We start from the raw sequence: 56,650 nt of genomic DNA, 5'->3' as shown, positions 1-56,650 counted from the left end.
CGAGTCGCCGCCGATCAGCAGTGTCGCCAGGCGCGTGCCGCCGCTTTTATCGAAGGCCTCGCGCAATGCGGCGCCCTTGCCGTCGATTTCCTGCGGGCCGATTTCCGTCAGCAGCATGCCCGTGCCGATTGAGCCGGGATGGCCGGCGATCGGTTGCGGACTCAGCACGACATCGCACCACGCCGCCGGCAGCGGTGCCGGGTCGCCGCAGAAGACCAGTTTCGCCCCCGTCCGGCGGGCCAGGCTGACGGCGTAGAAAAAACCGCGACCGCCGCTGGTGACGATCACCTCCGCCGTGGGCGGAGGTGTGTCGGGTAGCCGGAAAGCCAGCCGCAGCATGCGATCCGGCAGACCGCGCCGGGCCAGTGCGCAGGCGGCCCGCAGCACGGGCCGGAAGATCCCGCGCAGACTCAGGCGCACTGCATAGACCGTCCATTCCGCACCACACTCCGCCGAGAGGGCACGCGCCAACCCGCGCGACTGCACGAGATGACCGGGGCTGCCCTCGTCGATGACGAGAATGCGGCGCACGGTGCCGCTCAAGCGCCCTGCTCCGCAGCCAGCGCTTCGGAACGCTCCCAGGCCTCGCGGATCCACGGCGTCGGGCGGATGAACTTGTAGGTCTTCTTCCAGACCTTGGCCGGCCAGCGCCCTTCGACCGCCTCGTGCGGGTTGGGCACGCCCGGGAAGGCGACGACGCGTGCTTCGGCGGGATGCGACGGCGTTTTCCAGAAACGTTGCGGCCAGGGCGGAACGCAGTGCGTCTTGAACAGCACGCACCAGGCATCGGGCCAGAACACCAGTTCGCGCACAGTGCGCGAAACGTAGGTCTGGGAATTGCGATAGGTCGCCAGGATTGCGTCCTGCTCGGCGATCAGGCGGCTCAGCAGGTACTCGTCGGCGCCGACGGTGAAGCGGTAGACCGAGGTATTGCCGATATTTCGGCCCGGCTGTGTCCAGTTGCGCATGACGATGAAGCTCTTCTCGGGCTGGTAGCTGAAGAAGTCATCCAGCGATCCCAGAACGACCACGTCGAGATCGAGGAACAACCATTGCCCGGACAGCCCGAACAACTGCTCGCTCGTCCCGTAGGTAGTCAGCTTGCGCCAGCCGCGCCGGTTGAACGGAGCCGGAATGGCGATCTCCGGGCAGTCGTGGCATTCGACCTCGGGGCGGATGCCGGTGCGGTCGTCGGTCAGGCAGACGAAGCGCAGCGGGCCGGTCGTGTGGGCGCGCGCCATCGCGTAAAGGCGATTGACGTATTCGGGGCCGTAGAGCTGCCCCCACTTCATGCAGATGACCTGTTTCACCTTTTTCGAGGCTCCATGATGTATTTTTTTGGTTGCCGGGTTGTTCAGTTCCAGTTGCGGGCGACGAAGGACGCGAATTTCCATAGGCCGTACGGCCGCTGCGCGACGTCCTCGGGATCGGGTTTGCCGTGGAAGACGACGATCGCCGCCGAAGCCGGCAGCGGCGTATCCAGGCACGCCGGCGCCCGCAGGCCGAGCCGCTCCCCACCCAGTTTTGCAAGCAGCGGATAAGCCCGCGAGTCGAGGCTTTTCTTGTACGAAACGATCTTTTCGGCGGGCCAGGTGGCCGCCTCGGGAACGCAATGGAAGATCCACTCCTGATCGCCGTTGCACCGCGCCATGACGCCTTCCGCATCGGCCTGGAAGCTCTCCCAGACACGGGCGTAGGCTCCGATCCGGAAACGCATCACCGAACTGTTCCACATCGGGTTGCGCGACCAGTTGCACAGAATCAGGAAATCACCCGGCGCGTCGTACAGGAAATCGATGTTGCCGACGATGACCAGATCCAGATCGAGGTAGAGAAGCTCACCCTGCAACCCGAAAAAGTCCGGCGTGAACAACGAAAGCTTGTACCACCAGCCGGACAGCCCCGGTGTGCAGGCCAGCGGCAGCGGCACGATGCCGGCGTCCAATCCGCTCGGGTCTTCGGTCAGGCAATGAAAGCGGAACGGCCGCTGCAGATGCCGGGCGACCATGCGGTAGAGCCGGTTAACGTACTCGGGACCGTACTTCGTCCCCCATTTCAGGCAGACGACGTTGAGCACGTCCGGCGATTCAGCGACTGAAGGCAAGCGCGCCGCCTTTCTCGGGAGACGCCACCAGCGACTGGTAGGTGTCCAGGGTGTCGTCCAGCATGTGTTTCAACTCCAGTTGTTCCGGCAGCGCCGCCGGCCGGGAGTGCGTGTCAAGGATGCGCAGGCAGGTGTTCACCAGCCCACGGCGATCGCCCGCGGCGACCTTCCCAGTCGGGAACATCGTCGAGAGCAGTTCGCCGACGCCGCCCTGCGCGTAGCCGGCCACCGGCACACCGAGCGCCAGTGCTTCGAGCACGGTGCGGCCGAAGGCCTCCGGCTGCGTCGATAGCGACAGCGCCAGTGTGCTGACGCTGAAAATTTCCCGCAGATCGCCGCGATGGCCGGTGAAGGTGAGATCATTCTCCAGCCCTTTTTCCTTCGCCGCGGCTTCCAGTTCCGCCAGATAGGGACGATGGCGGGCCTCCGCTTCGCCAACCACGACACCGTGGATATCCAGCACGCGCTCCTTCAGTTCAGCCAGCAGCGCGATGAAGTCGTGATGCCCTTTCAGCCGCGTGATCCGGCCTGGTAAAACGATCAACCGCTTGCCGGAAAATTGCGGCCAGGCGGCTTGCCAGTCGCGCAGCCACTCGGGCGACGGGCGGAAATCCGGACGATAGAGCGCCGGATCGATGCCGCGCGGGATCACGCGCAAGGTCGAGCGGTCCCACGAGGGGTAGTTCTCGCGCAGATAGTCGGCGATCGACGCCGAAACGGCGATCACCTTCTCGCCCCGGGTCATAACCGCGCTGTAGAAACCGACCGAGTAATAGCCGTGGACGGTGGTCACCAGCCGCGGCCGCCGCCCGGGCGCCATTCCCCGCCAGGCGAGATAGCAGATCCAGGCAGGCAGACGGGAACGCACATGCAGCACGTCCACCTGCTGTTCTTCGAGAAATTGCCGCAACGGGCCGATCAGACGCAGCGTGCGCAGCGACTTCTTGCCGATCGGCCAGGGGAAATGTTCGGAGCCTTCACGCTCGAGCTGCGCGGCCATGCGGCCGCCCGCCGACATGACCAGTGAGCGGTGCCCATGGCGTGACAGATGCGCTGCTACCTCCAGCGTGCCGCGCTCGACGCCGCCGCCCTCGAGCGCCGGGAGAACCTGCAATACGGTCAGACGTTGGGATACCAAAATTGCTTGATCCATTTCGCGCAGCGCGCGGCTTCGTTGATTTGTGCAGAGAGGCGTGGCAGCGTCTGCCCCGGTTGCCAGTGGCGGAAACGGGTCACCCAGCCGGACTGAACCAGGCGCTCCAGACCGCGGGCAACGCGACTGGACTGTCGCTGCGGCAGATCGAAGACGCCAACGCCCGAGCCGGAGGTCAGCGCTTCATAAACCATCGAGACGCTGTCCGGCGTCACCCACACCTGCCCGGCCCGGGCCATGACCGTATGCAGCCATCCCTGCGCCGTCTGCTGGAAAGGAATGACCTCGAGATTGGGATACGCCAGTGCCAGCAATTCGTCGAGCAGCGATGCCGGCGTGCGCGGCGAGGTCGTCAGTGTCCAGCGCACCTGCGGCGTGCCCTCGACCAGTTTCGCCACCCCCGCCAGAATCTCCCCGTCGTGCCACTCGTAGTGGCGCGAGATGCCGCCGAGCAGGATCAGGCCGACGTTCGGATCGGCGTCGGCCGAGCGCTGCATGGTGTTCAGGGCACCTTGTGTCAGCACCACCCGTTTCGACGGAGCCACACCGTCGTGCAACGGGATCAGACACAAGTCGAATAGCCAGCGCGGCAGGGTCGGCTTCATCAGCACCACCGTTTTCCCGCCACGCGCGCGGCGAGCGGCCAGGATGTTGAGGTGTGTCGCGTGGCCGGCACCGATGATCAGGTCAGGCGCAGGGCAATTGTCGCCCGGCGGATAGCTGCCGCTGACCAGATGCGCCAGCGCCTGAGCCGTGGGTACCGCCTTGAATTCGACTTCCTCGATCGGCAACTCCTCACGCAGCGCCTGGATCAGGCCTCTGATCTGCTGGCGATGGCCGGGCTTGCCGTCGGTGATGCTCCAGATTACGTAGGGGCGAGAATTTCCGCTCATGCCGATTACTCCAGAATGCGTCGATGCAATTGCACACTTGTGCATCTGGATTGTGCGAAGTTTTGGTGACGGAATGGTTACGGCGAAGTGAAGGTCCGGTTACTTCGACAGGGAATGGCGATGCCCCCGTTCGACGCCTGGAACGGGCTTCAGGCCGTTGCGAAAATCCGCGCCGGTCGATACTTGATGCGGAAGTTCGCGCTGATGCGCTGCCAGGCATCGGACTCATCGGAGAACGCGGCAGTGCTGAGCGGGTTGGTATCCAGCCAGGTATCGGGCAACTCGATCTCGTAGCCTGTGGCGGACTTCGTTCCGCTCGCTCTGACACGAATGTCCGGGAGCGGTCGGTCATCGCGAGAGCGGCGCAGCAGGACGGCGAGCCGCAGACAGAACACCAGGTCCCACAGCGCATCACCTTTCGGCAGCGTGTCGAGTTTTTCCAGCTTGCCGCGTTGTCCGAGCACGATCCGGGCAAGTTGCGCCTGGTCCTTGTGCGAAAAGCCGGGCATGTCGGCCGACTCGAGAATGTAGGCGCCATGCTTGTGATAGCCGCCGTGGGCAACCGACAGGCCGATCTCATGCAACGCCGCCGACCATTGCAGGAAACGGCGCGCGTTTTCGTGCTCCTGTTTTTCCTTTGCAGCGAACCGGTCGGACCCGCCGTGCAACTGCTCGAAGAACGCCATCGCCGTCTGTTCGACCCGCACCGCCTGACGCGGATCGACGTGGTAGCGGCGCTTGAAATGGCGCACCGTCGTATCGCGCATGTCGCGCTGATGGAAGCGCCCGAGAAGGTCGTAAAGCACGCCCAGACGCAGGGCACCACCGGCATATTGCATGTGTTCGATGCCCAGTTCGGCGAAGATCGCGCACATGATGGCGACGCCGCCCGGCAGGACCGGCAACCGCTCCAGCGGCAGGTTGCGGAGCGCCAGACGATCGACCGAGCCGGCCTGGATCATCGCGCTGCGCAGAGCCTCGAGACCGCGCCGGGTAATGCCGCCGATACCGCCGGGATTGAATCCGTTCGCTTCGAGCAACTCGGCGATGGCCCGCGCCGAACCGGACGAGCCGACGGCTTCGTTCCAGCCGACCTGAGCATACGCAGCGGCGAGACGCTCGATCTCCTGCCCGGCCGCCGTCTCCGCCTCGCGGAAGCGCTTCTTGTCCATCTTGCCGCCGGGGAAGAAGCGCATCGAATAACTGACGCAGCCCATGTACAGCGACTCCATCAGCAGTGGTTTCACTTGCCGGCCGATGATGAATTCCGTCGACCCGCCGCCGATGTCAACGACGAGGCGCTGTCCCTCGGAAGGCGGCAGCGCGTGCGCCACGCCGATGTAGATCAGCCGCGCCTCTTCGCGCCCGGCGATGATCTCGATCGGGAAGCCCAAGGCCTCCTCGGCCCGTGGCAGAAAGTCATGCGCGTTCCGCGCAACGCGCAGCGCATTGGTACCCACCACGCGTACCGCGCTGATATCGAACCCGCGCAGACGCTCGCCGAAGCGGCCCAAGGCGATCAATGCGCGCTGCTGCGCAGGCTCGTCGAGCTGCTTGTCCGGGGTTATTCCGGAGGCAAGCCGTACCGACTCCTTGATCGAGTCCATCGGATAGATCTGGTCATCGATGACGCGACCGATCTGCAGCCGGAAACTGTTCGAGCCGAGATCGACGGCGGCGAAATACTCGTACTCCCGGGAAGCTGCTGCCTCGGTGGAGTTGTCGACCACACGTAACATCGCTGCTCCCTTCGTTATTTTTTCCAGATTACGCGGACGACATATTTATCCGGCTTGCTCATCGGTCGCCATTATCGATCCGACATGTTACAGAGAGATGACAGCCCGCTTGCCGGCACGGGTTCTGTGACCTTTTCGAAGCCTGTTGTCATCGGACTGTAACCAAACTTTAACAATCCGGGCGTAGCATGGTTTTGATTCTTGTGTCCCGACGAGCCGTCGGGCGCCTGCCATTCAGCCTTTCTGCTTACTCAAAATCCGGGTTCAGTCATGAGCGACAAAGAAAACCAGAAAATCTCCGACGCGAAGCACCGCGAACGGATATACAAGGAACTTCTCGATTCATTCGATGAAGAACTGGAGATGGAATTCGACGATGAGCGTCTGAGCACGCTCATCTCCGAAATCGGCGAAGCGTCCGATTCACCACTGGACGAACGCAGCGAGCTCAAGCGCGGTGTTTACTTCAAGGAATTGTTTCGTCTCCAGGGCGAACTGGTGAAGCTGCAGGACTGGGTCGTGCACAAGAAGCTGAAGGTCGTCGTCCTTTTCGAGGGGCGTGACGCCGCCGGCAAGGGGGGCGTCATCAAGCGCATCACCCAGCGCCTCAACCCGCGGGTATGCAGCGTCGCCGCGCTGACCGCGCCGAGCGAGCGGGAAAGGACGCAATGGTATTTCCAGCGCTACGTCGCTCACCTGCCGGCCGCCGGCGAAATGGTCCTGTTCGATCGCAGCTGGTACAACCGCGCTGGCGTCGAAAAGGTCATGGGCTTCTGTACCGAGAACGAATACGAGGAGTTTTTCCGCTCGGTGCCGGAATTCGAGAAGATGCTGATCCGCTCCGGAATCATCCTCATCAAGTACTGGTTCTCGATTTCCGACAACGAGCAGCACTTCCGCTTCACCATGCGCATCCACGACCCGCTCAAGCAGTGGAAACTCAGCCCGATGGACATGGAGTCACGCCGGCGCTGGGAGCAGTACACCAAGGTCAAGGAAACAATGCTGGAGCGCACGCACATCCCCGAAGCGCCGTGGTGGATCGTCGAAGCCGACGACAAGAAGCGTGCTCGCCTGAACTGCATCTCTCACCTGCTCAGCCAGGTGCCTTATGACGAATACGAGCGCGAGCCGGTCACGCTGCCGGAGCGGGTGCATAACCCCGACTACCTTCGCCACCCCGTGCCGCCGGAGATGTACGTGCCGGCAGTCTACTGAGCCGGGGCCCGTTATCTACCGCCCTCCTCGGCTTTATCCGCTCTGGCAGCCTGGGGCGGAAGCAATAACAAATCTGCAACTTGCCGGTTTTAGACTGAACGTTTCATAACTTTCAGCATGCCTCAAACATGAACATTCGAGAGAGCGTCCGGTTAAAAATTCTCGCAGCCATTGTTCCTGCAACACTCGTCACCCTGGTGGCCATGGCCTTCGCGCTTTTCCAGCTTTATTCGGTCTCCAACGGCTTCATCCGATTCATCGATCAGGATGTCACGAAGCTGTATGAGTACGGCAACATGTACGAGGGCGCGATCAACGGCGGCCTGGCCATCCGCAATTTGATCCTCGATCCGAAAGACGGCGCGGCGAAAGACAACCTCGCGCAGGCCAATACGGCATTCAAAGGGGCCCTCGATCGGGTGGCCGCCATGGCCGAGAAGGACTCGGCAGATGCCGATGTTCTTGGCAAGATCGAAGGGCGGCGGGAAATGCTGCAGGACTTGCGCGAGATGTACGTGGAGATCGCGGGAACGCTGGCGGATACGGGGGAGCGTTTCGTTCGCGAGGAAGCCCCGTTGTGGCGCGACGTAAAAAGCGACCTGGGAAAGTTGCACGAAGCGGAGTATCAGCGCTTCTCCGACATAAAGAATGAAATGGTCGCGCGCGCCAACACGGCCTTGCGCATCAGCATCGGCCTGGCTGTTATCGCGTGCGTGCTCGGAGGAATACTGACGCTCTCCATCCTCAGCCGGATTCGCCAGTCGCTGGTCACCCTGCGTGATTCAATGCACTCCATTTCAGAGGGGCACGCCGATCTGACGGCGCGCATCGAGGTTGGCAGCGAAGACGAGATCGGCCAGACCTCGCGCGCATTCAACCGCTTCCTGGAAAAACTTCATGGTCTGGTTGGCGAGGCTCAAAGCGGCGTGGGCAAGGTAGCGTCGGAAATCAATCTTGTCAGCGCCCATATCCACGAGGTAACGCAGGCATCCAACACGCAGAGCAGTTCGGCGGGCCAGGCGTCGTCATCGATGCAGCAACTGAATGTGCATATCGCCTCGGTGGCGGAAACAGCGGCGGATGTCCGCAATCTGGCAAAGGAAAGCGTGGTGCGGACGCAGTTCAGCGACCAGCAGATGGTCGAGTTGACCGGCCAGATCGAGCAGGTCCAACTGGCCATCAATCACATCGAGGCAACGATCGGCACCTTCCTCAAGCACACGGCAGAAATTACCAGCATGACCGGCCAGGTGCGGGAAATCGCCGAACAGACCAACCTGCTGGCGCTGAATGCCGCCATCGAAGCGGCTCGAGCCGGGGATCAGGGGCGTGGCTTCGCGGTCGTTGCCGATGAAGTTCGCAAACTGGCAGAGAAATCGGGCGAGTCCGCAAACAGCATCAAGTCGATAACCAGAGTGCTGGAAGAACACTCCGGCAATGTTACCGTGGCCATCCAGAATGGAAACCAGGCGATCACCAGCAGTGCCGCCCGTCTGGCAGAAGCACGAAAGGCGCTGGAAGAGGCGAAGCAGTCGACCGAACGGTCCGGCAGCGGCGTCGACCGAATCGTCGATTACGTCAATGAACAACTGGGCTCGAGCCAGAGCGTCGCGCGCAACGTCGATGACATCGCACGCATGGTCGACAATACCCGGGATGCCGTGCAGCAGATCTTTGCCGCGATCAAATCGATCGATGGCATGGCGTCGCAACTGGATGGCTCGTTCGCACGCTTTCAGACCTGATCGGTCGAAACGAATCATGGAACTGATTGATTGCAGATTCGTCATTCCGCCGAATTCCGGAATCCAGAAACTTCAACGAACTGGTCCCCGGACTTTGCTGCGGTGACAGCTATTTCAGCGTTTCCTTAAACCGATTTCGAGTAGAGCTCTGCCGCGCCCGGATTCACTGCCGGTAGCGGCGCGAACGGGTACTTCGCCGGCAAATAAACTTCCGCGTTGTCGATGGCCTGCTCATCAGCGAGGGTGATCTCGCCCTGCGGGCCGTAGAACTTGAGGCCATTGCAGTCGGATGGGGCACTGCTCCCGGTTATCATGATGCAGGCGACGCCCTTGCTGCGGGCGTAACAGGCCAGTGCCGGCATCGGCAGCGGCCCGCAGAAATCCACCGCCATCCCGGCATGGCGGATCGCCGCTGCACAGGCCGACGCGATCGCCGGACTGCTCGGGCGCAGATCCATCCCCAGGGCGACCGACCTCGCCCCGTTCGGCACCACGACCCCCAGGAAAGCCGCCGCATAGGCAAAGCACAACTCCCAGGACATCTCGGACACTCGCCCGTGTACTCCGCCGGAGCCCAACCGTACCCCACTCTCGCCCACCAGTTCGCTGAGAGCTACGGGGAAATTTTCGACAGGCAACGCACTCATCTCGAACCCTCCTTGCAAATCAATCCGACCGTTTGATCCGGCAAGTAAACCATCCGAATACTTCAGTTGGATGAAGCGGAAATGAAGTTGGCGAGATCCATGAGGAGCCGCCCCGTGATGCGGGCTGCCCCTCGGTGCCTGTTGAGTTGGCGATCAACTCTGCGCGAGGCACCGCGTGCCAGATGCCGTGCCGGGAGGAGTCGCGAATCGCTAACCGCGAATACCGTTGCTTTCCGTCAGGACGCCCTTGCCCATGGTCTCGACAAAGGCTTTGTAGCCAAGAGAAAAGAGGATCCCCGCCCACTGCTCCGCTTCTTCAAGTGAGCGCAGCCAGGGGCCCTTTTCAAGGACTCGGCCCCCTTGATGATCCTTGATGTCTGTCACTACCCGATACACTTTCCGACTCTCTCGCTGCTCGATTCGGGACGGGATTCTACACGCGAGGCATCGCGCCAAATGCGGTGTCGACGCAATTCGTTCGAGACGGCAGACATGTTTCTGTAACATGGCCTGACTACAGTCCCAGCCTTGATTCTTTCCGGGTGACTACTGCGACCGATGCGGAACAAAACGGGACTGGTGCTGGCGACTGTTGTTCTTGCCTTGCTGCTCGGTGCGTGCACGCCACGCCAGATGATCGTCGGTGGCCTTGCCGATACCCTGGCGGCTCAGGGCGGCGGCAATGAGGACGATCTCGAACTGTTGCGCGACGCGGCGCCGTTTCATTTGAAACTCTCGGAATCGGTGCTGGCCGAGGACCCAGGCCACACCAGGCTGGCCGCGGCTGTCGCCGCGGGCTTTGCCCAGTATGCCTATGCCTTCGTCGCCTTCGAGGCGGATCAGGTCGAGGCACAGGATGCCAAGGCAGCGGAACGGCTGCGGCGGCGCGCGGCGCGCCTGTACCAGCGCGCCCAGCACCATGCACTGAGCGCGCTGGAGGCGGACCAACCCGGGTTCAAGAAACAACTGGCCGAGCCGGGCGCGGACGGTCCGCACCTGGCTGCCGACCATCTCGGCCTGGCCTACTGGTGCGCGGCGGCTTGGGGCGGATGGATTTCGCTGAGCAAGGATGATCCCGACGTGGTCGCCGATCTGCCGCTGGCGGTACGTCTGGCGCAACTCGCCTGGCAGACCGATCCCACCTGGGGCCAGGGCTCGCTGACCAGCCTGTTGGCTACCTTCGAGGCGGCTCGGCCGGGCGGCAGCCAGCAACAGGCGCTCGCCTGGTTCGATCTGGCCATCGAACAATCGGCCGGACGCAGCGCCGGCACCTATCTCGCCAAGGCCGAAGGGGTCACCCTGCCCGCGGGCGATCGCGCGCAGTTCGAGAGTCTGTTGCAGCAAGCGCTGGCGATTCATGACGCCGCCGACAGTCCGCTGCTGACGCAAAACAAGGTCATGCGCCGACGGGCGCGCTGGCTGCTGGAACGCGCCGCCGACCTGTTCTGAACAATCAAATAGAGTGAGGAGACCATGATCAAACTCGGCAAACTGGCCGCGGTGCTGCTCGGCAGCCTGCTGGCGATCAATGCACTGGCGGCCGACAAGCAGCTGAGGATTGGCACGCTGGCGACCAAGAATTCGCTGTATCACCGCCAGTTAATGGAGGTCGGCGAGGCCTGGCGCAAGGCCCAGGGGGCCGGGGCGAAGTATCTCGTCTATCCCGACGGCAGCCAGGGCGGCGAAGCCGACATGGTGCGCCGGATGCGCATCGGCCAGTTGCAAGGGGGTTTGCTGTCGGTGGCCGGCCTGCGCGAAATCGAGCCGAGCATCGCCGCCCTGCAGAACATGCCGCTGATGTTCCGCAGCTGGGAAGAAGTTGACTACGTTCGCGAGAAGATTCGCCCGGCGATGGAGAAGAAGTTCCTCGAAAAGGGCTTCGTCGTCCTCGCCTGGGGCGACGCCGGCTGGGTACGCTTCTTCTCGAAGGAGCCGGCCGTTGCGCCGAATGACTACAAGAAAATGAAGTTCTTCGCCTGGGGCAGCGAGGTCGAGCAGCAGGAAATCATGAAGAGCCTCGGCTACACTCCGGTGCCGCTGGAAACGGCCGACATCCTGCCGTCGATCCAGACCGGCATGATCGATGCTGTGCCATCGACCCCCTATTTCGCTCTGGCGACGCAGATCTACACCACTGCCGGCAACATGCTCGAACTCAACTGGGCACCCATCGTCGGCGCGCTGGTGATCAGTAAAAAGGCGTGGGACGACATGTCGCCGGAGGCGCAGGCGGCCCTGCGCGACTCTGGCCAAAAGGCGGGCCAGCAGATGCGCACCAAGGCCCGGCAGGAAGTCGACGAGGCGGTCGAGGCGATGAAAAAGCGCGGTCTCACCGTCAACCGCCCTACTCCCGAACAGATGAAGGAATGGAACGCGTTGGCTGATGGTCTGTATCCGCGCATTCGCGGCAAGCTGGTGCCGACCGAGACCTTCGACGAAGTGGTCGGGCATCTGAAGACCTTCCGCGCCAGCAAGGCGAACTGAGCGATGAGCGCGTGGCGGCGGCTGGTCGCGTTCGATGAACTGCTGGCCGGCACCGCGCTGGCCTTGATGCTGTTGCTGCCGCTGCTCGAAATGGCCTTGCGGCCCTTGTTCGGGCAGGGTATCCACAATGCGCCGGTGCTCGTCCAGCACCTCGGCCTGGTGCTGGCCATGTTCGGCGCGCTGGTCGCCGAGCGCGGCCAGCATTTGAGTTCGCTCGGCGCCGGCTTTGCCGCGGCCCACAATGCGCTGCTGCGAGCGACCGCCATAATTCTGGCGCGGGCCAGTGCGGCAATCCTCTGCGGCATGCTGACGCAAGCCAGCTGGACGTTCGTCACCAGCGAAATGGATGCGCCCCGGGCGATCGCCTACGGCATTTCCGGCTGGATGGTCGAACTGGCGATGCCGGCCGGTTTTGCCTTGCTGGGCGTCAAGCTGGGCTGGCGCTTCGGCGGACCGATGGCCTTGCGCCTGCTCCTGGCGGCCGCCCTGCCCCTGGCCGGATATGCCTTCGCCGGCCATTTCGACGGCAGCACCTTGCCGTTCTGGCCCTTCGCCATCTGGCTGCTGCTCGTACTGCTTTGCGGCGCCCCGATCTTTGCCGTGCTCGGCGGACTGGCGCTGGCGCTGTTCTGGAGCGAGGGCCAGCCGCTGGCCTCGGTGCCGCTCAGCCATTACCAGATTACGGTCAACCCCTCGCTGCCCGCCTTGCCGCTGTTTACACTGGCCGGCCTGCTGTTCGCCCGCACCGGCGCCGCCGCCCGGCTCGGCGCCCTGTTTTCCGCGCTGTTCGGCAACGGGGTGAATGGCACGGTGATTGCTGCGGCGATCCTGTGCTCCTGCTTTACGGCCTTCACCGGCGGCAGCGGCGTGACCATTCTCGCGCTCGGTGGCCTGCTGCTGCCCCTGCTCAAACGCGCCGGCTTTCCCGAATCGCGTGGCATCAGCCTGGTCACCAGCGCCAGCGCGCTGGGCGTTCTGCTGGCGCCCTCGGTGCCGCTGATCATGTACGCCATCATCGCCCGGGTGCCGATCAATACCATGTTCCTGGCTGGCATTCTGCCCGCCGTGGTGATGGTGGTTTTTCTGCTGCTGGTCGGCGGCTATCTGAAGCGTTCCGGAATCACAGCGGTTGATGAATCGCAAACACCCGCCGTCGCATCCATCGGCCCGACCCTGTGGGCGGCGAAGTGGGAACTGCTGGCACCGGTCGTCGCCATCGGTTCTCTGGTGAGCGGCATCGCCACGCCGACCGAGAGCGCGGCCTTGACCGCCGCCTACGCGCTCCTCACCCAGGCGCTGGCGCACCGCGAACTCGACTGGCCGGGGTTTCGCCGCGCGCTGGTCGAATGCGCCGTGGTCATCGGCGGCATCATAGTGATTCTCGGCATGGCACTTGGATTGACCAACTACCTGGTCGATGCCGGCATTCCGGATGCGGCCATCGACGGAGTGCAATCGGTGCTGCCGAACAAGCTGTCCTTCCTGATCGCGCTCAACCTGTTCCTGCTTCTCGCCGGGGCCTTGATGGAAATCTACGCGGCGATCATCGTGCTGGTGCCCCTGCTGCTGCCGGTGGCCATCAGCTACGGCATCGACCCGGTGCATTTCGGCATCATCTTCCTGGCCAACATCGAAATGGGCTTTCTCTGCCCGCCGGCAGGCTTGAACATCTATTTCGCGGCGGCAATGTTCGGCAAGTCGATTCGCGAGGTTGCGGTTTCAGTCCTGCCAGCGGTGCTGGCAATGCTGCTCGGCGCCCTGACCATCTCGGCTTTTCCGTTGCTGGCCAACGGCCTGCCGCGGCTCTTCGGCCATTCGGTCGGCGCTTAGCAAGCGGCTGAAGTCGTCATCCCGGCGGATCAATGATGGCGTTTCTGCCTTGCCGGTACGTGTATTGAGAGATCACGTCTCTGAGCATGGCAATGCAGGCTTGGGTGATCGCTTCACGTGAGAATTTTTCCTGGTAGGTACCGTAACCCTCTGCGATCAGGCGTTCTCCCAGCGCAGAGTCTTGTGCCAAAGATTGATTGCTTTGGCCAACGCGGCGCTGTCGTCGAGCGGTACCAGGAGTCCGTTGCGTTCGTGATCGATCAGCCAGCCAGGGCCGTCCAGGTAGTGCACGATATCCGGGGTGTTGCCGATCAGCAGGTCGCTCTTGCGGTAGCGATCCACACGGCAGTAGCCACCAAGGCGAGCGATCAGCGGGCAGTATCCGGCGGGAGCGCGCTTGATCGCGCGGCTCATCCAGGTCAGCATGGCATCCGGCCGCCAGCGGCGCATCAGCAGATGCAGCCGTAGCCTTCCCAGAGGCTCGCGCAGGCCGCGGAAACGCAACAACTTCACTTCGATATCGGGGTGTCCGGCGAACAGCGCCTCACGTCGTGGGTCCGGCTCGATCACCACGCACTGGGGGACGCCCGCATCGGCCAGGGCCAGTGTGAGCTTTTCGAAGAAGGTTTCGGCACCACCGTTCTGGCTGGACAACATCAGTTGCATCAACCTCGGCAGAGTCTTGTGCTCGGCGGTGAGCCGCGGTTCGGGATTCATCGCATTTTTGATGCTTATCTTCGAAGCCAAATGGCCAAGTCTATGAGGCCAATGTTACTGCGATGTTAAATTTGTGCTGTTGTCAGCCGGCGCCGGGCGGCGTTCTCCCTGTACTCCCTCGTCGATCCTGCGGACTTCCTCGTCCGGCAGAACCTCGAAAAGATTCACCACTTTACGCACTCCTACCGTGGTCCGTGCGATGTCGACAGCGACCCGGGCTTCACCTTCGCTGACCAGCCCCATCAGGAACAGCGTGCCGTTTTCAGTCAGCGGCTTGACGTGGTTGGCCGACAGCTGGTTCGAGTCGAGTACGCGGGCCTTGAATTTCGACGAAATGAGCGCGTCGTTGGCGCGAGAACTGAATGACGTCGGCGGCGCAATCAGCAGTTCGTTATGCACCCGGCGGATTCCCTCGATCTTCTCCGCCATGGCACCGATCGCCTGACGCGCAGCCTCGTCGGGAACCTCGCCAGTAATCAGCAGGCGGCGGTTGAACGCGGTGAAATTGACGTGCGACGTCTCGCGGTGCTTCGCCGGCAAGCGGTTGCCGCCCTTCCATTCCGATATCTCGTCGTCAGCCTGGATACCCGTCGAACGGCGATCGTGGGCGCTGATCAGGGTCGCGGCTGCGCCGCTCGCAACGATGGCCGGCACGCAGGCGGAGAGCATCGGCGCGAGACTGACGGCGAGCAGCAGTGCTCGGCGATGTTGATCGAAGCGCATGATCCGTATCCAAAAATTGACACGCAAGCAGCATCGGGCATTGTTGTGACACGCCGATTACGTGGCGATTACCTCGAGTACTGCCCGAGGCTTTTTCCGGACCTACTTCTTGCGCCAGGGCTTTTTCTGTGCGGTCACGCGGCCGAGTTCAGCGTCGAGTTCGGTAATCAACAATTGGCTGCGGCCGGCAATCCAGCCGTAGATGAGCGGATCCGGCGTGCTGTCCTTGTACGTCTGCCGCATCAGGCGCAGTGCTGTCGCCTGATCGTTGAGCACGCCGAGCAGATCCTGGATCGTCGTGAGCGAGCCCTGATAGGCGGCAAGGGATTTCTTCGGCAGGAGCGGCGCGAAGAACTCGATGGCATAACGCAGTTTCTTGAACGCGATGCGCAGCAGGTGGCGATGTTCGGCATCCATCTTTACGTCGACGTTCATCAATTTTTCTATCGTTGCCGCACGTTTTTGCAGGCTCGTTTGCACGAACTTGCGCAGCTTACGCTGCGATGCCTCGCCCTCGATGGTCGGTGGTTCGACCCGGAACAGCGCCGCGCCGAACGCCAGCAACAGCCGGCTGTACTCTTCCCGGGTCAACGCCGCGCGGGCCGCGGACTGCGCCCGGTCCCGGGCGGCCTCGCCGTAACAACGCAGCTGCGCCAGCCCGGCGTGCCCGTCGAAAACTTCTTCCAGCGGCGGCATCGTCTCGCTCAGGAAGACGTCCCAGTCTCGGGCGCCTCCCAGCGCCGTCGCCACTTCCCGCCAGCGCGGCGAATAGACGGCGATGAAATCCGCGCCGAGTACCGGGGCAAAGAGACGGAAGGCGGAACGCAGACGGCGGATCGCCACGCGGGCCTGGTGAACATACTCCGGATCGCTTCCATGCACGGCGCCCGCTTCGTTGCGCTGCAGTTGCCCGAGGCAGCACAGCGCAATCGCTCGGAACGCGTCGACGGGTGACATTTTTCCGGTGACGGGCGAAGAAAATCCCTTCACCGGCCGTACAAGAGATGTGTCGGACAGGTTGTACCCGCGCTCGGCCTTGCTGATGACCAGTGGATGCAGGTGCAGATCACACGCCAGTTCGATCGCCAGATCGAACAGCGCATCGGACGATCCGCCTTCCAGCAGTTCGAGCTCGACTTCGCAGATCGGCTCACTCGCGGCCGGGATGGTCTCGTCCGCACCGGGCGCGATGATCTTGCCGCGGTCGAGCGCCAGCTCGATGAGCGCGTCACCGCGGCGCAGTGTCCACGCGGTGCGCGTGAATTCGGTCGAAAACGCCGGGCGCAGGAAAGGAAGCTTGGCATTCAGGAAATCACGCAGCGCCTCATCCGTCACGACGCTGAAATCGAACACGCCCGGCTGCGTCGGCACTTCCCATTCCAGGCGCCGAGCGAGACCGCCGGCCCCGGCATCGTCGACCTTCACCGTCATCAGCCAGATCGCCCTCCCCTTGCGCCGGATCCGCAGGGCGATGCGCCGCTTGCGCAGGGCGAAGTCCGGAGTGTCGTAGTAGGTATTGAGGAGTCGGTATTTCTGCGGTTCGATAGCTGCCAGTGCCGGATGACCCGACAGGCGACGGGCCAGTGCCGGCGCTACACGTAACTTGAGTTCGACTTCGACGGCCACTGCTGTACTCCTCGCTGAGAGCGGGTTACCTGTTGGTTATGACCATGTAGCGCGGCGTGATGCGACGCTCCCGGACGACCTGAAACAATGGAAGCGACGTGGCCTGCTCCGATTCGGAGGCGCTGCGCAGGTAGCGATACATGAACTCTGCCGCCGCATGCTCGCTCGGGCAACCGTAGCCCTCGATCGTGAGGATCTCCGCCAGATCGGCGAGTTGCCCTGCAACCCGGCGCTGCCCGCCGGAAAGGGTCGTGTCACGCGCCCAACCGGCCGCTTCTTGTGCAACTTCAGTGTAATCAAGCATGAAAGCACCTCCGTAAACTGAGGGCGTTGACGCGAGGCGATCCGTTTGCACGGGCTTTTTGTTGGTCGAACGCGCCATGTTTTCCCCACCACATTCTAGTTGTCGGAGCCGAAGAATCAACTCAACACCTGATGCCGCAACGCCAGGCCGACGTTACGTAATCGCTGCGTAATATTTCTGTAATCGCGGGCATTTATCTTTTCCGCAAACATCTCCACCGGAAGGGGCTGACTCATGAACTACGAAACCCTGATCGTCATCACAGCTGCTTGGCTGGCCATCGGCCTTGTCGGCTTCCGCTGGGCTTCCGTCGTTGCCTCCAGAGAAAGCGCAAAACTGGACGAAGACAACGAGCGCCTGCTCGAAGAAAATTCGCTGCTGGAAGCCGCTCTGCGTCGTGAACTCGACTCAACCCATGCCGAACTGCGGTCATTGCGTAGCGAGTGTGCGGCCCTGAAGGGAAAACTTCGCGGTGTGATGCAGTAAGGCAAATCGCCTGCGCACCGTGACGATGCGCAGGCCGAGGACTATTTCACCGGCGGCAGCTTGGCCAGAACAGCCTTCAGCTTCGTCTGCGGAAGCGACAGCGCCAGAATCAGGCCTACGCGGATCAGGTCGCTTTTCTTGACATCGATGCCCTGCATCGCGAGTTGCTTTTTGAGTTCGACGAGGCGGTCATGCTCGGCCGTCGGGAAGGTGAAGCCGTCGCGTACTGTGGCTTTCGGGGCTTGGGAAAGTGTCGCCACGACCTCCTCGGACTTCTTCCGCAACACCTTGTCCAGCGGCCGATCGAATGCCTTGGCTAGCCTGCGGCGTCTCGGCTTTGCCTGCTCGACGGCAGCGGGTGGAACAATCGGTGAAACCGGTTTCGCTGGCGCCGGTGCCGCCGTCACGGGCGAGGCAGCTTCTGTAGCCTCCACCGCCTCGGCAGGCTTCGCGGCGGCCTGCTTGCTTGGCGCACGCGACCGGGTGGTTTTCGGGGCGAAAGGAACGGAGAGGTTAAACGGGGAATCGGTGGGTCGGGCGGGCGTTTTTCTAACTGCGGCCATGGCACTTCCTTCGATCGAAAGATGAAAGCGGAATGCTTGCGGGCCGATAGTATACCCCGGCGAGTGTCGCCCTCGCCGGCCGTGGCCGCCGGGGCGCTATCGTCCGCCACGAGATCCGGGGAATTCGTCGGTGCTATTCGCCACGTTCCGATAGCTTGCCGATGCCGTCGAGTTCCTGCTTGAGGGCGACGTTGTCGAGCTTTGTGATGGAAAGGCTAGCGAAGAGCGAAATCCGTCGGCTCAATAGCGTGAAGGCCTGGGACATGGCCTTGCGCTTGTCCTCGTCGGCCCCCTCAGCGGCAGCCGGATCGGGGATGCCCCAATGCGCAGTCATCGGCTGGCCCGGCCATACCGGGCAGGTTTCCCCGGCGGCGTTGTCGCAAACGGTGAAGACGAAATCGAGCTGTGGCGCGCCGGGCTGGGCGAACTCATCCCAGCTCTTGCTGCGCAGGTCATCTGTCGGAAAAGCGTTTTGCTTCAGGAACTCAAGAGCAAACGGATTCACCTTGCCGGAAGGATGGCTGCCAGCACTGTAGGCATGGAATCGCCCCTTGCCGACCAGAGGAGAATTGAGGATGGACTCCGCCAGAATGCTGCGGGCCGAATTGCCGGTACAGAGAAACAACACGTTGTAAATGCGCTCGGTCATTTTTGCCTTTCGTGGAGAAAGAGTGCGTTGCGGAGTTTTGCCGCGCCGCCTCTTGGACAAACCATTGCCTTCCGCGGTTACCATCGTTCCCGCAGGGACGAAAAATAAACGGTTTATATCGTTCTATTGTTACCGTTGAATGACACGGCGGTTGGCCCGAAAGGCGGGCAGAGGGCACGGTTCGGGGTCGGGAAATCGGCGTGGGGACCGAGAAACGAAAACGGGATAAAGCACGATGCTTTATCCCGTTTTGTGCTGGAGCGGCAGAAGAGTCTCGAACTCTCGACCTCAACCTTGGCAAGGTTGCGCTCTACCAACTGAGCTACTGCCGCAAAACTTCTGGAGGCGCGAGCCGGAGTCGAACCGACCTACACGGATTTGCAATCCGGTGCATAACCGCTTTGCTATCGCGCCATATCATCTTTCGATGACTTGCTACAAACAAAAAAAGCCAACAGGCTTTTCTTGAACAAAGTTGTCTACAGAAGAGTCTCGAACTCTCGACCTCAACCTTGGCAAGGTTGCGCTCTACCAACTGAGCTACTGCCGCAAAAGCGAGTGCGCATTATATAGTTTGCGCGCGGCGTGTCAACGTTTTGCTTCATTTTTATGGCTTGCAGCCGAGTCGACCGGCACTTTCCCATCCTGTGCCACGAGGTACGGCCACGCCATGCGCATGTAGAAAACCATCGACCAGAGTGTCAAGACAGCGGCAACGTAGATCAGCACGGTCCCGGCAAGGTGAACGTTGAACCCCATGATCGGCTCGTAGTACAACAGCAGCGGAATGGCGCTCATCTGGGCGGCCGTCTTGACCTTCCCGATCATCGAAACGGCCACGCTCTTGTGCGCGCCGATCTGTGCCATCCATTCGCGCAAAGCTGAAATCGTGATTTCCCGACCGATGATGACGACTGCGATCAGTGCGCCGACGCGGTCGAGATAGACGAGGATGATCAGCGCCGCCGCGACCATCAGCTTGTCCGCCACCGGATCGAGGAACGCACCGAAGGCCGACGTTTCCTTCCAGAGCCGGGCGAGATAGCCGTCGAGCCAGTCGGTCCACGCGGCGACTACGAAGACGACGGTAGCCACGAGGTCGCGGCCACCCGGGACGCTCCAGGTATCCGGCAGATAGTAAAGGCCGACGAGGGCCGGAATCAGGATGATTCGCAGCCAGGTTAACAGGATGGGAATGTTGATTGGCATCAGTGCAAAGCCGCGTAGATTTTCTCTGCCAGTTCCCGGCTGATGCCTGGAACGGCGCTTAACTGGTCGATTCCTGCACCGACAATCCCCTGTAATCCGCCGAACCGGGCAATGAGCGCCTTGCGCCGCTTCGGGCCGATGCCGTCGATGTCGTCGAGTCGCGAGGTTTTCCGGGTTTTTCCACGCTGCATCCGGTGCCCCGAGATGGCGAAACGATGGGCTTCGTCGCGGATTTCCTGGATCAAGTGCAATGCAGGATGTTCCGCCGGCAATTGTACCGGTTCGCGACCGTCCGGGAAGATCAAAGTTTCCAGTCCGGGCTTGCGTCCTTCGCCTTTGGCGACACCGAGCATCGGCAGGTGTGAGAGCCCCAGTTCCTCCAGCGCCGACGCGGCAGCGCCGACCTGCCCCTTGCCGCCGTCGATGAGGATCAGCGAGGGGGCCAGACTCTCGCCGCTGCTGACTTTCTCGTAGCGCCGTTGCACGGCCTGGCGCATCGCCGCGTAATCGTCGCCGGCCTGAACGTCGCGGATGTTGAAGCGGCGGTATTCGGACTTGCGCATCCCGTTGCCTTGATACACGACACACGAGGCCACGGTCGATTCGCCCTGCGTATGGCTGATGTCGAAACATTCGGCGCGAAACTCCTGTGCGTCGTCGCTTTCGAGCTGCAGCAGGGCCTGCAGGGCTTCGACACGGGTTTCCTGGCGGGCGATCTGGCTGCGCCGGGCAACGATGGCCAGTTTCCCGTTCTGCTCGGCCATGTCGACCCAGACCTTGTGCATCGTCAGACGGGGTTCGATCACCGGCACCGGCCGCCCGGCCAGTTCGGCCAGTGTTTCCGACACCTCGCCGTCCAGTCCGGCGAGATTGACGAACACTCGCGCCGGAATCGGGTGCGTCAGGTAATGCTGGCAGAGGAAGACCACCAGCACCTCGGCGGTGGTACTGTCGCCGGCGTTGCTCGGGAACTGCGGCTTGTCGCCGAGATGCCGGCCGCCGCGCACCATGGCCAGATTGACGCAGAGCATGCCGCCCTCTTCCACCGCCACGACCACGTCAACATCCTCGCCGCGCGTGCTTTCCACGTATTGCCGGTCCTGCACGCGCCGCAGTGACTGGATCTGGTCACGGTACATCGCCGCCTGTTCAAACGCCAGGCTCTGCGCCGCCTGATCCATTGCCTCGCTCAATTGATCGATGATTTCCTGCTGGCGCCCCTGCAGGAACATCGACGCCATCCGGATGTCGTGTGCGTAGTCCTCCGGTGCGATCAAATCGACGCAAGGGCCGGAGCAGCGCTTGATCTGATACAGCAGACACGGGCGCGAGCGATTGCTGAACACCGAGTTTTCGCAGGTGCGCAGGCGGAACATCCGCTGCAGCAGGTTGACGCTGTCGCGGACTGCCGTCGATGACGGATACGGCCCGAAATAATCGGCATTGCGGTCGGTTGCGCCGCGGTAAAACGCCAGTCGCGGGTAACGATCGTGGCTGAGGACGATGTACGGGTAGGATTTGTCGTCGCGGAAGAGAATGTTGTAGCGCGGCGACAGGCTCTTGATCAGGTTGTTTTCAAGCAGCAGCGCTTCCGCCTCGGAGCGCGTGACGGTCGTCTCAACCTTGGCGATCTGCGTCACCATCAGGGCGATGCGCGGACTCGGGTGATTGTCGCGAAAATAGGAGGAGACGCGCTTCTTGAGATTTTTCGCCTTGCCGACGTAGAGTACCTTGCCCTGCGCGTCGATCATCCGATACACCCCGGGCAGTTCTGTCAGCGTCGCGAGGAGTGCTTTGGAGTCGAAGGTTTCGTCCATGAACGGGAGGCGGTACGATGTGGCGCCAATGGTAACACGCGGTAACACGCCCCCCATGGACTCCAGCCCCCACCTTTCCTGCGACATCTTCTGCAACGTCATCGACAATTTCGGTGACATCGGCGTTTGCTGGCGCCTGGCAAGGCAACTCGCATCCGAGCATGGTTTCGCGGTTCGCCTGTGGGTGGATGATCTGGCATCTTTCCAGCCGCTGTGCCCGGAAATCAGTAGTGACGCTGCCGCGCAAACAGTGGCCGGTGTTGAGATCCGGCGGTGGGCCGGCGACTTTGCGGAAGTGGTTCCTCATGATCAGGTGATCGAGGCTTTCGCCTGCCGCCTTCCCGAGCGCTTCGAAGAAGCAATGGCCGCGCGTACGCCGAAACCGGCGTGGATCAATCTTGACTACCTCTCGGCCGAAGCCTGGGTCGAAGGCTGCCATGCCCTGCCGTCACCGCATCCGCGCCTGCCGCTGACCAAGTATTTCTTCTTCCCGGGATTTTCGGAAAAGACCGGCGGCTTATTGCGTGAAAGCGATCTTGAACAACGCCGCGTCGAATTCATCAACGATCCCGCAGCGAAAAGCCGTTTTCTTCAGGAAACACTGAAATACTCGTCACCCCGGCGAAGGCCGAGGTCCAGCGCGTTGAATTTTCTGGATTCCGGCCTTCGCCGGAATGACGAATCTTCAATGAATCAGACCCCTCCTAACGACGGGGTGCTCTACATTTCGCTGTTCAGCTACGAGAATCCGGCGCTGCTGCCGCTTCTGGAAGCCTGGGCAACGGGATCACGGCCAATCACCTGCCTCGCCTCGCCAACCCGGAACCACGGTGATCTTGAGCGTTTTTCCGGACGAAGCGTGAGTGTGGGCGACACCGTTTGCAAGGGGCATTTGACTCTGCACATCATCCCGTTCGTTCCGCAAACCGATTACGACCAATTGCTCTGGGCTTGCGACCTCAACTTCGTCCGCGGCGAGGACTCCTTCGTGCGCGCGCAATGGGCCGCCAAACCAATGATCTGGCACATCTACCCGCAGGACGAAGACACGCACCACGTCAAGCTCGATGCCTTTCTCGATCGTTACTGCGCCGGCCTGCCGGAAACCGCAACAATTCCTCTGCACCAGTTTTTCCAGGCCTGGAACGGGAGCGGAACGATGACCGCAGCCCTTTGGGAGACCTGCCTGGGTCACTTGGCCGAGTTGCAGCGGCACGCCCTGGAATGGCAAAAAGAACTGATAAAACAGCAGGATTTGTGTTCGAAACTAGTGCAATTTTTCCGATCCAGGCTATAATGCGCGGCTAAAATTTTTACCGCCACAACCGGAACCCCTCTCTCCTATGAAAACTGCTCAAGAACTCCGCGCCGGCAACGTATTCATGGTCGGCAACGATCCGATGGTTGTCCTCAAGGCTGAATTCAGCAAGTCCGGCCGCAACGCGTCGGTCGTCAAGATGAAGATGAAGAACCTGCTCACCGGCACCGGGACGGAAACCGTCTATCGCGCCGACGACAAGTTCGAAACCGTCCAGCTCGATCGCAAGGAAGTCACCTACTCGTACTTCGCCGATCCGATGTACGTCTTCATGGATACCGACTACAACCAGTACGAGATTGAAGCCGAGTACATGGAAGACGCCCTGAAGTACCTCCAGGACGCCATGCCCTGCGAAGTCGTGTTCTACGACGGCAAGGCAATCTCGGTCGAACTGCCGACCATGCTCGTTCGCGAAGTCGTTTACACCGAACCGGCCGTCAAGGGCGACACCTCCGGCAAGGTCATGAAGCCGGCGCGCATCACCACCGGCTTTGAACTGCCGGTTCCGGCCTTCGTTGAAATCGGCGACAAGATCGAAATTGATACCCGTACCGACGAATATCGCGCCCGCGTGAAATAAGTCTGACAGGGCGCAGCAGCACAAAGGAAAGGCAGCCTCGGCTGCCTTTCTGCTTTTCAGGGGTCAGGAACAGGCGGCGGAACAGTCGCCGTCGCACACCACGTCGAAACCGGCATCCTCGATCGCTGCCTTGAACTGCGTCGGCTTGGCGACCTCCGGATCGTAGGCGATCTCCGCCTTGGCATCCTCCAGCGACACTTTTACTTCGGACACGCCGGGCAGTGCCTGCAAGACGCTCGTCACGTTGTTTACACAGCCCTGGCAACTCATGCCGGCGACACCGACCACTAAACGCTTCATATTCCTTCTCCAAAGATCATTGAACGGTTGATTGCGCTTTCCAGCGCTTGAGCAGCAGCGAATTCGACACAACCGACACCGAACTCATCGCCATTGCCGCGCCGGCCACGACGGGGTTCAGCAGGCCGAACGCCGCCAGCGGGATGCCGAGCAGATTGTAGATGAATGCCCAGAACAGGTTCTGGCGGATTTTACCCAGCGTCGCCCGCGACAGGCGGATCGCGTCGGCCACGCCGTGCAGGTCGCCGCGCACCAGCGTGATGTCGGCCACCTCGATGGCGGCATCGGAGCCAGCGCCCATGGCGAAGCTGACGTCGGCAGCGGCCAGCGCCGGCGCATCGTTGATGCCGTCGCCGACCATCGCGACGACGGCGCTATCCGTCTTCAGCGCATTGACCGCGTCGGCCTTGCCGGCTGGCGAGATGCTGGCGCGGAAATCCGTGATGCCGGCGCGTCGGGCGATCGCCGCCGCCGTTACCGGATTGTCGCCGGTGAGCATGACGACCCTCACGCCAAGCGCCTGCAACCGGGCCACGGCATCCGGCGAGGTCTCGCGCAACGGATCGGCAATCGCCAGCAGCGCCAGTGGTATTGCGCCTTCGGCCAGCACGACGACGGTCTTGCCCTCGCCTTGCAAGGCCGCCAGTTGCGCCTGCGGCAACGGACTTTCCGGGAACCAGTCCGGTGCGCCGAGCCGCAGCGACCGACCCTCGACCATCGCCTCGACCCCGGCCCCCGGCGTCGCCTTGAAGCCACTGACGAGCGGCAAGCTAAGCCCTGCCAATTGCGCTCGCTTCAGAACGGCACGCGCCAGCGGGTGTTCCGACCCCTGCTCGAGCGCGGCGGCGAGCCTGAGGCCTTCCTCTTGCGTGGCCCCGAGCGGAACGATGTCGGTCACTTCGGGTTCGCCGCGTGTCAGCGTGCCGGTCTTGTCCACGGCCAGGATGCGCGTCTTCTCGGCACGTTCGAGCGCCTCGGCATTCTTCACCAGGATGCCGGCGCGTGCGCCCTGCCCTGTGCCGACCATGATCGCCGTGGGCGTCGCCAACCCGAGCGCACACGGGCAGGCAATCACCAGCACGGCCACGGCGTTGATCAGCGCCTCGTTGAACGCGCCGCCGTAAAGCCACCATCCGGCGAACGTGGCCAAGGCAATAACACACACGACCGGCACGAACACGGCCGAAATCCTGTCCGCCAGACGCTGTACCGGCGCCTTCGACCCCTGTGCCTCGGCAACCAGCCGGATGATCCCGGCAAGCAACGTATGCTCGCCGACGCCGGTGGCCTTGCAGCGCAGCATCCCTTCACTGTTGGCCGTCGCAGCAAAGACCTTGTCGCCCGGATGCTTGGCCACCGGCATGCTTTCGCCGGTCAGCATCGCCTCGTTGACGTTCGACGCACCATCGAGCACTTCGCCATCCACCGGCACGCTTTCGCCGGGGCGGACGATGAACACGTCGCCCGGCATCAGCAGCGCCGCGTCGATTTCCACCAGTTGGCCGTCGCGCTCGACCCGCGCGGTTTTCGGCTGCAGCCGCACCAGCGCCTCGATCGCCGCCGTGGTGCGTGCCTTGGCGCGGGCTTCGAGGAGCTTGCCGAGCAGCACCAGCGTGATTACCGCTGCCGAGGCCTCGAAATACACCGGCAGGTCGTGCAGTCCGCCGAGTGTCACCACCAGACTGAACAGATAGGCGGCACTGGTGCCGAGGGCGACCAGCACGTCCATGTTCGCGCCGCCGCCGCGCAGCGCCTTCCAGCCGCCGTCGTAAAAACGCCAGCCGATCCAGAACTGCACCGGGGTCGCCAGGATCAACTGCAGCCAGCGTGGCAGGAGGTCGTGGTGCTGTCCTGCCAGCGCCTCGGCGTTGAACATCGTGACCATTTGCGCGACGAGAGGCAGGGTCAGCGCGGCGGCAATCCAGAAGCGCTGCAATTCACTGCGGTAAGCCGCCAGCTTGCGTGTCTTTTCCTCCTCGCGCGAGTTGTCGTCGGAAAGACGACCTGAGAATCCGGCTTTGGCAATGGCTTCCAGCAGCTGTCCGGTCGTCACGACGCCGGGCTGAAAACGGACACGCGCCCGCTCGGAGGCGAGGTTGACTGCGGCTTCGACTCCGTCGATTCGGTTCAGCACTTTCTCAAGACGGGTGGCGCAAGCCGCGCAGGTCATGCCTTCGATGCCGAGTTCGAGCGATTGCTGCGGCACGCTGAAGCCTGCCTTCTCGATCGTGGCGACGACCTGCTGCGGCGTCGTCTCGGAAGACGCCAGATCGACGCTGGCGCGTTCGGAGGCCAGATTGACGCTGGCAGTGACGCCGGGGAGGCGGTTGAGCACTTTTTCGATGCGTGCGGCACATGCCGCGCAGGTCATGCCGCTGACAGGAAGATCAAGCCGAAGGGAAGAATCAGGGGTTTGCATGGAGAGGAGGATATCAATGAGGGAGAACAGTACGCACGACGCCGTAGATTCCCCAGAGACCGAAGGAGAGCACGACCAGACCAGCCACTGCACGTACGACAGGACGAGAGAGCACTTCGTTCAGCCGGGTCGCGAGCAATCCGGCGAGCAGCAAGGTGGGCAGCGTTCCGGCGCCAAAGGCCAGCATCAGCGCCGCGCCGCGCCAGGCCGAGCCGCTGGTCAGCGCCGTGACGAGCGCGCTATATACCAGACCGCACGGCAGCCAGCCCCAGAGCAGGCCAAGCGGAAAGGCTTGCAACATCGTTCGCGCCGGCAGGAAACGCCGGGTAAACGGCTGGATGCGCCGCCACAGCGGGTTCCCGAACCGCTCGGTGAAGGCCAGCGTCCGCGTCGCACCCATCAGATAGAAGCCGAGCGCGATCAACATGAGGTTGGCCAAGGCGAACAGCACGATGCGCAGGGGAAGCGATCCCGAGAGCGCGACACCGGCCTCGCCTATGGCGCCGGCGATGCCGCCTGCGCAGGCATAACTGAGGATTCGCCCGGCGTTGTACGCAAGATGCAACGCGGGACGGCGCCCGCTGCCCAGCGACAAGGCGCTGACGATGCCGCCGCACATGCCGATGCAATGCGTCCCGCCCAACAGGCCGACGAGGAACAGGGCGATAAACGAGTTCTCGGGCATTGCGTCACACACCGGATAAATCGCAGAGTTTACCCGACTGAAGCGCCATTGCTTCTCATTGCTGCGCCCAAACTAGCCGCCACTGTTTCCATAACGCATAATGGCCAACGAATTCATCCGGGATGACACCAATGAAAGCACTGATCGTCGAGCCCTCACGCATGATCCGGAACGTCTTCACATCGTTGTTTTCGAAGAACAACATCCACTCCGTTGGCGTGGAAACGGCGAAAGAAGCGCTGGCGCAACTTGAAATCGGTCCGGTCGATTTCCTGTGTTTTTCGATGCAGTTGAGCGACATGACCGGACTCGATTTCTACTCGCAGGCGAAAGCACGCGGTCTGATCGGGAGACATCCTTCGGTCATGCTGACCAGTTCTCAGGAAGCGATAAGCACGGCAGCGCTCAACCTCGGCATTACGGAGTGCTTCTCCAAGAACGAACCGGCCGTCTTCGAAGACTATGTCAACCGCTGGGCCAGCAAAACCACGGCAAAACTTGGGGGAACGGCTCTGCTGATCGAAGACAGCGTCTCCCAGGCGGCTCACCTTGAACGGCTATTGCAGGATCTGGGCTTGAGCATTTCCCGCTCGGCAAGCGGCGAAGACGCGCTTGCACAAGCGTCCCGGCGCAGTTTCGACATCGTGCTGGTCGACTACATGCTCGAAGGCACGATGACCGGCTTGAACGTCATCCGCCAGATCCGCGCCTTGCCCGGGCGCGCCGGAAAAGTGCCGATCCTGGCGATCTCCAGCTTTGACGATGCGGCCCGGCGTATCGAAATGCTCCGTTCAGGCGCCAACGATTTCGTGCCGAAACCGGTCGTCCCCGAGGAATTCCGCGTTCGCGTGGGCAACCTCGTGCAACTACGCCAGGCGCTCGATTATCTGGAAGAACAGCACAAGGCGCTCTACGAGATGGCCATGCGCGACCGCCTGACCTCGGTTTATAACCGTCATTTCATCACCGAGCGGGCGCAAACCCTTATCCACGAAGCAAAAGCATCGCGCCGGGCGTTGAGCCTGATCGTTCTCGACATCGACCATTTCAAGCGAATCAACGATACGCACGGACACGCCATCGGTGATTCCGTACTGGTAGCCGTCGCCACGGCACTTCTCGACAGCGTCGGCGAGCAAGGCGTCGTTGCCCGCATGGGCGGCGAGGAGTTCATGGTCGTGCTGCCGGACGCCGATGAATTCGCCGGCACGAGTCTGGCGGAGAAACTGCGCGCAAGCGTCGAAGATCTCGAGCCGTCCGGCTTGCACGTCACGGCCAGCTTCGGCGTCGCCCTGCTGCGGCCGGAAGACAGCTACGAAACGGCCTTCAGCCGCGCCGACATGGCGATGTACGAAGCCAAGCGGGCCGGGCGGAATTGCGTGGTCTCGGCGGAAGGCCGGTAGTTCAGATCACCTTCGAGTAGCGATTCTGTGTCCGGTTGGCGCGCAGACGCGCGTCGAAAACCATCGAAATGGCGCGCACCAGCATGCGCCCCGGCGGCAGCACGACAATGCGGCCCGGCTCGACACGCAGCAGGCCCGCCGCTTCCATCTCGGCCAGATCGGCCAGTTCCGCGGCGAAATACGTCGCAAACGCGTTGCCGCACGCCGCTTCGAATTTCTCGAACGGCAGTTCGAAGTGGCACATCATCGACTGGATGATCGCCCGTCGCAGTTCGTCGTCCGCTGTCAGCGTGATACCGCGAAACACCGGCAGGATCCCGTTGTCGAGTCGGTCGTAGTACTCGTCCAGCGTCTTCACGTTCTGGCTGTAGCTGGCGCCGACCTTGCCGATCGAGGTGATGCCGAACGACAGCATGTCGCAGTCCGAATGCGTCGAATAGCCCTGGAAATTCCGGTGTAGACGGCCAGCCCGCTGGGCAACCGCCAGTTCGTCGTCGGGCTTGGCGAAGTGGTCCATGCCGATGAACACGTAACCGGCGTCGGTCAGCTTGTCGATGGCCAGCGAGAGTATTTCCAGGCGCGCCTCCGGCGCGGGAAGGTCAGCATCGAGAATCCGCCGTTGCGGTTTGAACAGCGTCGGCAGGTGCGCATAGTTGTAGATCGACAGCCGGTCGGGACTCACGGACAGCACGCGGTCCAGCGTCCGGTCGAAACCCGCGACCGACTGCCTCGGCAGCCCGTAGATCAGGTCGATGCTGATCGACTTGAAGCCGTTGGCGCGCGCGGCGTCGATCACGGCGAAGGTTTCCTCCTCGCTCTGGATGCGGTTGACCGCCTGCTGCACGCGCTCGTCGAAGTCCTGCACGCCGAGGCTCATGCGGTTGAAACCGAGTTCGGCGAGCAGATCGACCGTGGCGCGATCCACTTTCCGGGGATCGACCTCGATCGAGTATTCGCCGCCGTCGAGCAGCCGGAAATGGCGCCGCGTCATCGCCATCAGCTGACGCATCTCGTCGTGCGAGAGAAAGGTCGGCGTCCCGCCGCCCCAGTGCAGCTGTTCGACGGCGTTGTCCTGCGGATCGAGGAAGGACGTCTGCAGCGCCAACTCCCGGCCGAGATACTTCAGGTACTTCGCCGAGCGCCCGTGGTCCTTGGTGATGATCTTGTTGCAGGCGCAGTAGTAGCAGATCGTGGTGCAGAACGGCAGGTGAAAGTACAGCGAAAACGGGCGACGACTCTCCGGATTTTCGCGCCGCTGCTCGAGTTGCCGGCGATAGGCCTCCGCCTCGAACTCGGGACCGAAGCGATCGGCCGTCGGATAGGAGGTATAGCGCGGTCCGTTGATGTCGAAGCGGCGGATCAGCGCTTCATCGAAAACAATCTGGTCGTAAAGGGTCGCCATGTGATGTGTGTGCCGTGATCGTGTCGCTTCGACCGGGACTCTTGGCGCAGGTTCGTTTGTTCGTTGCTCTGCGCCACTCAACCGGCGCGACACTGTAGCACAGCGCCGACGGGCGTTACGCAGCGAGCCAGGCCGCAGGATGCCGCGTGAGGGCCACCGACACAATGTACCCGTAGGCGCAAAGCGCCAGAACGAAGAAACACGCCAGCGTCCGCTTGTCGCGGCTGAAACGGAAGGCCGCCATGCCAAAGCCGATATAGGCCAGCAAGCCGGTCACCTTGGCGGTCAGCCACGGTTGCTCAAGCGGATATTGCTGACTGAGAATGGCCAGTGCGACGGCGCTCGACAACAGCACGGTGTCGATCGAGTGCGGCAGCACCTTCGCCCAGCGCCGCAGATACAGCGGCGAATCGGTCAGGCGCCAGACGCCACGCAGGAAGAAGCCGATTCCGCTCAACACGACGCAGGTGATGTGCAGGTCACGCAGCATCAGATACATCATGGCATCGCCCGTTTCATCTCGATCTTGCGGCTGTGCTCGCGGAACACCCGGACACCGGACCACAGATTGCGCAGCAACCAGGCCTGCGAGGCGACGACCGCCACACCTGCGGGCCGGCTCGCCCAGTCGGGCCAGAAGACCGCCAGAGTGAGCAGCCCCCCGGCGGCAATATGCGAGAGCATTTGACGCTGCATCGCCTGCTCGTTGATGATTTTCTTCATGTTCGGGGCCAGCAGCACGCCCTGCCCTCTGTTTTGCAGATGCAGCCAGGCCAGGAACGGCACGATCTTGTAGAGCATGCCGGTGATGACCGAGACAAACCCGCCGACCATCAGCAGAACGCCGCACAGGACCGGCCAGCCGGGCCATTCGGCGACGACGGGAAGCACGGTGGAAGCCACCCAGAGTGCAATCACGGCGAGGATGCTGGCCATCGCCACGCGCCAGCAATGCTGATTCGTGTCGAAACGGGCGCGCTTGCTGCGTTTCTGAAGCATCAGGGTCAGGCTGGCAAATGCGGCCGCGGCGACCGCCAGCGCCAGTCCGACAGCGAACGTGCTTGTTGCGAATTCGATGCTGCCGAGCACCGTCCATAGGCAGACCAGCGCGAGTGCGACAGGAACGAACTGCTTCGCGAACCCGCCAGGATAGGACGGCGTGATCTGGAACATCGGCACCACCACATACGCCACCGCCGCAAGCAATCCGAGACCCCACACAACAAATCCCCACACCAGATGGATGTCGGCCAGTTGCACCAGCGGCAGGCTGAACCAGCCGGCCAGCCCCAGTGACATGGCTGCGCCGATGGACACGGTTACCGCAAGCCCGGCGACGGCAATCTTCAGTCCGTTGATGGTCGGCCCCGTCGCGGGAATGCCGCGCATCGCCCACGCCGAGGCGCCGACGAACAGCACGCCGCCGCCGACGAAACACACGGTGGCGAAAATGAACATCCCGGGCTGGAACGACAGGAAGGCCAGCGGCAGCACGAGGCCGCCCAGCGTGATCGCGGCATGCACCAGCGATGCGACGAGCAGCGGGCGCGCCATGTTCGCTCCGGCGACGACCGGAAGCACCTGGATCAAGGCCCCCAGCATCACCTGGAGCATGAATCCGGCAGTGATCAGATGCGTCAGCGCCAGCGCCTCCGGCGTCCAGCGAGAGAGAAAGGCGTTCGGACCGCTCCAGATCAGCAGCAGGCCGGCCAGAACGCCGAAGACCGGCGCGGTGAGGAAGAAGCGGAACGGCGCCGCGATCGGCGGCGACTGGTCATAGGAAAGCAGCGCCTGCATCGGCGTGTCACTCCGAAGGATGCGAACAGTGCCGGATCAGGATTTCGACCGTGCCGTCATCATTGTGCGTGGTTTCCCAGGCATAGCCGTTGAGCTGCAATGCTCGGTAAAGCGGAAACGGTTCTCGCCCGAGCACAAGCATGACCGTCTGGCCCGGCGAGATCGCGTCCAGCGCCTCCATCGTCAGGATGAACGGCTCGGGCGGTTCGAGCTCGCGCCCGTCGACGATCCGGTCGGCCTTCGCTGCACTCATGTCGGTTAGCCCGAAATTCCGTCGCGCATCTGCCTGATGAGCGCTGACGCCTCGGAGGAAAGATGCTGGTCGCACATCGGATAGAGGACGTTCTCCTCCTTCATGTTGTGTTGCTGGGTCATGATGTGCATGGTCTCGGCGTAGCCGTCGTACTCCTCGGCATCGTGCGCCGCGATCGCTTCGGCGGCGGCGCTCATCAACTCGCGGATCTGCGCATGCTCGCTGCGCATGACGGCGGTCGGTCCCATGGTCATGCCCGTGCGCGCTTCAAACGCCGGAAAAAGGATCGTCTCTTCGACGTCGAAATGCTGCTGCATCGCCTTTTCGAACAGCGCGAAGCGCGCTGACGCGTTCGCCCAGTCACCGGCACTGATCGCTTGCTCGATGGCCGCAAAGGATTCATCGCACTCGCGATGATGATTGCCCAACAACTCACGGATGGTATCCATGGTCTGCTCCAGAAAAGTCACGTTGGCATTTTCCAGGCTTGATTACGCCGGCGCTTTGACGGACATCAAAAGACGGTTGCACGCCAGCTTTTTTTTCCGATTTCCGGCAACTATAGTGAAAGCGTAGTTATAACAACGAATAGGAGTCGTCATGTTCAAGCATATTCTCGTCCCCACCGATGGATCCGAATTCTCTCAGGACACGGTACGTCGGGCGGTTTCATTCGCCAAGGAAGCCGGCGCCCAAATCACGGCCTTCTACGCCAAGCCGGAGTTTCCGGTCACTTATTACGGCGAAGGCGTGTTGATCGACACCACCTCCCCGGAAAAATTCGCCGAGCTGGCCGAAAGCCAGGCGCAGGAAATCCTCGCTTTCGTGGAAGGACTGTGCAAGGAAGCGGGAGTGCCATGCAACAAGCTTTCGACGACCAGCGACATTCCTTACGAGGCGATCATCGCTGCCGCAACGCAAAGTGAATGCGACCTGATCTTCATGGCGTCGCACGGACGCCGTGGACTGGCCAGCCTGTTGCTGGGAAGCGAAACCCAGAAGGTACTGACACACTCGACGATTCCGGTACTCGTCTATCGCACGCCGGGCTAACGGAAGCGGAAGGAGCAAAAGGGGGAACGATTCACCGCCGGCGCGCCAGCCAGACGCACCGGTCAGGTAGTCGTTCGGTTACGCAATCAGAAAATCAAGGAGTCGCCATGTTCAAGAGCATTCTGCTTCCAACGGATGGATCACCGCTTTCCCAGGAAGCCTTGCGTAAGGCGGTAGAGTTTGCCAAGGAAGCCGGCGCGAAAATCACTGCCTTTTACGCCAAGCCCGAGGCGCCGATGCCGCAATACGTCGAAGGCATCCAGATCGACAAGGTGCTGCAGCAGCAGTACGAAAAAGCTGCGGAAGAGCAAGCGCAGAAGATCCTGGCCTTTGCCGAAGGGTTGTGCCGCGACGCGGGTGTTCCCTGCACGACCGCGAGCGCTTTGAGTGACAGCCCCTACCAGGCCATCATCGATGCGGCCAACGCACACGGTTGCGACCTGATCTTCATGGCCTCGCACGGCCGGCGCGGCATCGCTGGCCTATTGCTGGGGAGCGAGACTACCAAGGTACTGACGCACTCGAAGATTCCGGTACTCGTTTTTCGCTAGACCGAGGGCGTAATAGCGCGCCTCAGGCTGAAGAACCCCGCCTGAAAAAGCGGGGGTCTTCAAAGAGCGATCGTATCTCCACTGTGCTGATCTCAGGGGTATCGGGAACGAGATAGAGGATGGGGGTCATCAACTCCTCGAAGATGCCGCGCAGGCTGCGCGCTCCGGTTTTGTATTCGATGGCCAGTTCGGCGATCTGCTCGAAGACGCGGGGGGCGAGGGTCAGTTCGACGCCTTCCGCGCGAAAGACTTCCTGAAACTGCCTGACGATTGAATTCTTGGGTTCGCTCATGATGCGCACCAGCAGATCCTTGCTCAGTTCGCCAAAGCGCGCCACGATCGGCAGTCGACCGGTGAATTCCGGGATCAATCCGAACTCGAAAAGATCCGTCGGTTTCACCCGGTTGTTGAGTCGCTCGAGAATCCGCTTGTTGTCACCATCAGACGTGGCAATGAAGCCAAAGCCGTGTGTCCGCGACATGATTTTTTCCAGTCCGACAAACGCGCCGCCGCAGATGAACAGGATATGGGTGGTATCGAGGTACTTTTCGCTGCCGAGCTTGACCGGCGCCCCCTCCATGATCTTCAGCAAGGCATGCTGAACGCTCTCGCCGGAAGTGACGCGGCTTTCGCCACCGGATGACTTGAGCTTGTCGATTTCGTCGATGAAGACGATGCCGAGTGCCGCTTTTTGCGTGTCTCCCCCCGCCTTGTCGACCAGACGCTGCAATATCGCTTCGATTTCCTCGTTGACATACTTGGTTTGCGCCAGGGAGGTGGCATCGGCCGTCACGAACGGCACGGAGAGCAGGCCGGCAAGCGTTTCGCAGGTCAGCGTCTTGCCGGTTCCGGAGGGGCCGATCAGCAGGACGTTGCTTTTGGCGATGGAGCCTGACGCTGACTTCAGCGCCGTGATCTTCCGATAGTGGGCATAGACTGCAACTGCAAGGGTTCGCTTCGCTTCATCCTGACCGATCACGAACTGATCGAGGTGGCTGACAATCGCCCGCGGCGTCATTTCCCTGGGTAACACGATGCATCTCCGACAATGCGCAAGCCGCCATGTTAGCCCGAAGCCCTGAAAAACGGGGGATACGGAGCGCTGCAGAATGACTTATTGCTATAGAATTCGGCGCTTGTGACCAAGGAGCGTGAATGATGATCGAGTGGTGGCACTGGGTGGTCCTAGGGTTGTGCCTGTCGATCGCCGAACTGGCGATTCCCGCCTTCTTCATCATCTGGTTCGGCATCGGCGCCATCATGATCGGCTTGCTGCTGCTCGTCGCTCCGGATCTCGGGTTTGCTTCGCAACTCGTGATCTGGGCTGTCGTTTCCAGTCTGCTGGTGCTCGTCTGGTTCCGCTACCTCCGGCCGCGGACCATGACGGCTGTCGGCACCTCGGCGGCGAACGTAACCGGAGAAGTCGGCGTACTGGTCAGCGATCTCTGTCCGAATTCCCGTGGCCAGGTGCGCTTCCAGAAGCCGATTCTCGGCGCGGACGCCTGGGAGTGTTACGCGGAAGAAAACATCAAGGCCGGCGAACGCGTGCGCATCGTCACCGTGGAAGGCAACTACATCAAAGTGGAGGCTGCAAAATGATCGGCACAACCGTTACGTCCGTCGTCTTTCTTTTCTTCGTGGTAATCACCATTGCGAAAGGCGTGCGCATCATTCCGCAGGGCGAAGAGTGGATCGTCCAGCGCCTCGGCAAGTACCGCGTCACGCTGCTCCCGGGTCTGCGTTTCATCATCCCTTATTTCGATACCGTGTCGTACAAGGTGACGACCAAGGACATCATCCTCGACGTGCAGGAGCAGGAAGTGATCACCCGCGACAATGCGGTGATCGTGGTCAACGCCATCGCCTTCATCAAGGTCACCGACCCGGTCAAGGCCGTGTATGGCGTGGAGGACTACTCCGAAGCCATTCGCAACATGATCATGACGACACTGCGTTCGATCGTCGGCGAAATGGAGCTCGACCATGCCCTTTCCCAGCGCGACATGATCAAGGCACGGCTGAAGGCGGGCGTTGCCGACGAAGCACTGGACTGGGGGCTCACGGTCAAGTCGGTGGAAATCCAGGACATCAAGCCGTCCGAGTCGATGCAACGCGCCATGGAATTGCAGGCCGCCGCCGAACGGGAGCGGAAAGCCATGGTCACCCGCGCCGAGGGCGAAAAGCAGTCGATGATCCTTTCGGCGGAAGCACGCCTCGAATCGGCCAAGCGCGACGCCGAGGCGCAGATCATGCTGGCCGACGCCTCGTCACAAGCCATCACCAAGGTGACCGCCGCCTTCGGCGAAAACGAACTGCCGATGCTCTACCTGCTGGGCGAAAAATACATCGCCAGCCTCGGCAAGATGGCCGAGTCGCCGAACGCCAAGGTGGTGGTACTCCCCGGCGACCTGCAGAACACGCTCCGTGGCCTGTTCCAGAAGTTGCAGAAGCCCTGACGCATCAATCAACAATGTAACCATCGGAAGTCTGGTTTGACTGAAAAGAAACAACTCGCCTGGGGCTATCTCGCAGCCTCGGCGACGCTGATGATGTGGTCCGGCTTTTCCCTGATCTCCCGGCTCGGCGGGAAAAGCGTTCTTACCCCTTACGACATTTTTGCGTTGCGGCTGATCACCGCTTCCGTAATCCTTCTTCCGTTCATCGGCAGCATGCCGCGCCGGGCGTGGGCCGACCGGCGTCTGTGGATTCTGACCTGCCTATGCAGCCTGATCTATTGCCCGATCGCCTACACCGGTTTCAAGTACGCGCCGGCGGCGCACGGCGGCATTCTCTTCCCCGGGTTGCAACCCTTCCTGATCAGCGCACTGGCCTGGCTGGTCGCCGGGACGCGGCCCACGCGCATCCGGACGATCGGCCTGTCACTGATCGGCTCCGGCATCGTCTGCGCGGCGATGCCCTACCTGACCGAATGGTCGCCCGACTATGCGTTCGGCGACCTGCTGATGTTCATCAGTTCCTGCTGCTGGGCCCTCTACGGCTTCTTTGCCGCGCGCTGGAACTATTCTCCCTGGATCCTGACCCGGGCCATCGCCTTCGGCTCGGCGATCGTTTATCTGCCGATCTACTGGTATTTCCTGCCCAAGGAGATGAGCAACGCCCCGATGTCGATGATTCTCATCCAGGCGGCGTTCCAGGGCATCTCGGCAACCATTCTGGCGATGCTGACCTATCTCAAGTCACTGCAGCTGCTCGGGCCGGAGCGCACCGCATCGTTCCTCGCCCTCGTGCCGGTCGTCATCGGCGTCCTCGCCGTTCCCTTGCTGGACGAACCCTTGACGCCCTGGCTGGGTGCCGGCATCGTCCTTGTCTCGCTCGGCTCCTACGTCGCCTCGAAGACCCGGCTCGGCTGAAACACAGGCGTTCGATCCGCGGTTCGACCACCGATCAAAACGAATAATCTACTTTAACAATGTGTTTTATCTCATTGTTATTATTTAGGATAAATCAATGAACGAACATCTCATCGCCGGAAAGGACGCTTCGCTCGAAGCGTCGATAAGCCGGATGCAGGCCGAACTGGTGAAGATCGGTTTCCACGTCGAGGAGCGTTCCTGGCTCAACCCGATCGATGGGGTCTGGTCGGTCCATGTCGCCGACCGCGACTGTCCGCTGCTTTTTTCCAACGGAAAGGGAAGCAGCCAGCTCGCCGCCCGCGCCAGCGCGCTGGGCGAGTTCATCGAACGATTGTCGACCAACTATTTCTGGAGTCATTATTACCTCGGTGAAGAATTCGCCGGCCACCGCTATACGCACCACCCGGACGAGCGCTGGTTCGCCGTCGGGGAGAATGACGACGCGTGGCCCGACGAGTTGCTGACACCGGAGCTGCACGAACTGTACAACCCGGAGGGCAGCATTCCGCCGCAGATGCTGGTCGATCTCAACTCCGGGAACCGCGAGCGCGGCATCTGCGCCCTACCCTTTGCCCGCCTGAGCGATGACGAGATTGTCTGGTTCCCGGTCAATATCATCGGCAACCTTTACGTCAGCAACGGCATGTCGGCCGGCAACAGCGTCGAGGAAGCGCGCGCGCAGGCGCTTTCCGAGATCATCGAGCGGCATGTCAAGTTCCGCGTCATCCGCGAGGGATTGTGCCTGCCGGAGGTACCGGCGTCGGTCATCGCCCGTTTTCCGCGTCTACAAAAGGACATCGAGGAACTGCGCGCCGCCGGTTTCGGCATCCGGATCAAGGACGCCTCGCTGGGAGGCCGTTACCCCGTCCTCTGCGTGGTACTGCTGAACCCGGCCGACCAGGGCTGCTACGCCAGTTTCGGAGCACATCCGCGCTTCGGGATTGCCCTCGAGCGTGCCTTGACCGAACTCCTGCAAGGCCGCGCGCTGGACGCGCTTGGCGGCTTCCCCGAACCGGTTTTCGACCTCGACGAGGTCGCCAGCGCCCCGAACCTGGAGATTCATTTCGTCGATTCGAGCGGCGTCATCCATTGGGATTTCCTGGGCGACGCGCCCGACTTCGAATTCGTCGACTGGAACTTCAGTGCGTCTACGCGCGAGGATTACACCTGCCTCGTCGACCTGATCCACGAAGAGGGGAATGCGATCCATGTCGCCGATTACACGCATCTCGGGATGTATGCCTGCCGGATCATCATCCCGGGCATGTCGGAAATCTATCCGATCGACGATCTTGAATTCGAAAACAACAGCTTCGGCAACGAGGTTCGCGAACCGATCCTCTTCCTCGCCGATCTCGACGACGAAGAGTGCGAGTGCCTGCTCGACACCCTGAACGATTCTGGCATTGACGACCAACGCCCGGTTGCCGCGCTGATCGGACTGGTGCCGGATGCCGGTTCCCTCTGGGAAGACCTTCGCGTCGGCGAGCTGAAGTTGCTGCTGGCGCTGGCGATTGCCGACGAGGACGCCACCCGCGAAGGCTGCCAGTGGGTGCGCCACTTCGGCCAGATCGATCCGGCACGACTCTCGGTATATCGCTGTATCGAGAGCCTGATCCGCCTGAGCGAGACGAACGAATTCGAGACGTTCCGCAACGCGCTCGAATCACTCTATGGACAAGCTACGCTCACCGAAGCCAAGGCGCTGTTGACACGTGAGAAGCGATTTTTCGGGATGCCCTTGCCCGGACTCGAACTCAACGGGTGTCTCATGCATCGCAGGCTGCAGGAAGCCTACGCCAAGGTTCACCGCCAACACGCGACGGAAAAGGAATCATGACTTACGAAGAACATCTGGACGAAGTTGCCACGTTGCTGACGGAGATCTATACCCTCAGCGACGAAGTGGCCATCGACATCGTCATGCGCGCGCAGGACGATGAATACTTCAGCGGTCACGACGACGACCCGTCGATCTGCACACAGGAGCGCGCAGAACTTGATGCGCGGGCGATATTCAAAAAGTACAGGCCGGCAAAGAAGCGTACGGGGAACAGCTCGCGCTAGGACATCGCTGGGGGGTTCGCCGAAACCTTCATTCCTCCATTTCGATGGCCTGGTTGTTATCCACCCAGGCGGCGGCCCATCCCGGCAAATCCGATGCCGGCAAAGGGCGGCTGAAGTAGTAGCCCTGCAATTCGTCACACCCTGCCGAGGCCAGCGCGAAGCGCTGTTCGATCGTCTCCACCCCCTCGCCGACCACCTTCAGGCCGAGTGTATGGCCCAGGCCGATGATGGCTCGGGTAATTGCGTAGTCTTTCGGATCGGCAAGCATGTCGCTGACGAAAGACTGATCGATCTTGAGCTTGTCGATCGGGAAGCGATAGAGGTAGTTCAGGCTCGAGTAGCCGGTGCCGAAATCGTCGATCGACAGCAAAACACCGAGCGCCTTGATCCCGTGCAACTGGTCGATCGTCCGCCCCCGGTCGATCATCAGCAGTGATTCGGTGAGTTCGAACTCGATGGTGCCGGGGTTGTTCCGGTGACGTTTCAGGATGGCCGCCACGCCTTCCACCAACCCCTCGTCCTGGAACTGGGCGGCGGAAAGATTGATCGACACGCGAATGTCGCCGACACCCCCAACACCCTCCTCGCGCCATTCCGCCTGCTGACGGCAGGCCTCCTCGATGACCCAGTAACCGATCGGCACGATCAGGCCGCATTCCTCGGCCACGGCGATGAATTGCCCCGGCGGCACCAGGCCGTACCCGGGGTGCTGCCAGCGCACCAAGGCCTCGACGGCGACGAGTTCGCCGCTCAACGCATCGATGCGCGGCTGGTAGTGCAAACGCAATTCGTTGCGCTCGACGGCGCTGTGCAGATCGTGCTCGATCTGCATGCGTTCGCGCTGAGCCTTGTCCATCTCGGCGGTGAAGAACTGCGCGTTGTTCCGCCCTTCCTCCTTGGCGTGATACATCGCGGCGTCGGCGTTGCGCATGAGAATGTCGACCGTTTCCCCGTTTTCGGGATACACGGCGACACCGACGCTGCATGACACGTTGAGTTCGACGCCGTCGATCAGATGCGGCGCGCGGATCGACGGTATGAGACGTTTCTCGACGATCTGGGCGACTTCTTCCGTGCTCTCGATATCGCTGAATACCACGACGAACTCATCGCCCCCCAGACGACTGACGGTATCGCCGGAGCGGACCACGTCCAGCAATCGCTTCGCTACCGAGCGCAGCAATTCATCGCCGACGTGGTGGCCCAACGTATCGTTGATGCTCTTGAAACGGTCGAGATCCATGAACAGGACACCAACCCGCCGCCCATTCCGTTTTGCCTGCTGAACGGCCATGTTCAGCCGGTCAAGACACAACGCACGATTCGGCAGGTCGGTGAGCGTGTCGTGGTGCGCGAGGTGGCTGATCCGCCGCTCGTTGTCCTTGCGCTCGCTGATATCGAGGAAGGTGGCGACGAAATGGATGACCTCGCCACGCGGATTGCGCACCGCGTTGATGACCACCCAGATCGGGAACGTCTCGCCGTTCTTGCGCCGGATCCATTGTTCCCCCTGCCAGGAACCGCGGGCGCGGGCGGTTCCCCAAACCTGTTCGAAGAAGCTGTCGGAATGATGGCCGGAACGCAGGAAATCCGGCTGTCGACCGATCACCTCGGAGTATTCGAACGACGTGGTCCGCAGGAACGCGCGGTTGACCGTGACGATCTCGCGTTCGGCGTTGGTCACCATGATGCTCTCCGAGGACGCCTCGAACACCTTGGCCCACAACTCCAGGCGTGACTCCATCTGCTTGATCCGGCCGATCGGGGCGAACGTCGTCACTACGGCGTCCTGGTCCTGATAGTTCAATCGCCGCGCCGACAGGAGTGCCCAGCGATCTTCTCCCTGTCCGTGCCAGAGCGCTTCGAATTCATCGACCCGGCCGCGGTCGGCCAGTTGCTGGAAGAATTGCGCGCGCAACGGACGCGTCAGGCCGCGAATCCACGGGTCCGCGGAACGATCCTGCAACCACTCCAGGGCCGGCGCGTTGGCATGCAGAATCTCGTGCTTCGGGATCGCCGTCACCATCAGCGGCATCGGAATGGCTTCGAGCAATTCGCGCTGAGCCGCCGCCGCACGCGCACTGGCCGCGAGTTCCTGCTGGACAAGACGGAAGCGGTCGAGTTGCCCGAGCATGCTGTTGAACGCATCGACGAGGCGGCCCAGTTCATCGCCTGACGTCCAGTTCGCACGCAGCGAATAATCCGCCGTCCGGCTGACGTCGCCGGCCACCGTGGCGAGACGACGGATCGGCAAGGCGATCATCCGGGCGACGAAATAAACGACCGAAAGAATCACCAGCAACAGCAACGCCGCCGCGCCAAGATGCCACCACATCCGCGAAAAAAGCTTGTCGATGCGCGAGGCCAGGAGCCCGTCCAGCGCCGTACCGGCATCGTTCCAGGCCTGTCGCAAGCTGTCCATCACGGCGGCTTCGCCCTTTCGGATTTCCGGCTCAGGATCTCCGTCCGGCTGGCTGAGCGCTTCGCGACGCGCGGCCGTACGCAGCACTTCAATGGCCGCCAGAAGGCGCGCCCGGGACGGATCGAGCGTCTTCTTCAGCGCGCCATCACCCGCGGCGACGGCCTCGGCGTAGTCGGAAGCCATGTTGTGTGTCAGCGCGTCCAGCCGTCCCTCGACGATCAGGTATTCGGTCTGCCGCTGCCGGCGAATCTCGGCCGAATTCGCCAGCCTCACCGCGAGCGCCTTCTCTGCCAGGCGCGCGGCGACGTCGAACAACTCGGGAAAGCGCAGAACCACCAGCGACATGGTGTAGTAGCTGTCGAGGTCGGGATCGAGGATCAGGTTCGAATGGTTGCCGATCCGCGTCACCAGGGACTGGACTGCCGGCGCCAGACGTTGGGCATGCCAGGGCGACGGATCCGCCTGTTTCTCCGCCAGGCGCAGCCGGTCAGCCAGTTGCAGCGCCAGATCATGGCTTCCCAGCACAGCGCCGTACTCGCGTTCGGTGTCGAGCACCCGTTCCGCCCGGTGCTCCGGCACAGGCCACCGGGCCGGCAGGATGACATCACGGACCGCGCTGATATACGCGTTGCCGGCAATTTCCTTGCGGGCAAAGTCGATGGCGATGAATTTCTCGTTGATCAGAATCGACGAGACGAAGATGACTGCCGACAAGTCGAGGACGTAAATCAGCACCAGCTTGCGGCTGACGCTCAATGTCCCGATCAACCGCTGGATAAAACCAAGCATTCCCTGAGCCCTGTTTTCAATGAGTATTTCGAACCACGCTGGCGGACCGGGCATCCGCCGGGGCAACGACGGCCGTCAGACGCCACAGCCCTTGAGAACGCCGCCTTTGTCCAGCCGATCCAGCCAGTCATCGAGTTGCGCCGCCAGTTCGCCACTCGCTGCCACCAAGGCACTCACGCCTCCCGATGCATCGGCAGAGGCGGCCCTGGTTTGTGCACGCAAATTCTGACTGGCCACGATCCGCCGTTTCCCATCCAGCACATCGACCTGCCCCTGGACGATCGCATAGCTGGTCTGGGGCGTTTCGAACCACTGCGAAAACTCCTGAAGCGACAAACGAGTCACACACGAAGTCACCGCGCCCCCGCTGGCGTTAACGAGCCGGGTTTCTTGAAGCAAATGCTGGGCCAGAAGCGATGCAGGCGGGCTCGCCCACCGGCTTTCCGTGTATTGGCGGCGCTTGAGCGGTTCGTCATAAGCCAGCCGGTAGGTGATACTTGGTGCATCGAGCCAGGGCGCCGCCCTGACTTCGAGCGCCATCTGGCGCCCGCCGTTCGCCGTGGCATGCGATGGCGTTGCTGCCGGCGGACCGAAATCGTAAATGGAAACGACGGCACCGGATCGAGGTATTCCCGCGCAGCCGGCAAGCATCGCAAGAGCAATCAGAAGCACTGGTTTCATCATTTGTTCCGTTCTTTGGCAGGCGCTACGAATCCGGATTCGCCCGGTCCGGGCTCGATGTTCCGGCGACCGAAAATCAGGCTTTGCGGCGACTCTTCGAGCATCTGGAGCACGCGGCCGAGTTGCTGCGAGGTCGACGATAGTTCCGCGGTCAGTTCGTTGAGCCTTGGCGCCAATGCCCCGAAACCACCGTTCTGCGAATCCCCCAGCGCCGTTTCAAACGTCTCGCTGGCCGATTTCAGGCTGGACACCAGTTCCCGCGCTTCGGCAAAGAAAGGGCCGGCCTGCGCCGCGGTTTGCTCGGCAAGCATCAGCGCGGAATTCACCCGGGCGAGATTTTCCGTACTGAGCAGCCGCTCCAGACGCGCCGTCGTTTCGCGGGCATGCCGGGTGCTCGCCTCGACATGGCTCAGCGTTTGCGTCAACAGTTGGCGATTTTCCGGCCGCAGCAACTCGTTCATCCCCGACAACAGGTCGCGCGCCTGGCGCAAGGTTTCACTGCCTGCATCGCTCAACTCCTGGACGAAGGAATCCTGCATGGCGATCCGCGCCGGATCGGTCTTGTCGCTGGTCAGCGCCTCGGCGCCCCGGCCGGAATCTTCCAGCTGGATGTGGGCAATACCGGTCACGCCCTGGTAACCAAGTCGCGCGACGGTGCTGCGCCTGATCGGAATATCGCGCCGAACGCTGATGGTGACCAGCGTGTTCAGCGCGTCGGCCGGGTCGAGTTCGATCATCTCCACCTTGCCAACCCGGATGCCGCGGTAGCGCACCTGCGCCTGCAGGTTGAGTCCGGTGACGTTGCCTCGGGTTTCGACGACATAGGTGCTGGTGTCCTCACCCCTGCCGCTGAACCACCACAGCGATGCCAGCGCGGCCGCCCCGAGCAGCAGCAGGAACAATCCGGCGATCAGCGCGTGCGCTCGATTTTCCATGGTTATCCTCGTATCAAAGCCGCCGGCGCATCACCGACCGGGCATGCTCGGAACAGAAAAAGGTCTTGATGAAGGGATGATCCACGTCAAGCACCTCGGCGGGCGAAGCATCGGCGATGATACGCTGCCCGGCAAGCACGGCGACGCGCGTCGCCAGTCCGGCCAGCGTATCGAGATCGTGCGTGACCATCGCCACGGTGAATCCCAGCTGCTTTTGCAAGGTCCCGATCAGTTGAACGAAATTGTCTGCCAGGTCGGGGTCGAGTCCGGCGGTCGGTTCGTCGAGGACGAGCAATTCCGGTTCCAGCGCCAGTGCCCGCGCCAGCGCGACGCGCTTGATCATCCCCCCCGACAGTTCGGCAGGCATCAGCATCGCGTGGTGCGGTTCGAGTTCGACCATCGCCAGCTTCATGAAGACCAGATCGTGAATGTGGCTCTCGTCAAGAACCCGTAATTCCCGCAACGGGAAGGCGATATTGTCGAAGACGGTCAGCGCCGAGAAAAGCGCACCTTGCTGGAACAGCATGCCGAAACGCCGCCGCACGTCGCGTCGTACCTGCGGGTCCGGGTCGAGCACCGCCTGGCCGAACAACTTCACCGTTCCACGCGTGGGCGCCAGCAAGCCGACGATCTCGCGCAACAACGTCGTCTTCCCGCTGCCCGAGCCGCCGACCAGGCAAAGGATGTCCCCGGCGCAGACATCCAGATGGATGTCGTCGTGGATCATCACCTTGCCAAAACGCGTGGTTATTCCACGCAGCTCGATCGCAGGAACCATGATCATGGCATCCCGACATGACGGGTCAGCACCGCAAAAACGGCGTCAACGATGATGACCACCGTAATCGCCGTCACCACCGAGGACGTCGTCCGGGACGACAGGCTTTCGGTGTTCGGTCGCACTTTCAGTCCGAAATGGCAGGATATCAGCGCAATCAGGAACCCGAAACAAACGCCCTTGCCGATGCCGATCCAGACGTTGGCCACCGGCACCACCTTCGGCAGGGTGCTGATGAAATAGCCGTAAGCCAGCTCCATCTCCAGGTTCGCCGAGACCATGCCGCCGAGGATGCCGGCGGCGGAGCACCACACCACCAGCAACGGCATGGCCACCGCCAGCGCAGCCACCTTCGGCAGGACGAGGCGAACGGTCCGCGAAATACCCATCGTCGCCAGCGCATCGATTTCCTCGGTCACCCGCATGACCCCGATCTGCGCCGTCATCGCCGAACCGGAACGCCCCGCCACCAGGACCGCCACGATCACCGGTCCGAGTTCGCGAATGACGCTGATCCCGAGCAGATTGACGATAAAGATGTCGGCGCCGAAGGTCTTGAGTTGCAACGACGAAAGGTAGGACAGCACCACGCCGATCAGGAAACCCACCAGCGCCGTCACCGGCAGCGCCAGCGCACCGCTCTTGTACAAAGTTGCCGAAAACTCGCGCCAGGGAATATCGCGCGGATGGGCGCAAAGATAGACGATGTCCAGCGCGAGCTGACCGATCAGCGCAGTCATGTCCCGCGCGTTCTTTCCTGACGACAGCATCAGCCGACCCAACTGCGTCAGCCAGATCAGCGGTGAGAACGGCAAACGTGTGCTCAGCGCCGGCGATATCGCCGCGGCTCGCGCCAGGATTGCCCGTTGTTCGTCGCTGGCTTCCAGCGTGGTCGGCCAGCGACGTCCCCATGCCTGCCAGAGGAGAACGGCCCCGGCACTGTCGAGACGCGACACACCCGACAAGTCCCACGCCGCGCCGCGTATCACGTAGCCGCGAAGTTCTGCCTGCAAGGTCTCCAGTGGCACCGGCAGCCGGCTCAGTGTCCAGTCACCCGAGAGTCGAACGGTTCCTGTCCCGGGCGTCTCACTGAGCTCCACGGCGGCCGTGGCCATCCGGCTACTCCTGCGCGACTGTTGCCGAACGCCGCCGCAGGCGAAGTTGCCAGCCGACCTTTTCCCAGCTTTGCGCCTCTTCGGCGAGCGCGCCGGCGGTCAGCGGATTCTCCTGCAGCCATTTGGCTGGAATCTCGATCTGGAACCCGGACGCTGATGCCTTGACCAGCAGCGGCGGCTGGAGCAGATCATCACGCGAGCGGTGCAGCAAGGCCGCCACCCGGATGCAGAAGATCATCCGCCACAACGGATCGGCAGAGGGAATCAGGGGCAGCTTTTCCATCTTGCCGCGTTGCGCCAGCACAAGCAGCGACAGCTTTTCCTGATCCTTCTTGGAGAAACCCGGCATGTCGGCGCTGCCGATAATGTAGGCACCGTGCTTGTGGAACCCGCCATGCGCAATGGAAATGCCGATCTCGTGCAGTCCGACGGCCCAACGCAGGAAGCGCACTTCGCTCTCGTATTCGGGCTGATCGATCGGCACCAGTTGCCCGAGCATCTGCAAAGCAGTCCGCTCGACACGCGCGACCTGCTTGACATCGACCTGATAGCGCCGCTGGAACTGTTGCACGGTGGTATCGCGCATGTCGTGCTGATGGAATCGCCCGAGCAGGTCGTAGAGGACGCCGAGCCGCAAAGCACCCTCGGCATAACTCATCCGCGCTAGCCCAAGCGTAGAAAACACCGCACAGAGAATGGCCACGCCGCCGACGAACACCGGGGCACGATCGGCACGCAGTCCACCGAGCTTCAATCCAGTCGCCGATCCCGCGCGAATCAGTTGGGATTTGAGCTTGTCCAGCCCCTCACGCGTAATCCCCGGTGCGCCATCGGGGTTGAGGTTGTTGATTTCCAGGATATCGGCGACAGCCTTGGCTGTCCCGGATGAGGCAACCGCTTCGGTCCAGCCGAAAACCCGGTAATCGTTGGCGATGATTTCGATCTGCCGTGCCGCGGCGACCTCGGCCTCGAAGAACCGCTTTTTGTCGATTTTCCCGTCCGGAAAAAAGCGCAGGGAGAAACTGACGCACCCCATGAACAACGACTCCATGAGCAGCGGCTCGACCTTCTTGCCGATGACAAACTCGGTCGATCCCCCGCCAATATCCACCACCAGGCGCTTCTGCCGGGTCGGCGGCATGGCGTGCGCCACGCCGATGTAGATCAGGCGTGCCTCTTCGCGGCCGCCGATGATTTCAATGGGAAAGCCGAGTGCTGCCTCGGCCTTCTGGAGAAACAGGGCAGCGTTCTTCGCCACGCGCAGCGTATTGGTGGCCACGGCACGCACGGCCTGGGGCTGAAACCCCCGGAGGCGCTCGGCGAAACGACTCAGCGTTTCCAATCCGCGTTGCTGCGCCTCGTCATTCAGGATCTTTTCCCGGGAAAGCCCGGAGGCCAGCCGCACCGGCTCCTTGAGAGAATCGAGCGGGTAGATCTGGTTTTCCACCACCCGGCCCACTTCCAGCCGGAAACTGTTCGAGCCAAGATCGACAGCCGCAACCTGTTCGTATCCCATCGAATACCTTTCTTTTTCGTATCTGAATACTATCGACGACTGATTTTATCATCGCCCCTTCGGGCGTTTCCGCTGTTTTCCCCAAGTGACAGCGGCAATACGTGGGCTATTTCAGCCCAGGGCGTCGATCAATGCCGGAACGAGCTCGAACAGATCACCGACGAGGCCGAAATCCGCAATCTGGAAAATGGGTGCTTCGGGATCCTTGTTGATCGCCACGATGACCTGACTGTCCTTCATCCCCGCGAGGTGCTGGATCGCTCCGGACAGCCCGACGGCAATGTAGAGCCGGGGCGCGACCACCTTGCCGGTCTGTCCGATTTGCAGGTCGTTCGAGACAAAACCGGCATCGACCGCTGCCCGGGTCGCGCCAATCGCGGCATCAAGCTTTTGCGCCAGGGGTTCGAGCAGGGCGATGAAGTTTTCCCGGCTTCCCAGCCCTCGCCCGCCGGCCACGACGACGTCGGCCGCGCCAAGCTCCGGCCGCCCCGAACGCGTCAATTCGCGCCCCACCACGCGACTCAAGCCACAGTCGGCAACCGCCTCGACGGATTCGATCGGCGCCGCGCCTCCGTCGCCTGACGCTGCGAACGCCGTGGCACGCACGGTCATTACCTTGACCGGATCGACGGATTGCACGGTTTGCGTTGCATTCCCCGCATAAATCGGCCGGGAGAACGTACCGGGGCCCAGAACGGCAATAACTTCGGAAATCTGTGCCACGTCGAGCATGGCGGCTACCCGTGGCATCACGTTCTTGCCCGTGCTCGTCGCGGCGGCAAGCACATGGGTGTAGCCGGAGGCCAAGGCGGCAACCTGACTGGCGACGTTTTCGGCAGTGGGCTCGTGAAAATGCGCCGCCTCCACCAGAAGGACGCGGGAGGCCCCCGCCAGCCGCGACGCACTTTCCGCCACCGAGCGGCACGCATCGCCCACGACGAGGATGTCGATATCACTTTCCAACTGACAGGCAGCGGTCAAGGCGCTCCGCGTCACCGGATCCAGGCTGCGGTTATCGTGTTCGGCGAGCAGGAGCACCGTCATGCGATCGCTCCCGTCGAAGACAGTTCGGCTACCAGCTCGCTGACATTGGCGACACGCCTTCCGGCGGCGCGTGTAGGCGGTTCGCTGACCTGCATGGTTTTGAGCCGGGGAGTGACGTCGACCTGCAATGAGTCCGGGGTAACGACGTCAAGCAACTTCCGCTTGGCTTTCATGATGTTCGGCAGCGTGACGTAACGCGGCTCGTTCAAGCGAAGATCCGTTGTCACGACAGTCGGCAAAAGGCACTCGACAGTCTCCAGACCACCATCGATCTCCCGCGCCACCGTCACCCGGTCGCCCGATACCGCAAGTTTCGAGGCAAAGGTGGCCTGCGACCAGCCCAGCAGCGCCGCCAGCATCTGCCCTGTCTGGTTGGCATCATCGTCCGTCGCCTGCTTGCCGCAGAGCACCAGCGTCGGCTGCTCGCGCAGACACACCGCCTTGAGCAACTTGGCGACCGCCAGCGGTTGCAGTTCCGCACCGGTTTCTACAAGGATCGCCCGATCCGCGCCAAGGGCCAGCGCCGTACGCAAGGTATCCTGACACTGCGCGGGCCCGGCGGAAACCACGATGATTTCCACTGCCTGGCCGGCTTCCTTCAGACGCACCGCCGCTTCCACCGCGATTTCGTCGAAGGGGTTCATGGACATCCGGACGTTGGCCGTCTCGACGCCGGAGCCGTCGGCACGGACGCGCACCTTGACGTTGTAGTCAATCACCCGTTTGACCGAAACGAGAATTTTCATAAGGATCCCCGATCATGCCCGGCCCGGAGATCCGCCGGACCGGCGTTGCCGGATTGTAAATGATCGTCGAAGTTGCCAATGAGCTGCCAATGACAAAGGCGGCTATTGCCGCCTTTGTCAGGAAGAAAAACCGGAACCGCTTATTTGGCGACGATATCGCGGGTATCCCGGGCGATGACCAATTCCTCGTTGGTCGGCACAACCATCACCTTGATCGGCGAATCCGGCGTCGAAATCACGGTCTCTTGCCCGCGGCTATTGTTGGCTGCCTTGTCGAGCTTGATCCCCAGGGTCGTCAGCCGCTCGACGACCGAGCCGCGGAACTCCAGGCTGTTTTCGCCAATGCCTCCGGTGAACACGATCGCGTCGACACGCCCGAGCTCGATGGCATAGGCCCCGATGTACTTGAGCACCCGATGACGCAACACATCGACCGCCAGTTTGGCACGGGCATTGCCTTCGGCGGCCGCGGACATGATGTCACGCATGTCTGAGCTCACGCCGGAAATCCCCAGAAGCCCCGATTTCTTGTTCAGCGCATTATCGATGTCGGCGAACGACATATTGACATTCGCCGCCAGGTAATTCGGGATGCCGGCATCGACGTCGCCGCAGCGCGTCCCCATGACGATGCCTTCGAGCGGCGTCATGCCCATGCTTGTATCGTACGATTGGCCGTTTTTGACCGCGGTGAACGACGAACCGTTGCCCATGTGGCAGGTGATGCAGTTGAACTGCTCCTTGGCGACACCGAGAATCTGCGCGGCGCGCTCGGAGACGAAGCGGTGCGACGTGCCGTGGAAACCGTAGCGCCGGACGTGATGCTTCTCGTACCACTCGTACGGCAGCGCGTAGATGTAGGACTCCGGCGGCATCGTGGCGTGGAACGACGTATCGAAGACACCGACGTTGGGCACGCCCGGCAGGGCCTTCTGCATCGCCTCGATGCCGGTGATGTTCGGGGGATTGTGCAGCGGCGCCAGCGGAATGTTCTCCTTGAGCGCGTCGATCACGGCGTCGGAGATCAGTACCGAACCGGAAAATTTCTCCGCGCCATGGACGACGCGGTGGCCGATCGCGGCGATGTCCGACAACGACTTGATGACCCCGACGGCCGGATCGATCAGCTTGTTGAGGACCCTCTTGATGGCAACCTCATGATCGGCGATGTCCGCGGTTTCCTTGATCTTCTCGCCGCCGGCCGGTTCGTAGGCCAGAACCGAATCCTTCATGCCGATACGCTCGACCAGACCCACCGCGACGCGATGCTCGTTGGCCATGTCGAGCAACTGGTATTTGAACGACGAACTGCCGCAATTCAACACGAATACGTACATTTTGTTTTATCCCCTGGAATCAACCCCGAACAAAGAAAGCCGCCCGGAACCCGCCTCTCCGCACGGCAGCCACACCACCTTCCACTGCTACAACCGACAACGACACCCAACGACACCTACTGACCTGTCTATGTTAGATCGCGATGCAAAAGGAGAGCGATCAAGCGACACCGCTTCTGCGCGCCTATCGCGCAAGCGATTGCGATAATCGCGCTGATCTGAAGAGCCACGAAAATGATTCGGTAACGCTGCCGGTCAATCGCCTTTCCCGCGACGGCCGAGGACGGAGGCAACACACTCTTTCTATCGGCCGACAATTCAGTGATTCATATTATGAAACACTATTTTGCATTGCGCAATATCAAATATTTCAGGGGGTTGCGGAGTTCTACGGCCGAGAAAACAACTAGATTTAGCGTTTTTATTGTCTTTTATGACTAGATGTAGTAGCTTTGCACCCTGTTTTGCAGGTCAATTCTCGATGACAAACAACTACATCGACCGAGATTCGGCCCCAAGAACCAGCATTCATGGGGGATTGCTCCACGATATGCACCAACCGGACACGCAACAAAAGAAAGGCAAACCATGAGCGAGAACGCACAGCAATTGTCCCTGACCGAAATCGCCGAAGTTCCCGAATTCGCCCCCTTGAGCGAACAGGAAATTTCGGTCGAAGTCCTGATCGAGAAGTACGCCAAAGGCGCGGAAACCAGCGTACACGACGTACGTCGCCGGGTTGCCAAGGCCCTGGCGGCGAACGAGGAAGAGAAGGTCCGTGCGAAATGGGAAGAGCGTTTCCTCTGGGCGCAGGAGAACGGGTTCGTCCCTGCCGGCCGGATCAATTCCGCGGCCGGCACGCCGCTGGCGGCAACATTGATCAACTGCTTCGTGCAACCGGTCGGCGACTCGATCGTCGAGGTCGTCGATGGCCGGCCCGGCATTTACAGCGCCTTGGCCGAAGCGGCTGAAACGATGCGCCGTGGCGGCGGTGTTGGCTACGATTTTTCCTCCATCCGCCCCCAAGGCGCCCAGGTCAAAGGCACGCAGTCACGCGCCTCCGGTCCGGTGTCGTACATGCGCGTGTTCGACCGTTCCTGTGAAACCGTCGAATCCGCCGGCGCACGGCGCGGCGCGCAGATGGGCGTGCTGCGTTGCGATCATCCGGACATCGAGCTGTTCATCCACGCCAAGGATCATGGCGACCTGACCAACTTCAACGTTTCGATCGCCGTCACCGACGAGTTCATGAGCGCCGTCGAAGGCGACACCGATGTCGAACTGGTGCATCGCGCCGAACCGAACTCCGACATGAAGGCGAGCGGCGCCTTCCAGCGCGATGACGGTCTGTGGGTCTATCGCAAGGTCCGCGCACGCGACCTGTGGGATCAGGTCATGAAGTCGACCTACGACCATGCGGAACCCGGGATCCTCTTCCTCGACCGCATGAACAAGGACAACAACCTTTATTATTGCGAGCTCATCGAGGCCACCAACCCCTGCGCCGAACAGCCCCTGCCGCCTTACGGCTGCTGCTGCCTCGGCTCGATCAACCTCACGTTGTTCGTCCGGCATTCCTTCAGCAACCAGGCCGAGTTCGATTTCGAAGCGTTCGGCCAGGTCATCAAGGTATCCACCCGGATGCTCGACAACGTCCTCGACGTGACCGCCTGGCCGCTGGAACGCCAGCGGGAAGAAGCCCGCAACAAGCGGCGCGTCGGCCTCGGCTTTACCGGTCTCGGCGACACACTGTGCATGCTCGGCCTGCGCTACGACCGTCCGGAAGCCTCCGCGATGGCCGCCCGCATCTCCGAATACATGCGCGACACGGCCTACCTCTCGTCGGTCGAACTGGCCAAGGAGCGTGGCGCGTTCCCGCTGTTCAATGCCGAGCTTTACCTCTCCGGCGGCAACTTCGCGTCCCGCCTGCCCTCCGAGATCAAGGCGGAGATCCGCAAGCACGGCTTGCGCAACTCGCATCTGCTGTCGATCGCCCCGACCGGAACGATTTCGCTGGCCTTCGCCGACAATGCCAGCAACGGCATTGAACCGCCCTTCTCGTGGACCTACAACCGAAAGAAGCGCATGGCCGACGGCACGATCAAGGAATACGCCGTCGAAGACTACGCCTGGCGGCTGTACAAGCACCTCGGCGGCGACACCGAAAACCTGCCGGACTACTTCGTCACCGCCCTGGAGATTTCCGCGGAAGCGCACAAGAACATGGTCGCCGCGGTCGCCCCGTACATCGATACCTCGATCTCCAAGACGGTCAACGTCCCGGCCGACTACCCGTACGACGACTTCCAGGGACTCTACATGAGCGCCTGGAAGGCCGGGCTCAAAGGCCTCGCCACCTACCGCCCGAACAGCGTTCTGGGCTCCGTGCTGTCCGTTGAAACGGCGAAGCAGACGGAAGAAAAGAAGCAGCCACAGGACTTTGTCAGCGGTGACGCCAACCGCCGCCTGTCGATCAAGAACCTGCCGGCGCCGGTGCTGTCCAGCCTCCGCTGGCCGGGCCGCCCGAACCTGCCGGAAGGCAACATGGCCTGGACCTACATGATCGACCACGGCCAAGGCAAGTTTGCCCTGTTTGTCGGCCACGTCGAGCAGGAAGGCCGTTCCTGGCCGTTCGAAGCCTGGGTTAACGGCCCGGCACAGCCGCGCGGCCTGGGCGCCGTCGCCAAGACGCTGTCGATGGACATGCGCGCCAACGACTTCGGCTGGCTCAAGCTCAAGCTCGAATCGCTGGCCAAGACACCCGACGGCGAGGGCTTCGACATGCCCTTCCCCCCCCACGGCGAGCACAAGCGCATGCCGTCGGTCGTCTCCGCCATGGCGCGCCTGATCGAATACCGTGTCGAACAGCTCGGCGCCTTCGCCAACGAAGGCCCGACGCCGGTCCTCGATGCCCTGTTCAGCCTGAAGGAACCGAAAACCGGCACCGATGGCACGCTGTCCTGGACGGTCGATATCTTCAACCCGGCAACCAACGAAGACTTTGTTCTGGGCCTCAAGGAAATCACCCTGCCCGACGGCGTCACCCGTCCCTATTCGGTCTGGCTCTCCGGCAACTACCCGCGTGCGCTCGACGGCCTGACCAAGCTGCTCTCGCTCGACATGCGCGTGCTTGATCCGGCGTGGATCGGCATGAAGCTCCGGAAACTCCTCGATTACCCGGAACCGCTCGGCGATTTCATGGCTTTCGTACCCGGTACGCGGAAACAGCAGACTTACCCCTCGACGGTCGCCTATATCGCCAACCTGATCATCCACCGCTACGCGATGCTCGGCATTCTCGATGAAAACGGCTTCCCGCTGCAGCAGATGGGCATTCTGGAGACGCCGACCAACAGCACCGCGCCCAAGCCCACAGCCGGGAAGCTGTGCAGCGAGTGCGGCAACTTCACGATGATCCGCAAGGACGGCTGCGACTTCTGCACGGCCTGCGGTGCGGTGGGTAGCTGCGGTTAAGCAGCCGTCGCCGCTCTCTGCGCTCACTCAAAGCCCGCCGATGGAAACACGGCGGGCTTTGCTTTATCGACTCCGCCGATGGGGCCGGATCCTTCATTTTGTGGGGCGATGACCTCTATCGGAATCGACATATTGACTCGATACTCCACGCATGCGAACTTGTCGCCACACACAAATTCACGGATGAAGGCAGCAATGCCTATCAGCCGGATACAATAAAGGTAGGGGAAATGGTACGGATGAAGCGGGTTGATGACGGCGTGGACGTTTCCACGCCTAACTGCCTCCTGGAGGCGGAGCAAGGCAAAAAATGTCTTGCGAACGATCAAATCCTCGCCTATCTCAGAAACACGCCGCCAACCTCCGAACAGGAGTCCCTCACCGGAATCGAAGTAACATCGCTTTGATTTCCTTTACTGCGTTTGCAGCGAGGTCGTGGCGTAGCCCGACGTTTTTTGAACCATAACGACGTCATCGGGAAATTTTTCCGGAACGTCGACAAACAGGAAAAGGGTTGTTTCCATGTCAGAACACGCCAAAGACGGAACCGTCGTATCCGACCATTCCCGGCCCAAGGGCGAGTACAAGATGATCCTCGTGCTGCTCGTCATCTGCGTTGCGCTTTTTGTCGATTCCCTGCGCAGCGAGGGTATTTTCCAGGGCCACAGCGCGGGTCCGGGGAGCATCCCGCAACTCGTCGGCGGATTGACCATCCTGATGCTCATCGGCCTGGCGATCCAGTTCTTCCGGCAAGGCTACAAGGAAGGAGGCCTCAAGGATCTGGCACACCACCTTTTCGACCGCGACGTGGTCATCCTGATGGTGACGCTGACCATCTACGGATTCATCGTCGAGGCAATTCACTTCGTGCCGGCGACATTTCTCTTCCTGGTAACGACCATGTACCTGCTCGATCCCAAGAAGTTCTGGCTCAAGGTGGGCGTTTCCGCCGGAACGCTCGCTGCACTCTATCTGATCTTCTCGACCCTGTTCCGGGTCGTTCTGCCCTGACCTGACCCTATAAAAGGAAGGAACATCATGTATAACGGTTTGGAAGGCATCATTCAGCCATTCATGAGTCTTGGCCTGATCGGCTGGATCGCCGGCGGAACGCTCGTCGGACTCTACGTGGGGGCGATTCCTGGTCTGTCGGTGACGATGGCAGTATCGCTGCTGATTTCGTTCACGTTTTCATGGGAAGTACTGCCGGCGCTGGCCGTCATGGTCGGCATCTACACCGGCGGTGTCTATGGGGGCGCCCGCTCCGGCATCCTGCTCAACATTCCCGGGGCGCCGGCCGCAGTCGCATCCACCTTTGACGGGTTTCCCCTGGCGAAGATGGGCCTGGCCGGCCAGGCCATGGGTCTCTCGACCACGCAGGCGGTGATCGGCAATTTCTTCGGCATTCTCGTCCTGGCCCTGTTCGCCCCGCTCATTTCGCAGCTGGCCCTGGTATTCCAGGCCCGCGATTACTTCCTGCTCGCCTTCATGGGCCTGTTCCTGGTCGGCAGCCTCGCCGAGGGCAACATGCTCAAGGCGTTGGTCGCCGCATTCATCGGCATCGTCGTCGGATTGATCGGCATGGACCCCGAGACCGGTCAAGGCCGCATGACGTTCGATACGTTGAATCTGCTCGGCGGCATCCATTTCGTCGTGATCATGATCGGCACCTTCGGCATCTCGGAAGCGCTGATGCAACTGCAGACCAAGGCTGTTCCGGTCAAACAGAGCATCTCGCGCATCACCCCGGAATGGTCGGCGGTATGGGACAACATGTTCCTCACGCTGCGGGCCTCGACGATCGGCGTCGTAGTTGGCGCACTCCCCGGCACCGGTGGCGACATCGCCGCGCTGATGGCCTACGACCACGCCAAGCGGACGGTCAAGAACCCGTACCCGCAGCCGTTCGGCCACGGCGCCTATCAGGGATTGATTGCCCCGGAAGCAGCCGCCAACGCCGCGATCGGCGGAGCCTTCGTTCCGATGATGACGCTCGGCATCCCGGGGGACTCGGTAACCGCCGTGCTGATCGGCGCGCTGATCATCCACGGCCTGCGCCCTGGCCCCATGCTGATGCGCGAACAACCCGAGTTCTTCTGGTTCGTTGTCGGATCCCTGCTGGTCGCCAACGTCTTCCTCTACGTCTGGGGTATGACCGGCATCCGCGCATTCAGCAAGATCGTCGAGATTCCCAAGCCTTACATCATCCCGATCATCGTCGTGCTGACCTTCGTCGGCGGCTATTCGATCCAGAACAGCATTACCGACATCTACTGGATGATCGGCTTCGGCATCCTCGGCTATTTCATGAAGCGCTACGACTACCCGGTTGCCCCGCTGGTCCTCGGTGTGATCCTGACACCGATCATCGACGAGAACTTCCGGCGTGGCATCCAGCTGACGCGTGGCAGTGCCACTGCCTTCTTCGAAGGAATGGTGACCAACACCGTATCGCTGGTCATCCTGATCATCATGTTGCTGACTGCCATCATCTCGAGTCCCAAGGTCATGGGGGCAATCCGGGGCCTCTTCAGCAAAAAAGAAGCCTGATCCGGAAAGGGCGCGAAGGGATGCGAATCTCCTGGTTTTTCGGCTTTGGCTGGACGTCGATCCTGACCGTGGTCGCCTGCGGCATCGGGATCAACCTCCTCAGCGGACCGGCGGTCTGGGCATTGTACGTACCCTTTCTGCTTGTCGCGCT

Annotated in this window: 55 protein-coding genes and 3 tRNA genes (2 of these 58 only partly in view); 20 read left to right on the top strand and 38 right to left on the bottom strand. The window is 61.8% G+C overall.

The window, feature by feature from the left end; genetic code table 11:
• From BO74_RS01950 to ppx (BO74_RS01925), 6 genes are all read right to left on the bottom strand, one after another.
• Nucleotides 1–543 carry the 5' portion of an ELM1/GtrOC1 family putative glycosyltransferase gene (locus BO74_RS01950; RefSeq protein ID WP_496439620.1) on the bottom strand. 1,326 nt of this gene lie to the left of the window's left edge, so 543 of the gene's 1,869 nt are visible here — the first part of the coding sequence; the start codon lies at nt 541–543; its stop codon lies off the left edge, out of view.
• Nucleotides 540–1,310 (bottom strand): hypothetical protein, encoded by a 771-nt coding sequence (locus BO74_RS01945; RefSeq protein WP_496439619.1) that lies wholly within the window; start codon nt 1,308–1,310, stop codon nt 540–542. Before BO74_RS01945 ends, BO74_RS01950 begins: the two co-directional genes overlap by 4 nt.
• 44 nt (nt 1,311–1,354) lie before the next feature.
• A complete protein-coding gene (locus tag BO74_RS01940) occupies nt 1,355–2,104 on the bottom strand; it encodes a hypothetical protein (RefSeq protein ID WP_496439618.1) in 750 nt (249 codons plus the stop codon).
• Nucleotides 2,088–3,257, bottom strand: a complete 1,170-nt coding sequence (locus BO74_RS01935) for a glycosyltransferase (RefSeq protein ID WP_496439617.1) — start codon at nt 3,255–3,257, stop codon at nt 2,088–2,090. Before BO74_RS01935 ends, BO74_RS01940 begins: the two co-directional genes overlap by 17 nt.
• Nucleotides 3,224–4,150 (bottom strand): mitochondrial fission ELM1 family protein, encoded by a 927-nt coding sequence (locus BO74_RS01930; protein ID WP_496439615.1) that lies wholly within the window; start codon nt 4,148–4,150, stop codon nt 3,224–3,226. Before BO74_RS01930 ends, BO74_RS01935 begins: the two co-directional genes overlap by 34 nt.
• 149 nt (nt 4,151–4,299) lie before the next feature.
• Nucleotides 4,300–5,889, bottom strand: a complete 1,590-nt coding sequence (ppx, locus tag BO74_RS01925; RefSeq protein ID WP_496439614.1) for an exopolyphosphatase — start codon at nt 5,887–5,889, stop codon at nt 4,300–4,302.
• 270 nt (nt 5,890–6,159) lie between these two features.
• Between ppx (BO74_RS01925) and ppk2 the strand changes: the two genes are divergently transcribed.
• Nucleotides 6,160–7,107, top strand: coding sequence for a polyphosphate kinase 2 (gene ppk2, locus BO74_RS01920; protein WP_496439612.1), 948 nt, complete (start codon nt 6,160–6,162; stop codon nt 7,105–7,107).
• Between the two features lie 128 nt (nt 7,108–7,235).
• A complete protein-coding gene (locus BO74_RS01915; RefSeq protein WP_496439611.1) occupies nt 7,236–8,852 on the top strand; it encodes a methyl-accepting chemotaxis protein in 1,617 nt (538 codons plus the stop codon).
• 125 nt (nt 8,853–8,977) lie between these two features.
• Here the strand turns inward: BO74_RS01915 and BO74_RS01910 are convergent, their stop codons facing one another.
• Both BO74_RS01910 and BO74_RS01905 read right to left on the bottom strand, forming a co-directional pair.
• Nucleotides 8,978–9,499: a hypothetical protein gene (locus tag BO74_RS01910; RefSeq protein ID WP_496439610.1), complete on the bottom strand. Its 522-nt coding sequence runs from the start codon at nt 9,497–9,499 to the stop codon at nt 8,978–8,980.
• 210 nt (nt 9,500–9,709) lie between these two features.
• A complete protein-coding gene (locus BO74_RS01905) occupies nt 9,710–9,883 on the bottom strand; it encodes a hypothetical protein (protein ID WP_496439608.1) in 174 nt (57 codons plus the stop codon).
• Between the two features lie 174 nt (nt 9,884–10,057).
• Here BO74_RS01905 and BO74_RS01900 point away from each other — a divergent pair, with 174 nt between their 5' ends.
• From BO74_RS01900 to BO74_RS01890, 3 genes are read left to right on the top strand one after another with little or no spacing between them, the layout of a single operon-like run.
• Nucleotides 10,058–10,948, top strand: a complete 891-nt coding sequence (locus BO74_RS01900) for a TRAP transporter TatT component family protein (protein WP_496439606.1) — start codon at nt 10,058–10,060, stop codon at nt 10,946–10,948.
• Nucleotides 10,949–10,972: 24 nt separating this feature from the next.
• On the top strand, nt 10,973–11,983 hold the full coding sequence (locus BO74_RS01895) for a TRAP transporter substrate-binding protein (protein ID WP_496439605.1): 1,011 nt from the start codon (nt 10,973–10,975) through the stop codon (nt 11,981–11,983).
• Nucleotides 11,984–11,986: 3 nt separating this feature from the next.
• Complete coding sequence (locus BO74_RS01890) at nt 11,987–13,813, top strand: TRAP transporter large permease (protein WP_496439603.1); 1,827 nt, start codon at nt 11,987–11,989, stop codon at nt 13,811–13,813.
• A 156-nt stretch (nt 13,814–13,969) separates the two neighbouring features.
• On the opposite strand, the gene BO74_RS01885 is transcribed toward BO74_RS01890, so the two are convergent.
• The 4 genes from BO74_RS01885 to BO74_RS01870 form a co-directional block, all read right to left on the bottom strand.
• Entirely contained in the window at nt 13,970–14,530 is a 561-nt protein-coding gene (locus BO74_RS01885) for a glycosyltransferase family protein (RefSeq protein ID WP_496439602.1), read from the bottom strand.
• Nucleotides 14,531–14,584: 54 nt separating this feature from the next.
• A complete protein-coding gene (locus BO74_RS01880) occupies nt 14,585–15,253 on the bottom strand; it encodes a BON domain-containing protein (protein WP_496439600.1) in 669 nt (222 codons plus the stop codon).
• 102 nt (nt 15,254–15,355) lie between these two features.
• The gene (locus BO74_RS01875; RefSeq protein WP_496439598.1) at nt 15,356–16,879 is read right to left on the bottom strand and encodes a CYTH and CHAD domain-containing protein; all 1,524 of its coding nucleotides are present in this window, start codon (nt 16,877–16,879) and stop codon (nt 15,356–15,358) included.
• 25 nt (nt 16,880–16,904) lie between these two features.
• Nucleotides 16,905–17,183 carry a hypothetical protein gene (locus tag BO74_RS01870; RefSeq protein WP_496439597.1) on the bottom strand — a complete coding sequence of 93 codons (279 nt, stop codon included), beginning with the start codon at nt 17,181–17,183 and terminating at the stop codon, nt 16,905–16,907.
• A gap of 234 nt (nt 17,184–17,417) precedes the next feature.
• Here BO74_RS01870 and BO74_RS01865 point away from each other — a divergent pair, with 234 nt between their 5' ends.
• Nucleotides 17,418–17,669, top strand: coding sequence for a hypothetical protein (locus BO74_RS01865; RefSeq protein WP_496439595.1), 252 nt, complete (start codon nt 17,418–17,420; stop codon nt 17,667–17,669).
• Between the two features lie 41 nt (nt 17,670–17,710).
• On the opposite strand, the gene BO74_RS01860 is transcribed toward BO74_RS01865, so the two are convergent.
• The 7 genes from BO74_RS01860 to uvrC form a co-directional block, all read right to left on the bottom strand.
• Nucleotides 17,711–18,232, bottom strand: a complete 522-nt coding sequence (locus tag BO74_RS01860; RefSeq protein WP_496439593.1) for a hypothetical protein — start codon at nt 18,230–18,232, stop codon at nt 17,711–17,713.
• Between the two features lie 133 nt (nt 18,233–18,365).
• On the bottom strand, nt 18,366–18,881 hold the full coding sequence (locus BO74_RS01855; RefSeq protein WP_496439591.1) for an arsenate reductase ArsC: 516 nt from the start codon (nt 18,879–18,881) through the stop codon (nt 18,366–18,368).
• A gap of 256 nt (nt 18,882–19,137) precedes the next feature.
• Nucleotides 19,138–19,213 (bottom strand) — tRNA-Gly (locus tag BO74_RS01850).
• Nucleotides 19,214–19,221: 8 nt separating this feature from the next.
• Nucleotides 19,222–19,295 (bottom strand) — tRNA-Cys (locus tag BO74_RS01845).
• A 65-nt stretch (nt 19,296–19,360) separates the two neighbouring features.
• Nucleotides 19,361–19,426: transfer RNA gene (locus tag BO74_RS01840), tRNA-Gly, on the bottom strand.
• Between the two features lie 43 nt (nt 19,427–19,469).
• A complete protein-coding gene (gene pgsA / locus BO74_RS01835; protein ID WP_496439590.1) occupies nt 19,470–20,090 on the bottom strand; it encodes a CDP-diacylglycerol--glycerol-3-phosphate 3-phosphatidyltransferase in 621 nt (206 codons plus the stop codon).
• The gene (uvrC, locus tag BO74_RS01830) at nt 20,090–21,907 is read right to left on the bottom strand and encodes an excinuclease ABC subunit UvrC (protein ID WP_496439753.1); all 1,818 of its coding nucleotides are present in this window, start codon (nt 21,905–21,907) and stop codon (nt 20,090–20,092) included. Before uvrC ends, pgsA begins: the two co-directional genes overlap by 1 nt.
• 55 nt (nt 21,908–21,962) lie before the next feature.
• Between uvrC and earP the strand changes: the two genes are divergently transcribed.
• On the top strand, nt 21,963–23,204 hold the full coding sequence (earP, locus tag BO74_RS01825) for an elongation factor P maturation arginine rhamnosyltransferase EarP (RefSeq protein ID WP_496439589.1): 1,242 nt from the start codon (nt 21,963–21,965) through the stop codon (nt 23,202–23,204).
• A 46-nt stretch (nt 23,205–23,250) separates the two neighbouring features.
• Nucleotides 23,251–23,808: an elongation factor P gene (gene efp / locus BO74_RS01820; protein WP_496439588.1), complete on the top strand. Its 558-nt coding sequence runs from the start codon at nt 23,251–23,253 to the stop codon at nt 23,806–23,808.
• Nucleotides 23,809–23,871: 63 nt separating this feature from the next.
• Here efp and BO74_RS01815 read toward each other — a convergent pair whose 3' ends face one another.
• The 3 genes from BO74_RS01815 to BO74_RS01805 are packed head-to-tail and all read right to left on the bottom strand — an operon-like array spanning nt 23,872 to nt 27,212.
• Nucleotides 23,872–24,108 carry a heavy-metal-associated domain-containing protein gene (locus tag BO74_RS01815; protein ID WP_496439586.1) on the bottom strand — a complete coding sequence of 79 codons (237 nt, stop codon included), beginning with the start codon at nt 24,106–24,108 and terminating at the stop codon, nt 23,872–23,874.
• A 16-nt stretch (nt 24,109–24,124) separates the two neighbouring features.
• A complete protein-coding gene (locus tag BO74_RS01810; protein ID WP_496439584.1) occupies nt 24,125–26,527 on the bottom strand; it encodes a heavy metal translocating P-type ATPase in 2,403 nt (800 codons plus the stop codon).
• Nucleotides 26,528–26,540: 13 nt separating this feature from the next.
• Nucleotides 26,541–27,212, bottom strand: a complete 672-nt coding sequence (locus tag BO74_RS01805; RefSeq protein ID WP_496439582.1) for a sulfite exporter TauE/SafE family protein — start codon at nt 27,210–27,212, stop codon at nt 26,541–26,543.
• 131 nt (nt 27,213–27,343) lie between these two features.
• Between BO74_RS01805 and BO74_RS01800 the strand changes: the two genes are divergently transcribed.
• Complete coding sequence (locus BO74_RS01800; protein WP_496439581.1) at nt 27,344–28,615, top strand: diguanylate cyclase domain-containing protein; 1,272 nt, start codon at nt 27,344–27,346, stop codon at nt 28,613–28,615.
• 1 nt (nt 28,616) lies between these two features.
• Here BO74_RS01800 and hemN read toward each other — a convergent pair whose 3' ends face one another.
• The 5 genes from hemN to BO74_RS01775 form a co-directional block, all read right to left on the bottom strand.
• On the bottom strand, nt 28,617–30,017 hold the full coding sequence (gene hemN, locus BO74_RS01795; protein ID WP_496439580.1) for an oxygen-independent coproporphyrinogen III oxidase: 1,401 nt from the start codon (nt 30,015–30,017) through the stop codon (nt 28,617–28,619).
• 115 nt (nt 30,018–30,132) lie between these two features.
• The gene (locus BO74_RS01790) at nt 30,133–30,519 is read right to left on the bottom strand and encodes a SirB2 family protein (RefSeq protein WP_496439579.1); all 387 of its coding nucleotides are present in this window, start codon (nt 30,517–30,519) and stop codon (nt 30,133–30,135) included.
• Nucleotides 30,516–31,814, bottom strand: a complete 1,299-nt coding sequence (locus BO74_RS01785; RefSeq protein WP_496439577.1) for a hypothetical protein — start codon at nt 31,812–31,814, stop codon at nt 30,516–30,518. Before BO74_RS01785 ends, BO74_RS01790 begins: the two co-directional genes overlap by 4 nt.
• Before the next feature lie 7 nt (nt 31,815–31,821).
• The gene (locus BO74_RS01780; RefSeq protein ID WP_496439576.1) at nt 31,822–32,067 is read right to left on the bottom strand and encodes a DUF2249 domain-containing protein; all 246 of its coding nucleotides are present in this window, start codon (nt 32,065–32,067) and stop codon (nt 31,822–31,824) included.
• A gap of 5 nt (nt 32,068–32,072) precedes the next feature.
• The gene (locus BO74_RS01775; RefSeq protein WP_496439575.1) at nt 32,073–32,516 is read right to left on the bottom strand and encodes a hemerythrin domain-containing protein; all 444 of its coding nucleotides are present in this window, start codon (nt 32,514–32,516) and stop codon (nt 32,073–32,075) included.
• A 151-nt stretch (nt 32,517–32,667) separates the two neighbouring features.
• On the opposite strand from BO74_RS01775, the gene BO74_RS01770 reads away from it, so the two are divergent.
• Nucleotides 32,668–33,120 (top strand): universal stress protein, encoded by a 453-nt coding sequence (locus tag BO74_RS01770; protein WP_496439574.1) that lies wholly within the window; start codon nt 32,668–32,670, stop codon nt 33,118–33,120.
• Between the two features lie 107 nt (nt 33,121–33,227).
• On the top strand, nt 33,228–33,671 hold the full coding sequence (locus tag BO74_RS01765) for a universal stress protein (RefSeq protein ID WP_496439573.1): 444 nt from the start codon (nt 33,228–33,230) through the stop codon (nt 33,669–33,671).
• Nucleotides 33,672–33,693: 22 nt separating this feature from the next.
• Here the strand turns inward: BO74_RS01765 and BO74_RS01760 are convergent, their stop codons facing one another.
• Nucleotides 33,694–34,704, bottom strand: a complete 1,011-nt coding sequence (locus BO74_RS01760) for an AAA family ATPase (RefSeq protein WP_496439572.1) — start codon at nt 34,702–34,704, stop codon at nt 33,694–33,696.
• Nucleotides 34,705–34,826: 122 nt separating this feature from the next.
• Here BO74_RS01760 and BO74_RS01755 point away from each other — a divergent pair, with 122 nt between their 5' ends.
• The 5 genes from BO74_RS01755 to BO74_RS01735 all read left to right on the top strand — a co-directional run bounded on the left by BO74_RS01755 (nt 34,827) and on the right by BO74_RS01735 (nt 39,112).
• A complete protein-coding gene (locus BO74_RS01755; RefSeq protein WP_496439571.1) occupies nt 34,827–35,270 on the top strand; it encodes an NfeD family protein in 444 nt (147 codons plus the stop codon).
• Complete coding sequence (locus BO74_RS01750; RefSeq protein ID WP_496439570.1) at nt 35,267–36,127, top strand: SPFH domain-containing protein; 861 nt, start codon at nt 35,267–35,269, stop codon at nt 36,125–36,127. Before BO74_RS01755 ends, BO74_RS01750 begins: the two co-directional genes overlap by 4 nt.
• Nucleotides 36,128–36,163: 36 nt before the next feature.
• The gene (locus BO74_RS01745) at nt 36,164–37,042 is read left to right on the top strand and encodes a DMT family transporter (protein WP_496439569.1); all 879 of its coding nucleotides are present in this window, start codon (nt 36,164–36,166) and stop codon (nt 37,040–37,042) included.
• 97 nt (nt 37,043–37,139) lie between these two features.
• On the top strand, nt 37,140–38,885 hold the full coding sequence (gene ycaO / locus BO74_RS01740; protein ID WP_496439568.1) for a 30S ribosomal protein S12 methylthiotransferase accessory factor YcaO: 1,746 nt from the start codon (nt 37,140–37,142) through the stop codon (nt 38,883–38,885).
• On the top strand, nt 38,882–39,112 hold the full coding sequence (locus BO74_RS01735; RefSeq protein WP_496439567.1) for a hypothetical protein: 231 nt from the start codon (nt 38,882–38,884) through the stop codon (nt 39,110–39,112). The genes ycaO and BO74_RS01735 overlap by 4 nt, the downstream gene beginning before the upstream one ends.
• A 28-nt stretch (nt 39,113–39,140) precedes the next feature.
• Here the strand turns inward: BO74_RS01735 and BO74_RS01730 are convergent, their stop codons facing one another.
• From BO74_RS01730 to BO74_RS01690, 9 genes are all read right to left on the bottom strand, one after another.
• Complete coding sequence (locus BO74_RS01730) at nt 39,141–42,323, bottom strand: bifunctional diguanylate cyclase/phosphodiesterase (protein ID WP_496439566.1); 3,183 nt, start codon at nt 42,321–42,323, stop codon at nt 39,141–39,143.
• Between the two features lie 75 nt (nt 42,324–42,398).
• Entirely contained in the window at nt 42,399–43,004 is a 606-nt protein-coding gene (locus BO74_RS01725) for an ABC-type transport auxiliary lipoprotein family protein (RefSeq protein WP_496439565.1), read from the bottom strand.
• Nucleotides 43,004–43,939: an MlaD family protein gene (locus BO74_RS01720; protein ID WP_496439564.1), complete on the bottom strand. Its 936-nt coding sequence runs from the start codon at nt 43,937–43,939 to the stop codon at nt 43,004–43,006. The genes BO74_RS01725 and BO74_RS01720 overlap by 1 nt, the downstream gene beginning before the upstream one ends.
• Before the next feature lie 13 nt (nt 43,940–43,952).
• On the bottom strand, nt 43,953–44,723 hold the full coding sequence (locus tag BO74_RS01715; protein ID WP_496439563.1) for an ABC transporter ATP-binding protein: 771 nt from the start codon (nt 44,721–44,723) through the stop codon (nt 43,953–43,955).
• Nucleotides 44,720–45,832, bottom strand: a complete 1,113-nt coding sequence (locus BO74_RS01710) for an ABC transporter permease (RefSeq protein ID WP_496439561.1) — start codon at nt 45,830–45,832, stop codon at nt 44,720–44,722. Before BO74_RS01710 ends, BO74_RS01715 begins: the two co-directional genes overlap by 4 nt.
• A 4-nt stretch (nt 45,833–45,836) precedes the next feature.
• Nucleotides 45,837–47,348, bottom strand: a complete 1,512-nt coding sequence (gene ppx / locus BO74_RS01705; protein WP_496439560.1) for an exopolyphosphatase — start codon at nt 47,346–47,348, stop codon at nt 45,837–45,839.
• A gap of 111 nt (nt 47,349–47,459) precedes the next feature.
• Nucleotides 47,460–48,392 (bottom strand): electron transfer flavoprotein subunit alpha/FixB family protein, encoded by a 933-nt coding sequence (locus BO74_RS01700; RefSeq protein ID WP_496439558.1) that lies wholly within the window; start codon nt 48,390–48,392, stop codon nt 47,460–47,462.
• Nucleotides 48,389–49,138: an electron transfer flavoprotein subunit beta/FixA family protein gene (locus tag BO74_RS01695; RefSeq protein WP_496439557.1), complete on the bottom strand. Its 750-nt coding sequence runs from the start codon at nt 49,136–49,138 to the stop codon at nt 48,389–48,391. The genes BO74_RS01700 and BO74_RS01695 overlap by 4 nt, the downstream gene beginning before the upstream one ends.
• Nucleotides 49,139–49,278: 140 nt before the next feature.
• Nucleotides 49,279–50,475, bottom strand: coding sequence for an acetate kinase (locus tag BO74_RS01690; RefSeq protein WP_496439556.1), 1,197 nt, complete (start codon nt 50,473–50,475; stop codon nt 49,279–49,281).
• Nucleotides 50,476–51,063: 588 nt separating this feature from the next.
• Between BO74_RS01690 and BO74_RS01685 the strand changes: the two genes are divergently transcribed.
• The gene (locus BO74_RS01685) at nt 51,064–53,949 is read left to right on the top strand and encodes an adenosylcobalamin-dependent ribonucleoside-diphosphate reductase (protein ID WP_496439554.1); all 2,886 of its coding nucleotides are present in this window, start codon (nt 51,064–51,066) and stop codon (nt 53,947–53,949) included.
• Between the two features lie 23 nt (nt 53,950–53,972).
• On the opposite strand, the gene BO74_RS01680 is transcribed toward BO74_RS01685, so the two are convergent.
• Entirely contained in the window at nt 53,973–54,278 is a 306-nt protein-coding gene (locus tag BO74_RS01680; protein WP_496439552.1) for a hypothetical protein, read from the bottom strand.
• Nucleotides 54,279–54,471: 193 nt separating this feature from the next.
• Between BO74_RS01680 and BO74_RS01675 the strand changes: the two genes are divergently transcribed.
• The 3 genes in view from BO74_RS01675 to BO74_RS01665 are tightly spaced (at most 27 nt apart) and all read left to right on the top strand, a layout consistent with a single transcriptional unit that may run on beyond the window.
• A complete protein-coding gene (locus tag BO74_RS01675; protein WP_496439551.1) occupies nt 54,472–54,960 on the top strand; it encodes a tripartite tricarboxylate transporter TctB family protein in 489 nt (162 codons plus the stop codon).
• Between the two features lie 27 nt (nt 54,961–54,987).
• Entirely contained in the window at nt 54,988–56,499 is a 1,512-nt protein-coding gene (locus BO74_RS01670) for a tripartite tricarboxylate transporter permease (protein ID WP_496439549.1), read from the top strand.
• A gap of 20 nt (nt 56,500–56,519) precedes the next feature.
• Nucleotides 56,520–56,650: the beginning of a hypothetical protein gene (locus tag BO74_RS01665; RefSeq protein WP_496439548.1), read on the top strand. Its footprint extends 439 nt past the window's final position; 131 of the gene's 570 nt are visible here — the first part of the coding sequence; it begins with the start codon at nt 56,520–56,522; its stop codon lies off the right edge, out of view.

This window comes from Propionivibrio pelophilus DSM 12018, from assembly GCF_059569095.1.
Note: the sequence above shows the minus strand (reverse complement) of the source record. Positions and strands in the feature narration are given on the sequence as shown.

Excerpts from the sequence above, each read along its gene's own strand:
- BO74_RS01935 (WP_496439617.1), bottom strand. The coding sequence starts at position 3,257 with ATGGATCAAGCAATTTTGGTATCCCAACGTCTGACCGTATTGCAGGTT.
- BO74_RS01930 (WP_496439615.1), bottom strand. The coding sequence starts at position 4,150 with ATGAGCGGAAATTCTCGCCCCTACGTAATCTGGAGCATCACCGACGGC.
- ppx (WP_496439614.1), bottom strand. The coding sequence starts at position 5,889 with ATGTTACGTGTGGTCGACAACTCCACCGAGGCAGCAGCTTCCCGGGAG.
- ppk2 (WP_496439612.1), top strand. The coding sequence starts at position 6,160 with ATGAGCGACAAAGAAAACCAGAAAATCTCCGACGCGAAGCACCGCGAA.
- BO74_RS01915 (WP_496439611.1), top strand. The coding sequence starts at position 7,236 with ATGAACATTCGAGAGAGCGTCCGGTTAAAAATTCTCGCAGCCATTGTT.
- BO74_RS01910 (WP_496439610.1), bottom strand. The coding sequence starts at position 9,499 with ATGAGTGCGTTGCCTGTCGAAAATTTCCCCGTAGCTCTCAGCGAACTG.
- BO74_RS01900 (WP_496439606.1), top strand. The coding sequence starts at position 10,058 with ATGCGGAACAAAACGGGACTGGTGCTGGCGACTGTTGTTCTTGCCTTG.
- BO74_RS01895 (WP_496439605.1), top strand. The coding sequence starts at position 10,973 with ATGATCAAACTCGGCAAACTGGCCGCGGTGCTGCTCGGCAGCCTGCTG.
- BO74_RS01890 (WP_496439603.1), top strand. The coding sequence starts at position 11,987 with ATGAGCGCGTGGCGGCGGCTGGTCGCGTTCGATGAACTGCTGGCCGGC.
- BO74_RS01885 (WP_496439602.1), bottom strand. The coding sequence starts at position 14,530 with ATGAATCCCGAACCGCGGCTCACCGCCGAGCACAAGACTCTGCCGAGG.
- BO74_RS01880 (WP_496439600.1), bottom strand. The coding sequence starts at position 15,253 with ATGCGCTTCGATCAACATCGCCGAGCACTGCTGCTCGCCGTCAGTCTC.
- BO74_RS01870 (WP_496439597.1), bottom strand. The coding sequence starts at position 17,183 with ATGCTTGATTACACTGAAGTTGCACAAGAAGCGGCCGGTTGGGCGCGT.
- BO74_RS01865 (WP_496439595.1), top strand. The coding sequence starts at position 17,418 with ATGAACTACGAAACCCTGATCGTCATCACAGCTGCTTGGCTGGCCATC.
- BO74_RS01860 (WP_496439593.1), bottom strand. The coding sequence starts at position 18,232 with ATGGCCGCAGTTAGAAAAACGCCCGCCCGACCCACCGATTCCCCGTTT.
- BO74_RS01855 (WP_496439591.1), bottom strand. The coding sequence starts at position 18,881 with ATGACCGAGCGCATTTACAACGTGTTGTTTCTCTGTACCGGCAATTCG.
- pgsA (WP_496439590.1), bottom strand. The coding sequence starts at position 20,090 with ATGCCAATCAACATTCCCATCCTGTTAACCTGGCTGCGAATCATCCTG.
- uvrC (WP_496439753.1), bottom strand. The coding sequence starts at position 21,907 with ATGGACGAAACCTTCGACTCCAAAGCACTCCTCGCGACGCTGACAGAA.
- earP (WP_496439589.1), top strand. The coding sequence starts at position 21,963 with ATGGACTCCAGCCCCCACCTTTCCTGCGACATCTTCTGCAACGTCATC.
- efp (WP_496439588.1), top strand. The coding sequence starts at position 23,251 with ATGAAAACTGCTCAAGAACTCCGCGCCGGCAACGTATTCATGGTCGGC.
- BO74_RS01815 (WP_496439586.1), bottom strand. The coding sequence starts at position 24,108 with ATGAAGCGTTTAGTGGTCGGTGTCGCCGGCATGAGTTGCCAGGGCTGT.
- BO74_RS01810 (WP_496439584.1), bottom strand. The coding sequence starts at position 26,527 with ATGCAAACCCCTGATTCTTCCCTTCGGCTTGATCTTCCTGTCAGCGGC.
- BO74_RS01805 (WP_496439582.1), bottom strand. The coding sequence starts at position 27,212 with ATGCCCGAGAACTCGTTTATCGCCCTGTTCCTCGTCGGCCTGTTGGGC.
- BO74_RS01800 (WP_496439581.1), top strand. The coding sequence starts at position 27,344 with ATGAAAGCACTGATCGTCGAGCCCTCACGCATGATCCGGAACGTCTTC.
- hemN (WP_496439580.1), bottom strand. The coding sequence starts at position 30,017 with ATGGCGACCCTTTACGACCAGATTGTTTTCGATGAAGCGCTGATCCGC.
- BO74_RS01790 (WP_496439579.1), bottom strand. The coding sequence starts at position 30,519 with ATGATGTATCTGATGCTGCGTGACCTGCACATCACCTGCGTCGTGTTG.
- BO74_RS01785 (WP_496439577.1), bottom strand. The coding sequence starts at position 31,814 with ATGCAGGCGCTGCTTTCCTATGACCAGTCGCCGCCGATCGCGGCGCCG.
- BO74_RS01780 (WP_496439576.1), bottom strand. The coding sequence starts at position 32,067 with ATGAGTGCAGCGAAGGCCGACCGGATCGTCGACGGGCGCGAGCTCGAA.
- BO74_RS01775 (WP_496439575.1), bottom strand. The coding sequence starts at position 32,516 with ATGGATACCATCCGTGAGTTGTTGGGCAATCATCATCGCGAGTGCGAT.
- BO74_RS01770 (WP_496439574.1), top strand. The coding sequence starts at position 32,668 with ATGTTCAAGCATATTCTCGTCCCCACCGATGGATCCGAATTCTCTCAG.
- BO74_RS01765 (WP_496439573.1), top strand. The coding sequence starts at position 33,228 with ATGTTCAAGAGCATTCTGCTTCCAACGGATGGATCACCGCTTTCCCAG.
- BO74_RS01755 (WP_496439571.1), top strand. The coding sequence starts at position 34,827 with ATGATGATCGAGTGGTGGCACTGGGTGGTCCTAGGGTTGTGCCTGTCG.
- BO74_RS01750 (WP_496439570.1), top strand. The coding sequence starts at position 35,267 with ATGATCGGCACAACCGTTACGTCCGTCGTCTTTCTTTTCTTCGTGGTA.
- ycaO (WP_496439568.1), top strand. The coding sequence starts at position 37,140 with ATGAACGAACATCTCATCGCCGGAAAGGACGCTTCGCTCGAAGCGTCG.
- BO74_RS01735 (WP_496439567.1), top strand. The coding sequence starts at position 38,882 with ATGACTTACGAAGAACATCTGGACGAAGTTGCCACGTTGCTGACGGAG.
- BO74_RS01730 (WP_496439566.1), bottom strand. The coding sequence starts at position 42,323 with ATGCTTGGTTTTATCCAGCGGTTGATCGGGACATTGAGCGTCAGCCGC.
- BO74_RS01725 (WP_496439565.1), bottom strand. The coding sequence starts at position 43,004 with ATGAAACCAGTGCTTCTGATTGCTCTTGCGATGCTTGCCGGCTGCGCG.
- BO74_RS01720 (WP_496439564.1), bottom strand. The coding sequence starts at position 43,939 with ATGGAAAATCGAGCGCACGCGCTGATCGCCGGATTGTTCCTGCTGCTG.
- BO74_RS01715 (WP_496439563.1), bottom strand. The coding sequence starts at position 44,723 with ATGATCATGGTTCCTGCGATCGAGCTGCGTGGAATAACCACGCGTTTT.
- BO74_RS01710 (WP_496439561.1), bottom strand. The coding sequence starts at position 45,832 with ATGGCCACGGCCGCCGTGGAGCTCAGTGAGACGCCCGGGACAGGAACC.
- ppx (WP_496439560.1), bottom strand. The coding sequence starts at position 47,348 with ATGGGATACGAACAGGTTGCGGCTGTCGATCTTGGCTCGAACAGTTTC.
- BO74_RS01700 (WP_496439558.1), bottom strand. The coding sequence starts at position 48,392 with ATGACGGTGCTCCTGCTCGCCGAACACGATAACCGCAGCCTGGATCCG.
- BO74_RS01695 (WP_496439557.1), bottom strand. The coding sequence starts at position 49,138 with ATGAAAATTCTCGTTTCGGTCAAACGGGTGATTGACTACAACGTCAAG.
- BO74_RS01690 (WP_496439556.1), bottom strand. The coding sequence starts at position 50,475 with ATGTACGTATTCGTGTTGAATTGCGGCAGTTCGTCGTTCAAATACCAG.
- BO74_RS01685 (WP_496439554.1), top strand. The coding sequence starts at position 51,064 with ATGAGCGAGAACGCACAGCAATTGTCCCTGACCGAAATCGCCGAAGTT.
- BO74_RS01675 (WP_496439551.1), top strand. The coding sequence starts at position 54,472 with ATGTCAGAACACGCCAAAGACGGAACCGTCGTATCCGACCATTCCCGG.
- BO74_RS01670 (WP_496439549.1), top strand. The coding sequence starts at position 54,988 with ATGTATAACGGTTTGGAAGGCATCATTCAGCCATTCATGAGTCTTGGC.